54 protein-coding genes and 1 tRNA gene (2 of these 55 only partly in view) are annotated in these 55,991 nt (G+C 63.6%); 22 read left to right on the forward strand and 33 right to left on the reverse strand.

Annotation, left to right across the window (positions count from 1 at the left end; genetic code table 11):
- From V6M89_RS10395 to V6M89_RS10405, 3 genes are all read right to left on the reverse strand, one after another.
- A protein-coding gene (locus V6M89_RS10395; protein WP_116990484.1) for a branched-chain amino acid ABC transporter permease crosses the window boundary here: on the reverse strand, positions 1–711 show its 5' portion. Its footprint begins 219 nt before the window's first position; the window shows 711 of its 930 coding nt (coding positions 1–711); the start codon lies at positions 709–711; its stop codon lies off the left edge, out of view.
- Positions 712–998: 287 nt separating this feature from the next.
- A complete protein-coding gene (ispH, locus tag V6M89_RS10400) occupies positions 999–1,961 on the reverse strand; it encodes a 4-hydroxy-3-methylbut-2-enyl diphosphate reductase (RefSeq protein WP_332853118.1) in 963 nt (320 codons plus the stop codon).
- Positions 1,962–1,968: 7 nt separating this feature from the next.
- Entirely contained in the window at positions 1,969–2,424 is a 456-nt protein-coding gene (locus V6M89_RS10405) for an FKBP-type peptidyl-prolyl cis-trans isomerase (protein WP_332853119.1), read from the reverse strand.
- Between the two features lie 90 nt (positions 2,425–2,514).
- Between V6M89_RS10405 and radC the strand changes: the two genes are divergently transcribed.
- From radC to rpmG, 3 genes are all read left to right on the forward strand, one after another.
- Complete coding sequence (gene radC / locus V6M89_RS10410; protein WP_332853120.1) at positions 2,515–3,189, forward strand: RadC family protein; 675 nt, start codon at positions 2,515–2,517, stop codon at positions 3,187–3,189.
- A 161-nt stretch (positions 3,190–3,350) separates the two neighbouring features.
- Positions 3,351–3,587: a 50S ribosomal protein L28 gene (rpmB, locus tag V6M89_RS10415; protein ID WP_008451488.1), complete on the forward strand. Its 237-nt coding sequence runs from the start codon at positions 3,351–3,353 to the stop codon at positions 3,585–3,587.
- 12 nt (positions 3,588–3,599) lie between these two features.
- On the forward strand, positions 3,600–3,767 hold the full coding sequence (gene rpmG / locus V6M89_RS10420; RefSeq protein WP_008451489.1) for a 50S ribosomal protein L33: 168 nt from the start codon (positions 3,600–3,602) through the stop codon (positions 3,765–3,767).
- 167 nt (positions 3,768–3,934) lie between these two features.
- Here rpmG and V6M89_RS10425 read toward each other — a convergent pair whose 3' ends face one another.
- The 6 genes from V6M89_RS10425 to V6M89_RS10450 form a co-directional block, all read right to left on the reverse strand.
- The gene (locus V6M89_RS10425) at positions 3,935–4,444 is read right to left on the reverse strand and encodes a hypothetical protein (RefSeq protein WP_332853121.1); all 510 of its coding nucleotides are present in this window, start codon (positions 4,442–4,444) and stop codon (positions 3,935–3,937) included.
- Positions 4,445–4,507: 63 nt separating this feature from the next.
- Positions 4,508–5,710 carry a DesA family fatty acid desaturase gene (locus tag V6M89_RS10430; RefSeq protein ID WP_332853122.1) on the reverse strand — a complete coding sequence of 401 codons (1,203 nt, stop codon included), beginning with the start codon at positions 5,708–5,710 and terminating at the stop codon, positions 4,508–4,510.
- A 111-nt stretch (positions 5,711–5,821) separates the two neighbouring features.
- Positions 5,822–7,201, reverse strand: coding sequence for a mechanosensitive ion channel family protein (locus V6M89_RS10435; protein ID WP_332853123.1), 1,380 nt, complete (start codon positions 7,199–7,201; stop codon positions 5,822–5,824).
- 84 nt (positions 7,202–7,285) lie between these two features.
- Positions 7,286–8,590, reverse strand: coding sequence for an RsmB/NOP family class I SAM-dependent RNA methyltransferase (locus V6M89_RS10440; RefSeq protein ID WP_332853124.1), 1,305 nt, complete (start codon positions 8,588–8,590; stop codon positions 7,286–7,288).
- Between the two features lie 18 nt (positions 8,591–8,608).
- On the reverse strand, positions 8,609–9,220 hold the full coding sequence (gene purN, locus V6M89_RS10445; protein WP_008451497.1) for a phosphoribosylglycinamide formyltransferase: 612 nt from the start codon (positions 9,218–9,220) through the stop codon (positions 8,609–8,611).
- 124 nt (positions 9,221–9,344) lie between these two features.
- A complete protein-coding gene (locus V6M89_RS10450; protein WP_116990492.1) occupies positions 9,345–9,743 on the reverse strand; it encodes a barstar family protein in 399 nt (132 codons plus the stop codon).
- Positions 9,744–10,180: 437 nt separating this feature from the next.
- On the opposite strand from V6M89_RS10450, the gene V6M89_RS10455 reads away from it, so the two are divergent.
- From V6M89_RS10455 to V6M89_RS10470, 4 genes are all read left to right on the forward strand, one after another.
- Positions 10,181–10,705, forward strand: a complete 525-nt coding sequence (locus V6M89_RS10455; protein WP_332853125.1) for a glycine zipper 2TM domain-containing protein — start codon at positions 10,181–10,183, stop codon at positions 10,703–10,705.
- A gap of 117 nt (positions 10,706–10,822) precedes the next feature.
- Positions 10,823–11,623 (forward strand): spermidine synthase, encoded by an 801-nt coding sequence (locus V6M89_RS10460; protein ID WP_332853126.1) that lies wholly within the window; start codon positions 10,823–10,825, stop codon positions 11,621–11,623.
- A gap of 54 nt (positions 11,624–11,677) precedes the next feature.
- Complete coding sequence (locus V6M89_RS10465; protein ID WP_332853127.1) at positions 11,678–13,492, forward strand: GspE/PulE family protein; 1,815 nt, start codon at positions 11,678–11,680, stop codon at positions 13,490–13,492.
- A gap of 72 nt (positions 13,493–13,564) precedes the next feature.
- Positions 13,565–13,640, forward strand: a tRNA-Lys gene (locus tag V6M89_RS10470).
- 83 nt (positions 13,641–13,723) lie between these two features.
- On the opposite strand, the gene V6M89_RS10475 is transcribed toward V6M89_RS10470, so the two are convergent.
- Both V6M89_RS10475 and V6M89_RS10480 read right to left on the reverse strand, forming a co-directional pair.
- Entirely contained in the window at positions 13,724–16,897 is a 3,174-nt protein-coding gene (locus V6M89_RS10475; protein ID WP_332853128.1) for a diguanylate cyclase, read from the reverse strand.
- Positions 16,894–18,648, reverse strand: coding sequence for a CocE/NonD family hydrolase (locus tag V6M89_RS10480; protein ID WP_332853129.1), 1,755 nt, complete (start codon positions 18,646–18,648; stop codon positions 16,894–16,896). The genes V6M89_RS10475 and V6M89_RS10480 overlap by 4 nt, the downstream gene beginning before the upstream one ends.
- Positions 18,649–18,786: 138 nt before the next feature.
- Here V6M89_RS10480 and V6M89_RS10485 point away from each other — a divergent pair, with 138 nt between their 5' ends.
- Positions 18,787–19,851 (forward strand): hypothetical protein, encoded by a 1,065-nt coding sequence (locus V6M89_RS10485; protein ID WP_332853130.1) that lies wholly within the window; start codon positions 18,787–18,789, stop codon positions 19,849–19,851.
- Positions 19,852–19,879: 28 nt separating this feature from the next.
- Here V6M89_RS10485 and V6M89_RS10490 read toward each other — a convergent pair whose 3' ends face one another.
- On the reverse strand, positions 19,880–21,079 hold the full coding sequence (locus V6M89_RS10490; protein WP_332853131.1) for a citrate synthase family protein: 1,200 nt from the start codon (positions 21,077–21,079) through the stop codon (positions 19,880–19,882).
- 70 nt (positions 21,080–21,149) lie between these two features.
- Here V6M89_RS10490 and V6M89_RS10495 point away from each other — a divergent pair, with 70 nt between their 5' ends.
- The 4 genes from V6M89_RS10495 (at position 21,150) to V6M89_RS10510 (ending at position 24,276) form a co-directional block, all read left to right on the forward strand.
- Positions 21,150–22,358: an MFS transporter gene (locus V6M89_RS10495; protein WP_332853132.1), complete on the forward strand. Its 1,209-nt coding sequence runs from the start codon at positions 21,150–21,152 to the stop codon at positions 22,356–22,358.
- Entirely contained in the window at positions 22,355–22,873 is a 519-nt protein-coding gene (locus tag V6M89_RS10500; RefSeq protein ID WP_332853133.1) for a GNAT family N-acetyltransferase, read from the forward strand. Before V6M89_RS10495 ends, V6M89_RS10500 begins: the two co-directional genes overlap by 4 nt.
- 67 nt (positions 22,874–22,940) lie before the next feature.
- Entirely contained in the window at positions 22,941–23,720 is a 780-nt protein-coding gene (locus V6M89_RS10505) for a substrate-binding periplasmic protein (RefSeq protein ID WP_332853134.1), read from the forward strand.
- 1 nt (position 23,721) lies between these two features.
- Entirely contained in the window at positions 23,722–24,276 is a 555-nt protein-coding gene (locus V6M89_RS10510) for a hypothetical protein (RefSeq protein WP_332853135.1), read from the forward strand.
- On the opposite strand, the gene V6M89_RS10515 is transcribed toward V6M89_RS10510, so the two are convergent.
- The 3 genes from V6M89_RS10515 to V6M89_RS10525 all read right to left on the reverse strand — a co-directional run bounded on the left by V6M89_RS10515 (position 24,214) and on the right by V6M89_RS10525 (position 29,216).
- On the reverse strand, positions 24,214–24,819 hold the full coding sequence (locus tag V6M89_RS10515; RefSeq protein WP_332853136.1) for a cupredoxin domain-containing protein: 606 nt from the start codon (positions 24,817–24,819) through the stop codon (positions 24,214–24,216). The genes V6M89_RS10510 and V6M89_RS10515 overlap by 63 nt on opposite strands.
- A 15-nt stretch (positions 24,820–24,834) precedes the next feature.
- Positions 24,835–27,528: a hypothetical protein gene (locus V6M89_RS10520; RefSeq protein WP_332853137.1), complete on the reverse strand. Its 2,694-nt coding sequence runs from the start codon at positions 27,526–27,528 to the stop codon at positions 24,835–24,837.
- Between the two features lie 161 nt (positions 27,529–27,689).
- Positions 27,690–29,216 carry a dienelactone hydrolase family protein gene (locus V6M89_RS10525; RefSeq protein ID WP_332853138.1) on the reverse strand — a complete coding sequence of 509 codons (1,527 nt, stop codon included), beginning with the start codon at positions 29,214–29,216 and terminating at the stop codon, positions 27,690–27,692.
- A gap of 90 nt (positions 29,217–29,306) precedes the next feature.
- Between V6M89_RS10525 and V6M89_RS10530 the strand changes: the two genes are divergently transcribed.
- Positions 29,307–30,068, forward strand: coding sequence for a substrate-binding periplasmic protein (locus V6M89_RS10530; protein ID WP_332853139.1), 762 nt, complete (start codon positions 29,307–29,309; stop codon positions 30,066–30,068).
- Between the two features lie 19 nt (positions 30,069–30,087).
- Here the strand turns inward: V6M89_RS10530 and V6M89_RS10535 are convergent, their stop codons facing one another.
- The gene (locus tag V6M89_RS10535) at positions 30,088–30,933 is read right to left on the reverse strand and encodes a PhzF family phenazine biosynthesis protein (protein ID WP_332853140.1); all 846 of its coding nucleotides are present in this window, start codon (positions 30,931–30,933) and stop codon (positions 30,088–30,090) included.
- A 95-nt stretch (positions 30,934–31,028) separates the two neighbouring features.
- On the opposite strand from V6M89_RS10535, the gene V6M89_RS10540 reads away from it, so the two are divergent.
- Positions 31,029–33,143: a S9 family peptidase gene (locus V6M89_RS10540; protein ID WP_332853141.1), complete on the forward strand. Its 2,115-nt coding sequence runs from the start codon at positions 31,029–31,031 to the stop codon at positions 33,141–33,143.
- A gap of 84 nt (positions 33,144–33,227) precedes the next feature.
- Here the strand turns inward: V6M89_RS10540 and V6M89_RS10545 are convergent, their stop codons facing one another.
- Entirely contained in the window at positions 33,228–34,352 is a 1,125-nt protein-coding gene (locus V6M89_RS10545) for a trypsin-like serine protease (RefSeq protein WP_332853142.1), read from the reverse strand.
- Between the two features lie 223 nt (positions 34,353–34,575).
- The gene (locus V6M89_RS10550) at positions 34,576–36,723 is read right to left on the reverse strand and encodes a metallophosphoesterase (RefSeq protein ID WP_332853143.1); all 2,148 of its coding nucleotides are present in this window, start codon (positions 36,721–36,723) and stop codon (positions 34,576–34,578) included.
- A gap of 147 nt (positions 36,724–36,870) precedes the next feature.
- On the opposite strand from V6M89_RS10550, the gene V6M89_RS10555 reads away from it, so the two are divergent.
- Complete coding sequence (locus V6M89_RS10555; RefSeq protein WP_332853144.1) at positions 36,871–37,263, forward strand: MAPEG family protein; 393 nt, start codon at positions 36,871–36,873, stop codon at positions 37,261–37,263.
- Between the two features lie 10 nt (positions 37,264–37,273).
- Here V6M89_RS10555 and V6M89_RS10560 read toward each other — a convergent pair whose 3' ends face one another.
- The 6 genes from V6M89_RS10560 to V6M89_RS10585 form a co-directional block, all read right to left on the reverse strand.
- Positions 37,274–38,584 (reverse strand): MFS transporter, encoded by a 1,311-nt coding sequence (locus tag V6M89_RS10560; protein ID WP_332853145.1) that lies wholly within the window; start codon positions 38,582–38,584, stop codon positions 37,274–37,276.
- Positions 38,585–38,719: 135 nt separating this feature from the next.
- On the reverse strand, positions 38,720–39,433 hold the full coding sequence (locus V6M89_RS10565) for a BON domain-containing protein (RefSeq protein ID WP_332853146.1): 714 nt from the start codon (positions 39,431–39,433) through the stop codon (positions 38,720–38,722).
- Positions 39,434–39,532: 99 nt separating this feature from the next.
- Positions 39,533–40,204 (reverse strand): hypothetical protein, encoded by a 672-nt coding sequence (locus tag V6M89_RS10570; RefSeq protein ID WP_332853147.1) that lies wholly within the window; start codon positions 40,202–40,204, stop codon positions 39,533–39,535.
- A gap of 225 nt (positions 40,205–40,429) precedes the next feature.
- Complete coding sequence (locus V6M89_RS10575) at positions 40,430–42,130, reverse strand: dipeptidyl-peptidase 3 family protein (RefSeq protein ID WP_332853148.1); 1,701 nt, start codon at positions 42,128–42,130, stop codon at positions 40,430–40,432.
- 64 nt (positions 42,131–42,194) lie between these two features.
- The gene (locus V6M89_RS10580) at positions 42,195–42,794 is read right to left on the reverse strand and encodes a short chain dehydrogenase (RefSeq protein WP_332853149.1); all 600 of its coding nucleotides are present in this window, start codon (positions 42,792–42,794) and stop codon (positions 42,195–42,197) included.
- Positions 42,791–43,402 carry a short chain dehydrogenase gene (locus V6M89_RS10585; protein ID WP_332853150.1) on the reverse strand — a complete coding sequence of 204 codons (612 nt, stop codon included), beginning with the start codon at positions 43,400–43,402 and terminating at the stop codon, positions 42,791–42,793. Before V6M89_RS10585 ends, V6M89_RS10580 begins: the two co-directional genes overlap by 4 nt.
- Positions 43,403–43,502: 100 nt before the next feature.
- Between V6M89_RS10585 and V6M89_RS10590 the strand changes: the two genes are divergently transcribed.
- Positions 43,503–44,432, forward strand: a complete 930-nt coding sequence (locus V6M89_RS10590; RefSeq protein WP_332853151.1) for a LysR family transcriptional regulator — start codon at positions 43,503–43,505, stop codon at positions 44,430–44,432.
- A 46-nt stretch (positions 44,433–44,478) separates the two neighbouring features.
- Here V6M89_RS10590 and V6M89_RS10595 read toward each other — a convergent pair whose 3' ends face one another.
- The 3 genes from V6M89_RS10595 to V6M89_RS10605 all read right to left on the reverse strand — a co-directional run bounded on the left by V6M89_RS10595 (position 44,479) and on the right by V6M89_RS10605 (position 48,859).
- Entirely contained in the window at positions 44,479–45,960 is a 1,482-nt protein-coding gene (locus V6M89_RS10595) for an efflux transporter outer membrane subunit (RefSeq protein ID WP_332853152.1), read from the reverse strand.
- Between the two features lie 119 nt (positions 45,961–46,079).
- The gene (locus V6M89_RS10600) at positions 46,080–47,699 is read right to left on the reverse strand and encodes a DHA2 family efflux MFS transporter permease subunit (protein WP_332853153.1); all 1,620 of its coding nucleotides are present in this window, start codon (positions 47,697–47,699) and stop codon (positions 46,080–46,082) included.
- A gap of 11 nt (positions 47,700–47,710) precedes the next feature.
- On the reverse strand, positions 47,711–48,859 hold the full coding sequence (locus V6M89_RS10605) for an HlyD family secretion protein (RefSeq protein WP_332853154.1): 1,149 nt from the start codon (positions 48,857–48,859) through the stop codon (positions 47,711–47,713).
- A 130-nt stretch (positions 48,860–48,989) separates the two neighbouring features.
- On the opposite strand from V6M89_RS10605, the gene V6M89_RS10610 reads away from it, so the two are divergent.
- Positions 48,990–49,703: a TetR/AcrR family transcriptional regulator gene (locus tag V6M89_RS10610; protein WP_332853155.1), complete on the forward strand. Its 714-nt coding sequence runs from the start codon at positions 48,990–48,992 to the stop codon at positions 49,701–49,703.
- A gap of 55 nt (positions 49,704–49,758) precedes the next feature.
- Entirely contained in the window at positions 49,759–49,941 is a 183-nt protein-coding gene (locus V6M89_RS10615) for a hypothetical protein (protein WP_147328111.1), read from the forward strand.
- Positions 49,942–49,963: 22 nt separating this feature from the next.
- Here V6M89_RS10615 and V6M89_RS10620 read toward each other — a convergent pair whose 3' ends face one another.
- The 3 genes from V6M89_RS10620 to V6M89_RS10630 all read right to left on the reverse strand — a co-directional run bounded on the left by V6M89_RS10620 (position 49,964) and on the right by V6M89_RS10630 (position 51,948).
- A complete protein-coding gene (locus V6M89_RS10620) occupies positions 49,964–50,260 on the reverse strand; it encodes a TfoX/Sxy family protein (protein WP_332853156.1) in 297 nt (98 codons plus the stop codon).
- 31 nt (positions 50,261–50,291) lie between these two features.
- Positions 50,292–50,948: a thiol:disulfide interchange protein DsbA/DsbL gene (locus V6M89_RS10625; protein WP_332853157.1), complete on the reverse strand. Its 657-nt coding sequence runs from the start codon at positions 50,946–50,948 to the stop codon at positions 50,292–50,294.
- An 88-nt stretch (positions 50,949–51,036) separates the two neighbouring features.
- Positions 51,037–51,948 (reverse strand): LysR family transcriptional regulator, encoded by a 912-nt coding sequence (locus V6M89_RS10630; protein WP_332853158.1) that lies wholly within the window; start codon positions 51,946–51,948, stop codon positions 51,037–51,039.
- Positions 51,949–52,040: 92 nt separating this feature from the next.
- Between V6M89_RS10630 and V6M89_RS10635 the strand changes: the two genes are divergently transcribed.
- The 4 genes from V6M89_RS10635 to V6M89_RS10650 are packed head-to-tail and all read left to right on the forward strand — an operon-like array spanning position 52,041 to position 54,500.
- A complete protein-coding gene (locus V6M89_RS10635; RefSeq protein WP_332853159.1) occupies positions 52,041–52,463 on the forward strand; it encodes a PACE efflux transporter in 423 nt (140 codons plus the stop codon).
- A 20-nt stretch (positions 52,464–52,483) separates the two neighbouring features.
- Positions 52,484–53,782, forward strand: a complete 1,299-nt coding sequence (locus V6M89_RS10640; protein WP_332853160.1) for a M20/M25/M40 family metallo-hydrolase — start codon at positions 52,484–52,486, stop codon at positions 53,780–53,782.
- A gap of 59 nt (positions 53,783–53,841) precedes the next feature.
- Entirely contained in the window at positions 53,842–54,090 is a 249-nt protein-coding gene (locus V6M89_RS10645) for an AbrB/MazE/SpoVT family DNA-binding domain-containing protein (RefSeq protein ID WP_332853161.1), read from the forward strand.
- Positions 54,087–54,500, forward strand: coding sequence for a type II toxin-antitoxin system VapC family toxin (locus V6M89_RS10650; RefSeq protein ID WP_332853162.1), 414 nt, complete (start codon positions 54,087–54,089; stop codon positions 54,498–54,500). Before V6M89_RS10645 ends, V6M89_RS10650 begins: the two co-directional genes overlap by 4 nt.
- A 76-nt stretch (positions 54,501–54,576) precedes the next feature.
- Here V6M89_RS10650 and V6M89_RS10655 read toward each other — a convergent pair whose 3' ends face one another.
- The 3 genes from V6M89_RS10655 to V6M89_RS10665 form a co-directional block, all read right to left on the reverse strand.
- Positions 54,577–54,978, reverse strand: a complete 402-nt coding sequence (locus tag V6M89_RS10655; protein ID WP_332853163.1) for an SRPBCC family protein — start codon at positions 54,976–54,978, stop codon at positions 54,577–54,579.
- A gap of 163 nt (positions 54,979–55,141) precedes the next feature.
- Positions 55,142–55,768 carry a pyridoxamine 5'-phosphate oxidase family protein gene (locus tag V6M89_RS10660; protein ID WP_332853204.1) on the reverse strand — a complete coding sequence of 209 codons (627 nt, stop codon included), beginning with the start codon at positions 55,766–55,768 and terminating at the stop codon, positions 55,142–55,144.
- Between the two features lie 68 nt (positions 55,769–55,836).
- Positions 55,837–55,991 carry the end of a hypothetical protein gene (locus V6M89_RS10665; protein WP_332853164.1) on the reverse strand. It continues 232 nt past the right edge of the window, so the window shows 155 of its 387 coding nt (coding positions 233–387); the start codon falls outside the window, past its right edge; its stop codon occupies positions 55,837–55,839.

Here is a 55,991-nt window from a genome sequence, read left to right on the forward strand (position 1 = left end):
CGAGAAGGCTTTCAGGCCGGGCACGAAGCCCATCGCGAACTGGATCGACGCGTAGTTGGCGCCCCACATCACGCCGGCCACGGCGGCCAGCCCCGCGCCCAGCGCGAAGGTGGCGACGATGACCTTGTTGGAATCGACGCCCATCAGGCCGGCGACTCGGGGATTTTCCGCCGTGGCGCGCATGGCGCGACCCATCTTGGTTTTTTCCACCAGCAGCACCAGGCCCGTCATCGATAGCGCGGCCAGCACCAGCAGCAGGATCTGGGTCTGCGAGATCAGCGCGCCGCCGACCGTGATCGGTTCCGACGACAGCAGTTGCGGGAAGGCCAGCGGGTTGCGGGTCCAGATCATCATGGCGATGGTTTGCAGCAGGATGGAGACGCCGATGGCGGTGATCAGCGGCGCCAGGCGCGGCGCATTGCGCAGGCGGCGGTAGGCGACCCGCTCGATCAGGATGTTGACGACGATGCAGACCGGGATGGCGCCGCCGATGGCGATCGCCAGCTTGACGTAGCCAGGCAGGTCCGGTGCGTATTCGTTCAGGTATTTGAGAATGGTCAGGCCGGTCATCGCGCCGATCATCAGCACGTCGCCGTGGGCGAAGTTAATCAGGTTCAGCACGCCGTAGACCATGGTGTAGCCCAGCGCGACCAGTGCGTACATGCTGCCGAGCACCAGTCCGTTAATAATTTGTTGGATAAATGTATCCATGAAGAGTGCCTTTACTTTTTGTGTTTATGCCTGCACAGCGGTTCATCTAACAAAAACGGCACCCGGAGGATGTCTCCGTAGTGCCGCCGTTGACTACACGTTCATGATGCAAATTTCATGCCTGAACCAGTAGCGTCTCCTGCGAGCCGCGCCCTCCTCCGTTCCTTCGTTTATAAGCCTAAACGACAACTTTTTGAGAGCGAGGCAATGATAGCGAGATTCTGGAAAAACTAACTGCGGAATAACGGAAAGATGCAAAATTTAATTCCGTTTCATCCCGAAAGTTGTTAAACCACGCCCTCCGCTGGTGCAGCTTTCTGTCCATCCAGGCCTCTAGGCAGCGGGAAAGTGACCGCTTCCTGCACACCGTCCAGCGTGCGCACGCTGCGCGCGCCCAGTTCCTTCAGGCGGTCGATGACGGCGTGCACCAGCACCTCGGGCGCCGACGCACCAGCGGTGACGCCCACGCGCAATTTGCCTTCCAGCCAGAGCGGATCAATCTGCGTGGCGTTGTCGACCATGTAGGCGGGCGTGCCCTTCTTCTCCGCCACTTCGCGCAGGCGGTTGGAATTGGAGCTGTTCGGGCTGCCGACCACGATCACCAGCTCCACCTGCGGCGCCATGAATTTCACGGCTTCCTGGCGGTTGGTGGTGGCGTAGCAGATGTCGCCCTTTTTCGGCTCGATAATCGCCGGATATTTGCGCTTCAGCGCTTCGATGATGTCGGCGGTGTCGTCTACCGACAACGTTGTCTGCGAAACATAGGCCAGCTGGTCGGGCTTGCTGACGTTCAGCTTGTCGACATCGGCCACGGTTTCGACCAGGTACATACCCTCTTCGGTCTGGCCCATCGTGCCTTCGACTTCCGGGTGGCCGTCGTGGCCGATCATGACGATCTCGCAACCCTGCTTGCGCATCTTGGCCACTTCCACGTGCACTTTGGTGACCAGCGGGCAAGTCGCGTCGAAGATGCTGAGGCCGCGCGATTCCGCTTCCGCCCGCACCGCCTTGGAGACGCCGTGCGCCGAGAACACCAGCGTATTGCCGGCCGGGACGTCGTCCAGGTCTTCGATGAAGATGGCGCCCTTGTTGCGCAGGTCTTCCACCACGTAGGCGTTGTGGACGATCTCGTGGCGCACATAGATGGGCGCGCCGAACTGGGTCAGCGCGCGCTCGACGATTTCAATGGCGCGGTCGACGCCGGCGCAAAAGCCGCGCGGCTGGGCCAACAGGATTTCTTTATCGCTCATGAGTTCCTCACAGCACGGAAATAAGTTTGACTTCGAATTTCAGCGGCTGGCCGGCCAGCGGGTGGTTGAAGTCGAACAGACAGGTTGCATCGCCCAGCTCACGCAGGATGCCGGCGAAGCGGCCGCCGCCCGGCGCGGCGAAGTCGACCAGGTCGCCCACTTTGTAGTCGGCGCCCGGCACCGAGTTGTCGTCCAGCGTGGCGCGGGTGACTTCGCGCACCAGCTCCGGGTTGCGCGGGCCGAAACCGACGCCAGGTTCCAGGTCGAAGGTCTTGTGCGTACCTTCAGGCATGCCGATCAACAACTCTTCCAGCACCGGCGCCAGCTGGCCCTGGCCCAGCATCAGCGTGGCGGGATTTCCGCTGAAGGTTGTAACGATATCAGTACCGTCCAGCGAGGCGAGACGATAATGCAGTGTTAAGTAAGCCGATTTGGTGACAACAGCAGGTTGCGCGTTAGACATGACGTGGGATTCAGTAAGCTGGCAAAGGCTCTATTGTAAGCCACCTTGCCTGCCGCGCCCGTCGTCTGTGCTGATTTGCGGAGGATATCGATGGCAATTAACGAATGGCCGCTGGAGCGCCGCCCGCGCGAACGGCTGATACGCGAAGGTGCGGCGGCGCTGACGGACGCCGAATTGCTGGCGGTTTTCCTGCGCACCGGCGTGCCGGGTAAGGACGCGGTGCAGCTGGGACAGGAAATGCTGCACCACTTCGGCTCGCTGCAAGCCATGTTCGGCGCCAGCCTGAAGGAGTTTTCCGCCCTGCGCGGGCTGGGCACGGCCAAGTTCGCCCAATTGCAGGCGGTGATGGAGCTGGCGCGGCGCGCCATCCTGGAGGAAATCAAGGCCGGCAACACGCTGAGCTCGCCCCGCGCGGTGAAGGAATACCTGCGCATCACCTTCAGCGGCAAGGACTTCGAATCGTTCCACGTGCTGTTCCTGGACGTGAAGAACCGCCTGATCGACGCCAAGGAAATGTTTCGCGGCACCTTGACGCACACCAGCGTCTACCCGCGCGAGGTGGTGAAGGCGGCGCTGGCCTGCAACGCCGCCAGCATCATGCTGGCCCACAACCACCCGTCCGGCACGCCAGATCCCAGCGAATCGGACCTGCTGCTGACGCGGGCGCTGGTGCAGGCCATGGCGCTGGTGGATATCCGCATCCTCGACCATTTTGTAGTGGCCGGCCACCAGGTTCACTCGTTTGCCGAGCACGGCCAGCTATGAGTTTACCCCTATGGGCTCAAGGGTTTACGAGCGAATTCACAATTGTTAAATATTTTCAGATATTAGAGACACAATTGTTTTTCACAAGTCATTGAAAAAGCTGAGGTTTTTGGATATACTCTTGTTTTTCCAATTGTGGAATGTCTTTTAAGGAGTGCGTTATGGCACGTGTTTGCCAAGTTACTGGGAAGAAGCCGATGGTCGGCAACAATGTTTCCCACGCAAACAACAAAACCAAACGTCGTTTCCTGCCTAACCTGCAGAACCGTCGTATTTTTGTTGAATCTGAAAACCGCTGGGTCTCCCTGCGTCTGTCCAACGCTGGTCTGCGCGTAATCGACAAAGTCGGCATCGATGCCGTACTGGCCGACATGCGCGCCCGTGGCGAAAAAGTCTAATTAGGAGCTACCATGGCAAAAACTGGCCGCGACAAAATCAAACTGGAATCGACCGCAGGTACGGGTTTCTTCTACACCACTACCAAGAACAAGCGCACCACGCCTGCTAAAATGGAGATCATGAAGTTCGATCCTAAAGCACGCAAGCACGTGATGTTCAAAGAAACCAAGATCAAGTAATTCGATCTTCGCTTCTCGCAAAAAAGCCGCTCAGCATCAGCTCAGCGGCTTTTTTATATTTTACAAGCAGCATCCGGGGTCAGGTCCCCCATTTGAGCATGAGCTCGGCTACAACTGCAGTTTTAGCCGAGCTCATGCTCAAATGGGGGACCTGACCCCGGGTCTATTTACAGGCAGCCTTCGATGTACTGCACTTCCTTCCAGGCGCCGGCGTAGATCGCCCCAACCTTGCCTTTGCTGGTGTCGAAGCGGATCGCGTACTGGCCGCCGCCAGCTTTAACCGTCAGGGTCTGCTCGCTGTCGTCGTAGGCTTGCGGCGCGGAGGTCACCGCTTCGCCGTAGACCTGGCGTATCTTTTCCACCGGGTCGCCCAGGCCGATGCCGCGCTCGGAGAGTATGCCCTCCTCCATCACGTCCACCCGCTTCAACACGTCGCCGACAAACATCAGCAGCAAGCCGGGCTGGCGCGCCGGCTCCAGCTGGAAGCAGTTCGGCGAGCCGCGCAAGTCTTTCGGCGTGCGCTCCATGCGGTCGCCCAGCACTTTGTTGACAGTATCGAAACGCATGCCGATCTTCAACGGGCCGGCGCCATCGAAGCGCACGGTCCAGTCAGCGGCGTGCGCGCCGCACAGCGGCACAGCCAGCGCCAGGGCCGCCAGGTAAGTTCGCAATCTCATGTTGCTCCTTGAAATGAAAAACGGCCCCGAATTTCGGGGCCGTTCAATTGTATCAAGTCTTTCTTATGCGTAGCTGCGCAGGCGGAGCGAGAAGTCTTGCAGCGACTTGATGCCCGACGCTTCAGCGCGGTTGCACCAGTCTTGCAGCTTGTGCAGCAACTGGTCGCGGGTGAAGTGCGAACGCTCCCAGATCACACCCAGTTCCACGCGCATCGTGTGCATGGTTTCCAGCGCTTTGCTGTGCTGGAACAATTCCACCAGCTGTTGCTGCTGCGGTGCTTCCAGCTTGCCCGGCTCGCGCTGCAACAGCTTGCGCGACGATTTCAGGAAGCGGGCTTCCAGCTGGGCCTTGTCTTTCAGGTGTTCCAGCTCTTCTTTCCAGGCATGCTTGACCGATTTGGCGTACTTGGCCATCACGTCGTAACGGTTGGCGATAACCGATTGCAGCGTGTCGAAGTCGGCTTCGATCTTGCCCTTGGCGAACTTCGGCTCCGGTGCGCGTTTCTTGACCTTGGCCAGGCCCACCATTTCCAGCGCGCGGATGTAGCCCCAGCCGATGTCGAATTCATACCACTTCGACGACAGCTTGGCCGAGGTGGCGAAGGTGTGGTGGTTGTTGTGCAGCTCTTCGCCGCCGATCAGGATGCCGAACGGGATGATGTTGGTTGCCGCGTCGGAGCAATCGTAGTTGCGGTAGCCCCAGTAGTGGCCGATGCCGTTGATGATGCCGGCCGCCGTGACGGGGATCCACATCATCTGCACGGCCCACACACTGATACCGATCACACCGAACAATACAAAGTTGACCACCAGCAGCGCCGCCACACCCTGCCAGCTGAAGCGGGTGTACAGATTGCGTTCGATCCAGTCGTCCGGCGTGCCATGGCCATACTTTTCCATGGTTTCCAGGTTCTTCGATTCAGCGCGATACAGCTCGGCGCCTTCCCAGAAGACTTTCTTGATGCCGCGCGTGACCGGGCTGTGCGGATCTTCCTCGGTGTCGCACTTGGCGTGGTGCTTGCGGTGGATCGACGCCCACTCCTTGGTCACCTGGCCGGTCGTCAGCCACAGCCAGAAACGGAAGAAATGACTGGGGATGGCGTGCAACTCCAGCGCGCGGTGCGCTTGGTGGCGGTGCAGGTAGATGGTCACACTGGCGATGGTGATGTGCGTAACTGCCAGCGTATAGAAGAACACTTGCCAGGCGGTGAGTCGGGTGACGCCGTTAGACAAAAAATCCAGTACAGCATTTAAACTAAAAATCATTACTACTCCAAAGTGGGCGTGTCTCGCTGTGCGGTCGTTCCGCCAAGATTGCGTTTTTAGCAGGCGCAGGAAGTCCGTCAGTCGTACTTTTGGACGTTATTGTACGCTGATTTAAACGTGATTAGCGGAAGGATTTCCCTCGGTCACTGACGATTTCTGTGGCACGGTCGTGCTTTCCTGCGGCCCGAATTGCTCCGGCACGGGGCCGAGGATGCGCATTTCGCGCTGCGGGAACGGCACGGAAATGTTGGCGGCCTTCAGCGCGCGCCAGATCGCGCGGTTGACGTCCGAGGTCACGCCGCCGCGGCCGTTCTGCGGATCGTTGATCCAGAAATTGACCTGCAAATCCAGGCCGTCCGCGCCAAAGCTCAGCAGCTGCGCCGACGGCAGCTTGTCTTCCTTCTGCACCCGCTCCACCGTCAAGGCGGCGTCTTCCAGCAGCTTGAGCACCATGTCGACATCGGTGTCATACGCCACCGACACCTTGGTCGAGATATTCAGCATGCTGCTCGACAGCGAGGAATTCTGCACCGCGCCCGACACCAGCATCTCGTTCGGCACGATGGATTCGACGCCGTCCAGGCCTTGCAGCACGGTGTAACGGGTGTTGATCTGCGTCACACGGCCGCTGTATTTATCGACGGTGATCATGTCGCCGATGGTCAGGCTGCGGTCCAGCAGGATCACGAAGCCGGACACGTAGTTGCTGGCGATCTTCTGCAAGCCCAAGCCCAGGCCGACGCCCAGCGCGCCGCCGAACACCGACAGCACCGTCAGGTCGATGCCCACCAGCGACAAGCTCATCAACACCGCCACCAGGATCAGCAGCGCGCGCGCCGTGCGCGCCACCACCACCCGCAGGTTGGAATGCATGCCCTGCACTTTCATCAGCTGCTCTTCCAGCGCGGCGCCGGCCCACATCGCCAGCATCAGCAGCACGATCACCGAAATGGTGGCCTGCAAAATATCGGCCAGCGACACCTTGTATTTACCCAGCGGCAAAACGGTGCCATCCATGAAATCGAACACTTCCTGGTACAGGCCGGTGATATACAGCACGAAAGCCAGCCACACCAGCAGCTGGAACACTTTCTCGAAGGCCAGCATGGTGGCGCTGATCTGGCCGTGGCGCGCAAACACGCGGCGCAGCAGGTAGACGGTGAAGCGGATCACCACCAGCGAACCGAAGATGGGCAAGGCCACCTTGATCAGGTTGACGTGGAAGTGATACTTGGCCAGCGCCACGCGCGACAAGGCTAGCAGGCAGACCACGGCCAGCGGCGCCATCACGCGGCCGAAACTCTCCACCCCGAAGCCCAGCATGCCGCTCTGCACCTCCTGGCGGCCAAAGCGTTTCTTCAGCAACCGCGCCAGGCCCCAGCCCAGGATCACGGAACCGACGATGGCGGCGATTTGCCACAGGCGGCTGGGATCTTGCAGGTCGCCGGTCAGGTCGTCGATCAGATTGAGCAGAGGCTGTTGTTGTGTCATAGCGCTGGGTGTGTTGGCTGAGGTGTGTAGATTAACGTAAAAAAGGCCGGAAGCCCGGCCTTTTGCGATGAGTCATGCGGCCGATTACTCGTCGGCGGCTTCCTCGTCATCCTTGACGATGACTTTCTTGACCATCGGCTTGCGCTCGAACACGGCGGCGAAGAAGCCGTCGGTCTGGTGCTTATGCGGCAGCAGCTTCAGATAGTCGCCCATCTCCAGCTCGATGCGCTGCTCAACCAGCACCTTGCTCATCGGCACCAGTTCGAAGTCCGGATGGGTGTCCAGGAATTGCTTGGCGATGAATTCGTTCTCGTCGTCCAGGAAGCTGCAGGTGGCGTAGACCAGGCGGCCGCCGCCCTTCAACAGGCGCGCGGCGCCGGCCAGGATGGCGGCCTGCTTGACTTGCAGTTCGCCGATCGCGCTCGGCTGCTGGCGCCATTTGACGTCAGGATTGCGGCGCAGGGTACCCAGGCCCGAGCATGGCGCATCGACCAGCACGCGGTCGATCTTGCCGGCCAGGCGCTTGATCTTGGCGTCGCGTTCGTGCGCGATCTGCACCGGATGCACGTTGGACAGGCCGCTGCGCGCCAGGCGCGGCTTCAGCTTGGCCAGGCGCTTCTCGGAAACGTCGAAGGCGTACAGGCGGCCGGTGTTGCGCATGGTCGCGCCCAGTGCCAGCGTCTTGCCGCCGGCGCCGGCGCAGAAGTCCACCACCATCTCGCCGCGCTTGGCGCCGACGATGGCCGACAGGATCTGGCTGCCCTCGTCCTGCACTTCGATATGGCCGTCCTTGAACAGCGGCAGGTTTTGCAGCGCAGGCTTTTGCAGCACGCGCAGACCCAGCGGCGCGAACGGCGTCGGCGTGCTGCGGATCGGCGCTTCGGCCAGCTTGGCGGCCACCTCGTCGCGGGTCGCCTTCATGGCGTTGACGCGCAGGTCCAGCGGCGCAGGCGAGTTCATGCCGTCGGCCAGCGCCAGCGTTTCTTCCTCGCCCATCTGCTCGACCAGCTTGTCGAACAGCCACTTCGGCATGTTCGAGCGGCTCGACTTGTGCATCACCTTGCGGTCGATTTGCAGGATGCGCTCGACCCAGGACACTTCGTCCTCGGTCAGGCCGCCCAGCGATTCAACGCCGACCGCGTCCGCCATGCCCAGCAGGGTCAGGCGACGCATGGTGGCGCCGCCGCCGGCTTCGGAGAAATCGGTATAAAACGATTTATTGCGCAGCACGTTGTAGATGCACTCGGCGATGGCGCCGCGCTCACGGCCGCCCAGGCGATGGTGGTCTTTGAAATAGCGCGACAGGGTGGTGTCGGCCGGCGCGGCAAAGCGCAAAATCTCGCGCAACACTTCTTCGGCGTTGGCGAGTATCGCTGGTGGCAATCTCATGGAATTCCTTGGTTAGTTTTACTTTGTGTGGTCCACGTGGACCGCGCCCTGCGCTATCGTCAACCTGTCTTCTACAAACCAGCGTATCGCACGCGGGTAAATGACATGCTCCTGCTGCAGCACGCGGGCGGACAGGGTTTCAACCGTATCGTCGGGCAACACGGGCACGGCGGCTTGCGCCACCATCGGCCCGTGATCGAGTTCGGCCGTCACGAAATGCACCGTCGCCCCATGCTCTGCCACGCCGGCGGCCAGCGCCTGCGCATGTGTCGCCAGGCCGGGGAACAGCGGCAGCAGCGATGGATGGATGTTGAGCATGCGGCCGGCGTAATGCGCGACAAACTGCTCCGTCAAAATCCGCATGAAACCTGCCAGCACCACCAGATCGGGCTGGAAGCCGTCGATCACGGTTTGCAGGGCTGCGTCGAACTCGGCGCGGCTGGCATAGTCTTTATTGGCAACAATAGCCGTCGGAATTCCATGTTCAGCAGCGAATACCAGCCCGGAGGCGTCGGCGCGGTTGCTGATGACGGCCGCAATACGGGCGGGCCAGCGCTCGGCTTGCGCCGCGCGGACGACCGCTTCCATGTTGCTGCCGCGACCGGAAATCAAGATGACGATGTTTTTCATAGGCCGACATTGTACCTTGTTCAGGCAGTCGGGACTACAACTGAACAAGATTTGTTGCAATGCAGCAGGGCGCTACGGGGCGCAGAACACCCGCCCCCACGCTGGCGTGGGAGACGGCTCCGGCTTACTCGAAGGAGTAAAATACCCGGAATGGGACTTTTTTGTCGGCCCAGTAATCGGCAGCGTCGCGGAAGACATCCAGCAGGGTTTCCCGTGCTTCCTTGTCAAATTTCTGGGTATTGGGCAATTGCTCCAGCACCACCAGGAAACCCTCCTGGGTGCCGGCGCCGGCCATGGTTTCGGTTAATGTTGTCCGCAAACCATCGAAATTCTTGCCTATACCCTTGGGGAACTGGAACGATTCCGCAATGATGCCCAGGACTTGCTGCTTGGTCGCGCCGGCGATGCAATGCGCGTACAGGAAGTGGTGTCCGAGGCGGGCCGCTTCTTCTTGCAGTTCGACCACGCGGAAGGCGCGGATCGATTGCACGAGGTTGGGCGGCACGGTCATTAGCAAACTCATGTTTCCCTCAATTTGACCTGGTATGTACGGTGTGTCCACTTTACTGTCGAGCGTGCCTATTTTGTGAATTAAAGAGTAAATAATTTGAGCACCTGTCCACTTTACACGGCAAACTGGTCTGCGTTCGCCATGGCTGATTCAATATGTTTCTCGAATCCCATACGCATATTAGGGTAACGTGTTGTTCCTCCTAGATCAACACGAATGTGATGACCCACGCAATATTTGTTAAAAACAGAACATTTTGTAAGTGTTTTAGGGGTCAAATCGGCACAATTCCCACTTTTGGCCGGGCGACGCCGTTTCGTGACCACTGTTACAATTTGTTGCCACAGATACCTGTTTAGCACTAGTTGCAGCCCGCTTCCCGGATTACCATACAAACCATGCAATATCAGAGCCCCTGATAAGACATCCAAACTGAAACGAGGTACCAAATGAACTTGCAAGCCAAATTGATCGCATCCGTACTGTGCGTAGGCGCCCTGCCTTTCGCTGTTCAAGCTCAAGCTGCCGACTTTGAAGATTTCGGCCGTGTGGTTCGTGTGACCCCGCAAGTGGAGCAAATCAACCGTCCGCGCCAGGAATGCCGCACCGAGTACGTGCAGGTCCAGCAGCCGGCGCCATCGCGCGGCGTGGGCGGCGCCATCATCGGCGGCCTGATCGGCGGCCTGGCCGGTAACCAGGTCGGCGGCGGCACCGGCCGCTCGGTCGCCACCGCGGCGGGCGCCATCGCCGGCGCCGTTGCAGGCGACCGCATCGACAACGCCAACACCCCGTCCAGCGGCGGCACCCAGGAACAGCAAGTGAAACAGTGCCGCACCGTCGACCACTGGGAATCGCGCACTTCCGGCTATGAAGTCACTTACGACTATCGCGGCCGCAACTACACCAGCGTGATGTCCTACGATCCGGGCGAGCGCGTGCGCCTGCGCGTGGTCGTCGAGCCGATGCAGCGTTAATCTCCCGCTCCTCCCCCAGCACTGCCGGTCCGATGACCGGCAGTGTCGTTTTCAGGCTTGCTTTGCTGCAAGGCATCGCGGGATAATGCCGGTTCACCTCTGTCGCCCCTCCATGCCATGCTGATCAAACGAAAATCCATCGAACAAGTCGAATCCTCCCGTCCCGCCTCGCCCGCCACCCGCAAGCCCAGGTACGCGCCGGTGACGCTGTCGGAGCAGGATGGCGTGCGCTACCTGCATTTCGGCACGGAATGGGTGCAGGGCGCGATGCGCATCCGCAAGCCGAACTGGCCTGAGCTGGAATACGCACAACAGATGATGGCCTGGATGCTGTGGCTGGAAAAGCCGGCGCAGATCGCCCAGCTGGGCCTGGGCACGGCCACGCTGACCAAATACTGCTACACCACCTTCCCCGAGGCCGCCGTCACGGCCGTCGAGCTGAACCCGTCGGTGATCGCCATCTGCGCCTCGATGTTCAAGCTGCCGGACAACGACGAGCGCCTGCGCGTGGTGGAGATGGACGCCCTCGACTACGTCAACGACGAGGCCAACGCCGGCACGCTGGACGTGCTGCAGGTCGACCTGTACGACGCCACCGCGCGCGGCCCGGTGCTCGACAGCGCCGAGTTCTACCAGTCCTGCAACGCCTGCCTGGCCGACGACGGCATCATGACGGTCAACCTGTTCGGCGACCATCCCAGCTACGCGCGCAACATCAAGGCCATCAAGTTCGCGTTCGAGCAAGTCATTTGCCTGCCGCAGGTACATGATGGTAACGTGGTGGCGATCGCCTTCAAGCGCAAGCGCGCGATCGACCTGGAGGCGCTGGCGGCGCGCGCCGCGCAGATCACCGCCGACACCAAGCTGCCGGCCAAGACCTGGGTCAAGGGCATCGGTATAGGCATAGCAGCGAAGTAAGCAAGGCTAATGCGGCAGCGGGCCGTTCCGCTGCCGACTTTTGAAAGTGGCACGATGTCCGCAACGTCCGCACCTAGCATCAGTCCCGCCGCCAAACCGGCGCCGCTCGATCTGCAGCAGATCTACACCTGGCTGCTGGCCGACGGCATGATACGCAAGGCCGAAGTCAAGGAACTGTACGCGCAAAGCCAGGGCATCCTGAAAAACGCGATCGGCCCCATGCATCCGCTGTGCGCGGTGGCGCACGGCAAGCTGCTGTCGGCGCTGCCGCCGCACAAGCTGCTGACCCTGGACGCGCTGTGCGAATGGCTGGCGGCGCGCACCGGCCTGGCCTTCACCCGCATCGATCCGCTGAAGATAGATTTCACCCGCGTGGCCGACGTGATGTCGGCCAGCTACGCGGCGCGCTTCAACATCCTGCCGCTGGAGCTGAACGGCGACACGCTGGTGGTGGCCACCGCCGATCCCTACGCGGTCGAGTGGGAAGCGGAGATCGCCAAGATCTCGCGCCGCACGATACGCCGCGTGATCGCCAACCCGCTCGACATCGCGCAGTACACCACGCAGTTCTTCAGCCTGGCCAAGTCGATCAAGAAGGCCAACAAGAACAACACCAACGACCTGGCGCTGCGCAACAACTTCGAGCAACTGGTCGAGATGGGCAAGACCAACAAGCAGGTCGACGCCAACGACCAGCACGTGATCAACATCGTCGACTGGCTGTGGCAGTACGCGTTCGAACAGCGCGCCTCGGACATCCACCTGGAACCCAAGCGCGACATGGCGGCGATCCGCTTCCGCATCGACGGCGTGCTGCACCAGGTGTACCAGGTGCCGGCGGTGGTGATGATCGCCATGACCGCGCGCATCAAGCTGCTGGGACGCATGGACGTGATCGAGAAGCGCCGCCCGCAGGACGGCCGCATCAAGACCCGCACCGCCGGCGGCCAGGAAATCGAACTGCGTTTGTCGACGCTGCCGACCGCCTTCGGCGAGAAACTGGTGATGCGTATCTTCGATCCCGACGTGGTGGTGAAGACCTTGCCGGAACTGGGCTTCCCGGTCGACGACGCGCAGCGCTGGGACGAACTGACCGCGCGCCCGCACGGCATCATCCTGGTGACGGGGCCGACCGGCTCCGGCAAGACCACCACCCTGTACACCACGCTGAAGGCGCTAGCGACGTCGGAAGTCAACGTCTGCACGGTGGAAGACCCGATCGAAATGGTGGAGCCGGCCTTCAACCAGATGCAGGTGCAGCCGGGCATCGACCTGTCGTTCGCCGACGGCGTGCGCGCGCTGATGCGGCAAGACCCGGACATCATCATGGTCGGCGAGATCCGCGACCTGGCCACCGCCGAGATGGCGATCCAGGCCGCGCTGACCGGCCACCTCGTGCTGTCGACCCTGCACACCAACGACGCGCCGTCCGCCGTGATGCGCCTGCTGGAACTGGGCGTGCCCTACTACCTGCTGGAGGCGACGCTGATCGGCATCATGGCGCAGCGCCTGGTGCGCACGCTGTGCACCGAATGCAAGAAGGACGACGGCGAACTGACCGACGACATCTGGCACAGCATAGGCGGCGCCTGGGACTTGCCCAAGCCGACCACGGTGTATCGCGCGGTGGGCTGTCCCGAATGCCGGCAGACCGGCTATCGCGGCCGCACCGGCATCTACGAGTTGCTGACGGTGACCTCGGGCTTCAGCGACATGGTGCGCGAGCAGACTGACATCCAGGCGCTGCGCCGCCAGAGCGTGGCCGACGGCATGAAGCCGCTGCGCATCGCCGGCGCGATGAAGGTGCAGGAAGGCGTGACCACGGCCGACGAAGTGCTGAAGGTGACGGCGGCGCTGGGGATGAAGTAAGAAGGGAATAAATTGTTTTCACAAAACCCTTTGCAGTTGCCGGCAGGCTGTATATAATACGGCCTCTTTCGGGGGTCGTTAGCTCAGCTGGTAGAGCAGCGGACTTTTAATCCGTTGGTCGCAGGTTCGAATCCCGCACGGCCTACCACCGAATTCAGTAGTACCAATTGAGGCTTACCGCTCCGGCGCGTAGGCTTTTTTTGCGTCCCTCACCATAGCCGGCGACGATCTTCAGGGGCTCGCCGGCGTGCGCCAGGAGCGCTGGATGGTGACGCAGCCCGACTCCTCCCATGTCGCCAAAGGTTGCCGCATCAATACTCGCAGGCCTTCCACATCCTGAGGGCTCACTTCCGTCACCCCGTACCAGCCGTTGCGGCCACCGTTCTTCACCAGGTACAGGGACGCATCCGCAATCTCCCTGACAGCCGACCAGTCCAGCGCGCGCGGGAATCGGCTGGACAGCGGGAAACATGCATAGCCGACCGAGCAGGTTTTCTGCAGCAGGCTGCCGTCCGGCAGCGCGAACGGCTGGTCGGCCACCGCCATGCGCGCGCGTTCCGCCAACTCCGCCGCGCGCTCGCGCCGGGTGCCGCGCGCGACCACCAGGAATTCCTCGCCGCCCCAGCGAATCACATAATCGCTCTCGCGGAAAATGCTGAGCAAGCGGTGGCGCATCTGGCTGAGCACCGCGTCGCCGCCGCCGTGCCCGTAGTGGTCATTCACCTGTTTGAAATGATCGATATCGATCAGGAAGAAGATCAGATCGGCCTCCTCGACTGGCGCCTCGGGGCGGCGCTGGCGGTCCTCGTGGTGGCGGATGGACAGCGCGATGTCCGCATCGATGCGCTCGGCAAGGAAGCGGCGGTTGTGCAACCCTGTCAGCGGATCGGTCAGGCTGGCCAATTCCAGCGCCTGCGACTTGGCCTCCAGCGCGGCCGCCATTTCCTGCAGCTCCGCGGTGCGCTCGGCGATGCGCGATTCCAGTACTTCCTTGCCGCGCCGCAGGCGCAAGGTACGCCACTGCACCACGCCCATCACGGCGGCGCCGGCCAGCGCCAGCATGCCCAGCCTGGCCCACCATGTTTCCCACCAGGCCGGCAACACCGTCACCGCCAGCGACGCCTGCGCATCGCTCCATACGCCGTTGCGGTTGCTGCCCTGCACCTGCAGCGTGTATTCGCCGGGCGGCAAGTTGTCGTAGCTGGCCACGCGCAGGTTGGCAGCCGTTTCGCGCCAGCCGGAATCATACCCAAACAGCCGGTAGCGATAGCGGTTGCGCTCGGGGGCGCTGTAGTCGAGCGCGGTGAACTCGGCGCGGAACGAGCGCTGCGGCGGTGCGACGGTGATCCCGCCCGATGCGGGGAGCTCCACCTGCCGCGCGCCGACCGACAGCGCGGTGAGCAACACCGGTGGACGATACGACCAGACCGCATATTTATCCGGCTCCACCACCAACAGGCCGGACGAGCCGCCGAACAGCATGCGGCCGTCGCGCAATTGGGCATATGAGCGGAACCAGCCGGTGCCGATATCGACCCCGTCGGCCAGGCTCAATTCGTCATAGCGCCCAGAGGCGGGGTCGTACATGCCGCGCTGGGTCCATATCCTCCCGGCCCGGTCGCGCAGCAAATTGGCGCCGATCGGATGCCCGTCCGCCCCCTTGCTATCGATGGCCAGCGTGTAGCGCGCCGTGTCCCCCTCAAAGCGGTCGACGCGATAGCGCCCGCCGTCGGAGTCGATCCACAGTCCGTCGGCATCGGCCAGCATGCCTTTCACGGCGTAGCGGCCATCGGCCGGTTTCGGCGCCGCCTCCAGTTTGCGCGCCGTGCCGCTGGCGGCGTCGATGCGGAACACGCCAGCGGCGGTGCCGGCCCACAGACGCCCTGCCGGATCCGGCACCACGGCGTCGACTATGCCGCGCATCTGGCCGCCGCCCGCCAGCATCACCGGCGTCGGCGCGCCCGCGTCCGGGGCTTTGCGCAGCAGTCCATTCGGGGTGCCGACCCACAACACGCCATCGCGGTCGGCCAGCATCCGCCGGGCGCCGCCGGCGACGTCGAAACGCCGTAGGAAGCGGCGGCCCTCGTCGAATTCATACACGCCGGTGCCGGTGCCGGTCCAGACATGTCCGTCGCGCCCGCGCGCGAGGCTGATCACCTGCTCGTCGGGCGCACTGCCTCGCGCGGGCTGGGCGGGCAGCGCCATGTCGCCGGTGCGCTGCAAGCTCTGGTCGAGCACGGAAACGCCAAACTCCCCGCGCCCCAGCCAGATTTCGCCGTTGCGCATTTCAACGATGCTGCGCGTGACGATGCCGTCCGATGGATCGTCGAGCGCCGGCCGGTGGACGGCAATGCCCGGCAGCGGCGGCACATAGCGCTGCACGCCACCGCCGTAGGTGCCGACAAACAGCACCCCCGAACGGTCGCGCACGATGCCCTGCACGATGGGCGCAGCCAGCGAGCCGATCCGCCTGGCGATGTGCCGTATCCGTTGCTGCAGCGCGCCGCTGTCGGCCGCCCGGATTTCTATGCCGTTGGTCCGCCCTATCCACATCTGGTTGCCATCGGTTTCCTCGATGGCGTTGACCGCGTTGCCCGGCGCGGCCTCGCCATCGAGCAGCCAGGTGGCCTGTCCGGAAACCGGGTCCACAATCAACAGCTCGCCGCTCACGGTGCCGACCCACAGGCGGCCGGCGCGGTCTTCCCGCAGCCTGGACACCACCTGGCGCGCCAGCCTTGCCCGATCCTGCGGATCGCGCAGCGCCGGCAGGTAGCGGTCGGCCGCGCGCGCCTTGCGCACCAGTCCCTTCTCGCTGCCCACCCACAGGTCGCCGCGGCGGTCGAGCAGCAAGGCTCCGATATTGTTGTCCGGCAGGCCGCCGTCCGCGGCACGCACGTGCGAGAAGCGGCCTGTGGGCGGATCAAAGTGATCCAGCCCCCCGCCCTGGGTGCCGATCCAGAAACCATCCGCGCCGTCGGAAATGATGGCGCGGATCGAGCCCGGGGCCAACGATTGCGGGGTCTTCGGATCGTGACGGTAAAACACCGAGAGCCCGGTGCGCGGGTCCAGCGCCACCAGCCCGACCGAGGGCAGGCCCAGCCACACCCGTCCGTCGCGCCCGGCCGCGATCGTCGAGACGAAACTGATCAGCTCGGCATCGCCGGCACGCTCCTTCAGCGGGAATCTGACGAATTGATAGGCGTCATAGCGCGCCACGCCGGTCGCGCCGCCGGCCCAGATATACCCCTGGGCGTCCTGCGCCACCGCGCTGACCACGCCGTCCATAATGCTGTTGTTGGTGAGCGTCTGAACGAACTGCGGCTCGGAAAGATGCTGGACGCCAGCACCTGCCAGGGAGGTCTGAACACACAGCAGTAACAGCAGGCGCAACTTGGCAGTCTTCAATTTTTTTCCCGCACCAATCGCAAGATCGGCACCGTGATATAGCTGCGATTCGACCATTCTACCTTCAGCTTCTCCTTCGCATCGGCAATAGTTTCATCGCTCACATCCTTGCCTGTGCCGTAATTCAGTTGTGAGAACGGGTTTTTGTTCACGTTCAGGTAGACCACCAGCCGGCTTCCCTTGCCCAGCCGCTTGCTGACCAACTTGGTCGTGCCCAGCGGGATGCGCTCAAGCTGGCCAGGCGTGAGCAGCATGCGGCGGCTTGGATCCTTCGCATAGCTGGCGCGATTGATGATGTAAGAGAGGTGGAAGTACTTCCCCTCCGGCGTCAGCTCGTACATGGTCACGCCCAGGTCGAAGTCGCGCTTGTTGATACGCGCGACAATCTCGCCGCCAAAGGCGCCGTTGTACAACACCTCGTCCTCGAACGGTGCGCTGATAAAAATATAGCCGCTGCTCGTATCGATCTCGTCTGTCACGATCGAACCCGGGTAGTAGTCATTATTGAACTGCTTGCGGTCCCGAAAGTCGACCACCTGCTTGAGCATGGCCGGCTTGTCCGGCTGGGTGGCGCTCAGAAGGTGCGCGCGATGCTTGCTTGCGCTTGCGAGCGGCACATTGCTCAAGTAGAGCTTGAGCGTTTCATTGCTCATCGCTGCCAGCGAAGGCGCGCTGCGCCACTGCTCGCTCCCCATGACCTGGTAGTTGATCTTGTCCTTCAACACGGCGGGCTTGGGTCCGCTTTTCAGGATGTAGTCCAGCCATTGATACGTGATGGCCTTGGTATCGATCAGCGCAGCGTCCGGCACTTCCATGCCATTGATGAGCTTTTCGCCGCCGCGCTGCGCCCCGAAGTGGCCGTAAGGACCGATGATCAGGTAGTGCTCGGCGTTCGGCACATGGCGCAGGTGCTCACGCAGATAATTCAGGCCGGATACCTGCGAATCGTTGTAGTAACCGTCCACCGACAATACCGGTATCCGGATCTGGGCAAACTCTTCCTTGTACGGCGCCATCGCCTGCCAGTAAGCGTCGTAGGATGGGTGCTGCATCCAGCGTTGCAGCAAGGGGTTGGGCACGCCGTCGATCTGGTCGATGGTGCGATAGGCAGCGCCGCTGTTCCACCAGGCGAACTGCATCTTGCGGAAGCGCTCGCGGTCATCGTTGACGGCGCTGTCGAGGGTCTGGTTGTTGCCGACGTAGAAGGCCCACTGGTAGTTTGGATTGATGAAGACATTGTTCTCCATCGGCAAACCCATTCCCGGGCGGTTCGCCACATAGGGCACGATGGTCTTAAGGGCCGGGTGCAAAGTCTTGGCCGCCGCCCATTGCGTAAAGCCGTTGTAGCTGCCGCCGAACATGCCGACCGCGCCATTGCTCCACGGCTGGCGACTGATCCAATCGATGACATCGTAGGCATCCTTGGCGTCATACTCGTACGGTGCAATGGGGTCCGGACTCAGGTACTTTCCACGGCTGTAGGCCATCATGGCGACATAGCCGCGGTCGGCGATTTCTTTCAGACTCGCCAGGTCCCGCTCGGGGCGAACGTAGATGGTGAACTGCAGCACCGTTGGCAGCGTGGGCGCCGCATCTTTTCGGCGTACCAGCATCCCCGACACGGTGGCGCCGTCGCGGGTCGTGAGCATCACCTTGTCTTGCACTTCGTAGTCGGCGCCAATGGCTGGCTGCGCATCGGCCACGCGGGTCATCGACAACAAGAGTGCGATGATTGCCAGGACATTCCTCATAGTCCGCCTTTCGAATGGAATTCTTCTGGAACAAAGTGAGGGCAATACTAACAGAGCCGCTTTAACTACAAGGCAAACTACGTTGACAAACAGCGATCCTGCTACTCTAAAGAGACCTAACTCCAAAGGGAAGTATCGATGAGAAAACAGTGGAAAACCCGTGAAAACACTTCGAACATACAAAAGCAATCGCGCTTTCTGGACTGGATAGTCGACAAGGACAAGAGATCGACGGCGGCCTGGCTCGGCTCAGCGGTAGGCATCGCGTTCATCCTGGGCTATTACATTTCTCTTGGTGACGGCTTTACCCCAAACGTGAAAATCGGCGAGGCTTCAATCGTACTTTTTAAGGCGGCCCTTCTCGGCACCGTCCTTTTTGCAGCGTTTTGCGTTGGTGTTTTTTCTCCAGCATGGGCGTTTAGAATGGCCGACATAGACATCGACAATCTGCGAGGCACCAGTCGCAGACCAGTAATATCATCGCTCCTTCGGCGCAGTATTGCGGCTCAGGTACTGGGCGCATCACTCACATCCTGCCTTTACTTGGTCTGCACTTCCGATACAGGAGATAGCAACTGGCAAGCACTCTTCTTTGCATGCTTGGCATTGGGAGCGTGCGCGACAATCCTCAGATCGCGCCAGCTGAAAGAGTTCGGATTCCCGGAGTCGCGCTCCACATTCTGGCAATCGATCTTTTGGCTTACCACTACGTCATTCTTTTCACTCCTCATTTTTGTAATTATCATTAGCGTTAATCACAAAATGCCACCCATGCTCGACAGCATCGTTGCTTGGGGCGCGCTGGCCGTCATATCCGGAATTCTCGGTACTATTCGCAGAACTGACCTAGTTCCGTCGTCATTTTCCGCACTATTCTTCTTCATTTTCATTCTTCAATACTTGCAAGTCTTCAATTGGCCATTTCAAGCCGTCGCCTATATGGTGGGTATCGCAGAGCCAAAACCGGTCACTTTAGTTCTGCCTTCAGACATCTGCCCACAACTTCAGCGTGCGTTCCGTGGCACAAGAGAATTAGAGTGCGAAGGAGAAAATTCTGGGGTACTCACGCAGGTATTACTACAAAACTCTTGGGGTGAGCGTTGGCTGGTACGTGCCAGTGTAGATTCAGAAGGGATCACTTTTAACGGTAGCAATGTAGTCATACGCAAGGACAAATCTCGTGTGAAGAAGCCCGTTCCGTAGCGTGACAAAATACGTATTTTTCTCGTTGTTATTCCACTTGGTATTTTCCGACATAGCGCGCACGCGGGCGTATCATGCCGCCGTCGGCGATCTGCTCTGCGGCTTGCGCGATCCAGCCGGCCGAACGGGCCAGCGCGAACAGGATTTCTCCGGCCGCCGGCGGCCATCCACAGACGATGCCCATGGCCGCCAGCGCGTAGTCGGCGTTGGCCGGCATGCCCAGCCTGGTGGCGACGCGAACGCCGATCTCCAGCACGGCACGGGCTTGCGGCCATTGCGCCATGCGCTCCAACAGATAAGCCCCGCGCGGATCGCCTTGCGGGTACAGGGGATGCGAGAAGCCGAACAGGGCGGGATCGCGGCCATCGAACCAGGCGGCGATGCCGTCCTCCAGACTATCCGACGCCAGCGCCACTTCCAGCATCGCGCGGATCAACGTGCTGCCGCCGCCGTGCTGAGGGCCGGACAAGGCGGCCAGGCCTGCACTGAGCGTTGCGGCCAGGCCCGCACCGGTCGCGGCGACGCAGCGCACGGTGAAGGTGGACGCATTCAACTCATGATCCGCCAGCAGCACCAGCGCGGCGCGTATCCAGTCGGCCTGCGCGGCGTCTGCCTGCCAGGCTTGCGCGATTTGCAGGTGCAGCGGCGCCGCATCAGGCGCGCGCTTCAGCAGCAGCCCGGCAAGCAAGCGCATCAAGGCGGCGCCGGCCACGAAGCGGCCGTGGGCATCGTCCGCCTGCGCAGGGATGGCTTGCGCGTGCACCGGCAGCATGCACATCGCCGCTTCCAACGGCGGCATGGATGACAGGATGGCGGCAATTGACGCCAGCGCATGCGCGGGCAGCGCGGCCTGGACGGCGGCTGCGGCAAAGTAGTCATGGCCGCCGTCGTCCCACAACAGGCAAGCCACCTGCTCCAGCGTCGCGCCGTCGGCCAGCGTCAGCACGTCGTGGCCGCGATAGTGCAGGCGGCCGTCGGCGATGCGCGAGATGCGCGTCTCCAGCACCGGCGTGCCCCAGTTCATCGCGGCGGCGACCTGGTGGCCGCCACGCTTGCCGTCGGCCTTGCGCGCGGCCAGCCGCAGCACCTCGTCGTGCGGATAGCGTTTGCGGCGCTCGGCCTGCGCGCTGCTGGGCGTCAGCATGCCCCGGCTGACATACGAGTACAGGGTGGCGAGGCTGACGCCGAGGATGCGCGCCGCCTCGGATGCGGACAGGTCTTTGTTCATGGGCCTATTGTAATGTCGATTGCAGGAATCAAGATTGACCCGCCCGGCGACGCGCTTTTAGACTTCAGCCATGCAATCGCCTCCTGACGCCGTTTCGATTTTCCAGCCGCTGCGCCATGCGCGCTTTCGCCAGCTGTGGCTGGCCAATCTGCTGTCCAACCTGGGCAGCCGGATGCAGGCCTTCGCTGCGGCGTGGCAGATCGCCTCGCTGTCGCATTCGCCGCAGCTGACGGCGCTGGTGCAGACCGCGACGTGGGCGCCGATGCTGCTGTTCGCCCTGCCCGCCGGCGCGCTGGCCGATACGCTGCACCGGCCCACGCTGCTGTTCCGCACCAACGCCGTGATGGCGCTGGCCGCCGTCGCGATGGCGCTGCTGTCCTATGGCGGCAGCCAGCCGGTGCCGGCCCTGCTGCTGCTGACCTTTGCCATGGGCGCCGGCCTGGCGTTCACGATGCCGGCCTGGCAGGCGTCGATGTCCTCGCTGGTGCCGCCGCAGGAAGTGGAAGCGGCCGCCACGCTGAACAATCTGAGCTACAACTTGGCGGCGCTGGCCGGTCCCGCGCTGGGCGCTGTGCTGTTCCAGCTGGCGGGCGCCGGTCCGCTGTATCTGTTCAACGCGCTGTCCTTCAGCGCTCTGTTGTGGATCTACCGGCAATGGCGGTCGGCGGAACCGCCGCGCGCGACGACGCCCGCCGCCCGCCGCCACAGCGTGGGCAGCGCGCTGCGCATCAGTTGCGCCTCGCCCCGCTATCGATCGCTGCTGCTGCATGGGATGGGCATCTTTTTTGTGTCGGCGGCGTTCGCGGCGCTGCTGCCGCTGCTGCACCGCGACGCCGGCACCTACGGATCGCTGATGGGCGCACTGGGCGCCGGCGCGGTGCTGGCCGCCGTCGTGCTGCCGGTCGTGCGCCGCCATGCGGCCAGGCGCATGGTGCTGGCCGGCGGCCTGGCCGTCTATGGCGCCATGCTGGCGACCATCGGCCTGGCCGCCTCGCAGCCGCTGCGCCTGCTGCTGGTGGTGATGGGCGGCGTGGCGTGGTCGGCCATCGTCACCACGCTCAACGGCGCGGCGCAGAAAGCCTTTCCCGACGCGGTGCGCGCCAGGACGCTGTCGGTGCACATCCTGGCGATCGCCGCCGGCCAGACCGCCGGCAGCGCGGCGTGGGGAGTGCTGGCCGCGCACTACGGCATCGTTCCGGCGCTGACGGCTGCGGGCATGGCCACGCTGGCCTGCGCGGGCCTGGTCGCCAGCTCGAAGGATTTTTTGGAGACCACATGAACGACACCCTCATCAGAACCCTGCAACTTGAAGACGCCGCGCCGCTGCTGCAATTCGAGCTGGAGAACCGCACCTGGTTCGAACAGCACATCGCGCCGCGCGCGCAGGAGTTCTATACGCCGCAAGGCGTGCGGCGGCATATCGAACAATACCTGGACGGCTACGCCGCCGGCAGCTGGCATCCCTGCGTCATGCTGGACGGGCAAGGCCGCATCGTCGGACGCGCCAACCTGAAGGACATCGACCGCCACGCGGCCAGCGCGGAAGTCGGCTATCGCATCGCCAGCGACCAGGCAGGCAAAGGCCTGGCCACGCGCGCGCTGCGCCACCTGATCGCGCTGGCGGACCAGCGATGGCAGCTGAGCTGTTTGCTGGCCTACGTCACGGACGACAATCTCGCCTCGGCCCGTGTGCTGGACAAATGCGGTTTCGTGCAAGGCGAGCATCAGGCCGGCATGGAAATCATCGCCGGCGCGCTGCGCGGTGGCTATCGTTTTGTCCGCCTATGCCCATGAGACGCCGGGCCGATACTGGTGTAAGCTTGTCATCAAACAGAACTCAATGCGAGATGGAGAGCAACAGATGGCGGTACAGCAAAGCAGGTGGGGCCGGCTGCTCGGCGCGGCATGCTGCGCGCTTGTGCTATCGGCCAGCCTGCCTGTCCATGCCATCGTGCTACGCACCGCCGCGCAAGAGGGTACGGAACCCAAGTTCATCGCCGACGGCAAGGACAACGTGGTCGGCCTGTGCATCGACATCATGCGCGCCGTCGAACAAATCGAACCCACGCTGCAGTTCATCGGCGACCAGCGCTGGAAGCCGCTGATACGCGCCTACTCGGAGCTGGAAACCGGCCAGATGGACGTGCAGTGCGCCATGCAACGCACCGCCGAGCGCGAACAGCGCTTTCATTTCCTCGGACCGGCGCTGTACACCATCGAGTACCACTTCCTGGTGCGGGCCCAGGACCCGATCAATATCACGCACTGGGACGACGTGCGCCGCCTGGCTCCCGACAATATCGTCTTGATCAATCGCGGCTTCGCGGCCGGCGAGATCCTGGCCGAGATGGGCGGCATCGAAGTCGACGCCAATTCCACCAATCCGCAACTGAACCTGCAAAAGCTGATCGCCGGACGCGGACGCCTGTTCTTCCACCGCGGCCCCGGCCTGCAACGGCTGCTGGTGCGCACCGGCACCGCAGACAAGGTACGCATCCTGCCGCAAGTGATGTACAGCGCCAAGCTGTATTTCGTGACCAGCAAAAGACTCGCCGCCTTCATCAACGAGCGGCTGGAGCGCGCGCTGTTCCAACTCGAAAAAAACGGCGAGCTGGAGCGGCTGATGCGCAAGTGGGATTGACATGAAACGCACAGTCCTGGCCGTGCTGGCGTTGCTGCTGTCGACGACGGCGCGCGCTCAGGACGGCGGGCTGACGGTGCGCATGGCGCCGCAGCAGGCGCAGCAAGCGATACTGCAAGCGGTGCAGCGCCTGCCCGCGCAACGCGAGGAACACCGGCGCTACCGCATGGCCCTGCCCTACGGCGCACCGCTGTTCCCGCCCGATGCCGACCTGGCCTTGCCGCCGGCCAGCCCGGCGCTGGCGGCGTGGCTGCAGCTGCCGGCGGAACAGCGCCGCCACGATGTGCTGATCACGCCCGACGTCGACTACTACTGGAACGCCGAGGGCCGCCAGTACGCCTGCCAGTTCATCGTGCACCTGCGGGCGGCGGGCGACGGCAGGTCGCAACTGGCCTTGCTGCAAGTGCGGCCCACCGTCTACGCCGGCAAATCCTTCAAGCTGCTGGGCCGCACCGGTCCCGGCGCCTACCGGGACGTGCGGCCCACTACACCGTCAGCCCAGAGCGCGGCCGAACTGCGCGCCTTCCTGGCGGCGGCGCTGGCCCAGCCACAATAAGGCCAGGCCCAGCGCCAGCAACCAAAGACTACCTGGCAAAGGCACGGCCGCTACCGCCAGCGTGACCGACAGCGGCGCCAGCTGCACGTCCGACACTTGCAGGAAGGTGCCGCCGGCCAGCGGATCGCCGTTCCACCATTCGCCGGACAGGGAGAAGCTGCCGCTGTCGCTCATGCCCGGCAAGGCGAACGAGAAGATCTGCAAGCCGTACAAGCCGGCGTGCGTCGCCGCGTCGAAGGCCACGGTGGCGGTGGCGCCCGGCGCCAGCACCGGGAAGTCGAAGTAGCTGGCGTCCGGTATGCCGATGCTGAACGACGACGCATTCAGCTGGGTCGGCACGAACCAGTTCAGCGTGTCCGTGTTGACCAGCTGATAGCCCCACCCCACCGTGTCGCCGGGATTGCCGGTAACCGCGCCGCCGGCGGGCAAGGTGGAGAAGGTGAACACCACAGGCGCCGCCTGCGCGGCGGGCGCCCACAACAAAGAGCACAACAGCATATTCCACAACAGCGCGGCCAGCGCGCACAGGTATCGGGGTTTCATAGCGGTTCCTCCGGTTTATTTCGGGATGACGGATTGGGCCTGCGAGTAGGCGTAGATCACGCCACCCAGGTCGGTGACGCTGCCGTTTTCGATCACGCTGAAGCGCTGCACGGTGGCGGGCACGTTGAAGGTCAGGCGCACGGTGAAGAAGCTGCCGACATCAACGTTCGGCGTCACCATCGGCAGCGCCGGCGACAAGGCGGTGTTCAGCGTGACGGTGCCGGTGCCGGCCAGCGTGCGCAGCGACAGCGAGGACAAGGTCATGTCGCGCGCGGTGCCGACGCCGATGTTGGTGAGCCGCACGTCAACGCCGATGACGCCGGGCGCCACGTTTTCCTGGCCGACGATGGCGGCGGTAAAGTCGGGCCGACCCGGCACCTGCACGGCGCCGGTGACGAACACCGTCAGCGATGCGCTGTTGTGGACGGTGGCGACGCTGGTGCTCTGCGCCGACACCGTGATGCTGTCGGAACTGCCGATGCGCGCGCCGGCCGGCGGCATCAGCGTGACCGCGATGCTGGCGCTCTCGCCGCTGGCCAGGGTCAGCGTGGTGGGCGAGACCGACTTGATGTAGTGCTGGTCGTCGGTGGCGCTGATGCCGAAGGTGCCGGCCGGGCCGTCGTTACGCACCTGGTACATCAGCGTGGTGCTGACGCCGGGCCGCAGGTCTTGCCGCGACGGCGGCGTCACCGACACCGTCTGCGGCTGCACCATCACGCTGACCAGCCGCTGATACGGGAAGCCGGAACTATCGCTGCCGGTGGCATAGGCGACGAAGGCTTCATTCGGTATGGTCAGCGCGCCGAAGAACTTGCCGCCGTCGGTCTGGTCCTGCTCCAGCGCCAGCGGCGACAGCAACTCGAAGTTCTTGCGGCGCAGCTGGAATTGCGGCGCGCTGGCGATGCCGGTCAGCGAGGCCACCGCATACAGCGCCTGCCCCGGTCCCGGTTCGCCGTCGATGGCCAGCAAGCCCTGGTGCGGCGGCTGCGCGCCGAAACGGTTCAGCTTGAAGGAGTTGAAGGCCAGGTCGGCCACGCCGTTGACGTTGACGTAGGTCTGGCTGGTCGAGCCGTCGATGGCCAGCGTCCAGGCGCCGCGCGGCGGACTGTCGACCGAGATGATGACGCCGCTCGACAGGCTCAGGAACTTGGTGGCGTTGGCGGCGGTGATCACCACGCCGTCCGGCCGCGTCAGCGTGACCGCCGGCTGCACGCCCTGCAGGGTGCCGCTGACCGACACCGTCAGCCGGCTCATGCTGCTGTCGACCGGCACCGTGTAGCTCTTGGCGCTGGGATAGGTGTCGACCAGCGACAGCACCTGCACCACGTTGTTGCGCACCACCAGGTCGGCCAGCTGGGTGACGTTGGCGGCCTCGCTGCCGAACAGGAAGAACACCTGGCCGCCGGTCTCGGCCGCAGCCTGCAGGAAGCCCGGCGTCAGCGGCGAGCAGCTGCCGAACAGCACCGGATAGATCTTGATGTCCTTGCTCTTGGCCAGGCTGATGACGGCGCCGGCCAGGCCGGCGTCCTTGGCGGTGGCGTCGGTGTACATGAACAGGTCGCCGCCGGGGTCGGCCAGCGACAGGCCGTTGTACATGCCGGTCATGGCCAGCTCGGGACAGTCGCCGCCGCCCGAGGCGCCCAGGCCGCTGATGGCGCCCTTGAACAGGCCGGCGTCGTTGGTGGCGATGGTGGGGCCGGTGAACGGGTCGTTGAACGGCGCCAGCACGTACTGCAGCGGTTCCTCGTCGGTGCCGAGGCGGGCGTCGACGATGCTGGTGGCCGAGGCGCGCACGCCGGCGATGATGCCGCCCATGCTGCCGGTGGTGTCGATGGCGAAGGCCAGCGTGGGGCCGGCGCCGAGCAGCGCCTTCAGCTGGGCCGGCGTGATCTCGGCCTTGATGTCTTCGACGAACTGCTGGGTGCCGGCGATGGCCGCCGCCGCCGCCGTGCCGTGGAAGCCGCTGTGCGGCGAGATGTCGCAATACAGCGTGTCCTTGTTGATGCCTTCGCGGAAGTAGCCGAGCGGATCGCTGGACGGCGAGCTCTTGTCGAGCGGGCCGCCGTGGCTGCATTTGAAAGCGCCCGGCTTGACCCGGTCCTCGCCGCCGTAATAGCCGCTGGTGAGCAGGCCGCCGGTCAGGTTGGACGAGTTGGCGCAGAACAGGCCGGTGTCGGTGAAGCCCGCGCAGGTCGGCGTGGCGGGGCCGGCGAAGGCCAGCGGGCCGGGGCGGCCGACGCCGGGATGGGCGCCGCTGTTGCCCTGCTCGACCCAGTTGCTGTGCGAATAGAAGTCCTGGATGGTGTGCAGCGCGCTGCCGAGATTGTCGCGCGCGCCGGTGGCGTTGATCGGATCGCTGCGCAACGCGTCCAGCACGTTCTGCTTGAGCGTGGCCAGGCGCAGCTGGGCGCCGGCCGCGTTCTCGCCGTCGAAGTGCTTGGCCGAGCTGGTCTGGTCTTCATCGACCTTGGCGTCGGCCTCGATGATCTGGTCCAGCGCCTTCTGCATCGACGCCGTCAGCTTGGGTACGGCGAAGTAACGCTTGTCGAGCGCTTCGATGCCGCGTTGGGTGATGTCCTGGTGGGTCAGGCTGCCGGCCGACTTGGACGTGATGAAACAGACAAAGCCATTCTTGGGACAAAAGGCCTTGCCGGGCAAGCTGGCCGCCAACAGCAAGGAGGCCAGCAACAGAGAGGGAGCAATGCGCATACGATATCCTTTCCCATGCGTCGAAACACCAGTCCGCGCCAGGCGGACACGCGGCGGTGTGACGCATTTATCGTGCCGTGCTCTGCTCCTCCTTTGTAATCAGTCCATTAGCGCGCGCCGCCGGGACGGCGCGCTGGCCACTGTCAAGTTCGCCGACACGATCACAGCGGTGCGCCCAGCAATTTCAGGTGCTGGACGGCATTGCCGTTCTTCGGATCGAGCTGCAGCGAGCGCTGGTAGTGCTGGATCGCTTGCGGCTTGTCCTGCGCCGCCTCGTACGCTTCGGCCAGGCTGTCGTGGGCGTTGCCGCTGTCCGGATGCAAGGTCGTCACCAGCGTCAGCACGGCGATCGCACCGCGGTGGTCGCCGGCGCGCAGCAACTGGTAGCCCCAGTAGTTGAGCGCGTACTCGCTCACTTCGAATTTCGGATCCAGCTTGCGCATGCCCTCGTACACTTTCTGCACGTCGGCAAAGCCGCTGGCGGATGCTTCGTGGGCCAGCATCTCCAGCGTCGGCGGCGCGCCTTCCGACAAGTGGGTCGACACCGTCAGCAGATGGTCCGGCACGCCGTTCTGGCGGGGCGGCTTGCTCAGGAAGGCCTTGGCGCCGGCCTGCTGCTTGAGATAGGCGTCCAGGAATTGCAGCGTATAGCGCGCCATCCAGCCGTGGGCCTGGCTCACTTCCGCCGCCGTGTAATCGTTGTAGGTATCGTCGCCGACGAAACGCAGCGCCTCGGAAGCGAAGGCGAAATGCTCCATCGCCGGCAAGGTGACGGTGTACAGGTCGGAATACTTGAGCTCGTTCAGAAAGCTGGCGTTGGGCTTGCCGCGCTTGGCGAGGTCTTCCAGCGAACGGGGACGCGCGGCCAGGAACAGCATCGGCACGGCCACGCGCGCCGGCTGCACATACTTCGCTTCCGTGACGCGTTCCGGCCAGTAGCGCACCGAGCCGTCCAGATTGACCAACGCCTTGACGCGGTTGTCGCGCGCGGCGGCGAAGACATTCGAGATGCCGCCCCAGCTGTAGCCGGCGACGGCGATGCGGGCGGTGTCCACCTGCGGCAGCGTGTGGGCGTAGCCGATCAGGAAGGCGATGTCGCCGGCCTGCGCTTCGATGCCTTCGAGGTCGTCGGTCATCGTGCGCCCACGCGCGCCCATGCTGGGACTGGCGATGACGACATAGCCGTGGCTGGCCAGGTATTCGCACAGGTCGGCGTTCTCGAAGGTCTGGGCGCCGAAGCTAGGCGCATAGATCACCACCGGGAATTTTCCGGCGGCCGGCTTGGCGTCGCGCAGCGCCCACATGCGGCGCTTCATTTCCTCATGCGCCCGCGCGGCGCCTATCGGTGCGCCGTTCAGCCGGCCTTCGACGTTGGTCGCGATCGCCGCTTCCGTGATGTCGAAGCGCTCCTCGCTGGCAGCCAGGCGGAAGTAGTCGCCATACACCACCGCCTTGCCGGATTTTTGCGCCGGATACCAGATCACCGTTTGCATCGGCCGCGCGCTTTCGCCGCTGACCGGCTTGCCGGTGACGACATCGTATTTGCCGAGATAGCCGCGCGCGTAGTCGTACTGCCCGACCACGCGCAGGCCGACGCTGTGCGGTCCCGGCGCGACGTCGAAGCTGAAGTTGGACGCCCGCCCCAGGCCGGCGGCAAGGCACATAATCATGGTGAGCAAGATACGCACTGTTATACTTTCTTGAAATAGAGAAAAATAAGTATATAGCAACATTTTGCCGCCGGGGTAGATATGTCGCCGAGGAGGAAACTGCGCAGGATGATGGACGCCGGCATGCTGCTGATGCTGCTGCTGGCCGCGCCGTTGCCGCCGGCCGCCGCGCAGCCGGTGGCGCTGCGGGTGGCGGCGCAGGAAGGCACCGAGCCCAAGTTCATCGCGGCCGGCAAGGACCGCATCATCGGCCTGTGCGTGGATATCTTCCGCACCATCGAGCGCATCGATCCCGGCCTGATCTTCATCGGCGACCAGCAGTGGATGCCGCTGATACGCGCCTATCACCAGGTGGCGGCGGCGCAGCACGACGCGCTGTGCGCGGTCCAGCATACCGAGGAACGCGACCGGCAATATGTGTATCTCGATCCGCCGCTGTTTCCGATCAACTACATGCTGCTGGTGCGCGCCAGCGACGAGGTGGTGGTCAACAATTGGGACGATGTGCGCAAGCTCGGCCAGGACGGCGTGGTGCTGGCCAACCGCGGCTTCGCCACCACCGATTTCCTGATCGCGCAGGGAGGCTTGCAGATCAACGCCAGCGCGACCAGCCCGGTGATGAACCTGCAAAAACTACAGGCCGGACGAGCGCGCTTCTTCCTGCACCGCTCGCCGGGGCTGGCCGGCTTCATCGCCCGCGCCGGCGCCACCGGCAAGGTCAAGATACTGCCGCAGGTGATGTCCACCGCGCAGCTGCATATGGTGATGGGCCGGCATGTCGACCCCGGCGTCGTGGCCCGGGTGCGGCGCGCGCTGGAGCAGATGGAGAAAACCGGCGAGCTGGCGCGCCTGCTGAAGAAGTGGGACTAGGAAGCGGGACTAAGAGCGGCTAGTCGCCCAGCATGCGGGCGTTGCCGGAGACGCGGATCGAACTGCCGGCCTGCTTCGGAATCTCCACCCGCAGATGGCAGGGCGCGCCCATGTCCTCGCCCTGGATGATGTCGATGGCGCCGCCGTGCGGCCAGTCGAGGTCGCGCAGGTAGCCGCCCAGCGCGGCCGCCGCGGCGCCGGTGGCCGGGTCCTCGTACACGCCGCCGGAGGCGAAGGGATTGCGCGCGTGGAAGCGCTGCATGGTTTCCGCGTGCACCAGCGAAATCGTCGCCAGGCCGTGGTCGCGCATCAGGCTGCGGCCGTCCGCCAGCTGGTAGCGCATCGCCCGCAGCTGTGCGCGGCTGGCCAGCGCCAGCACCAGGTGGTTGGCGCCGCCGTTGGCGATGGCCGGCGGGATGCGGTCGTCCAGGTCGGCGAGGCTGTAGCCGAACAGCGCCAGCGCGGCCGTCACCAGGGCGGCCGGAGCCGGCGCGCTGGCGGTGGCCGGCGACTGCAGCGCGGCGCTGCCCTGCCCGCCCTTGCTCTGCGCTTCGACGGTCACGCGGGCGTGGTTGGTGGTCAGCGGGAAGATGCCGTCGCCGTTCTGATGCGCCAGCACCGCGCCCAGCGCGATGGTGGCGTGGCCGCAGAATGGGATTTCGCCGTCCGGCGAGAAATAGCGCACCCGCCAGCCGTCGCCGGTGGGCGCGGCAAACACGGTTTCCGAGTAACCCATCTCGGCGGCGATGCGCTGCATGGCCGCCTCCTCCGGCAGCGCCGAACGGATCATGACGCCGGCCGGATTACCGCCCAGTTCGCCTGCGGTGAAGGCGGCGACTTTGTGGATCTTGGTGATGGTCTGCATAGATGGCTACTCCACGGGTTGGATGGATACTTGATTGACAGCAATGGGAGATTTGGTCACTATCGACGCTTCACCGACTTTCGAGCGACCTCGTCATGACTATACCGCGACTTTCCATTTTTGCCATATTGATTTCGGCCGGCCTGGCCGGCGGCGCCGCTCACGCGGCCGACGCGGCTGCCGCCAAACACCCGATCACCCACGAAGACGTGTGGCTGATGAAGCGGGTCGGCGCGCCACTGCCGAGCCCGGATGGCAAGTGGGCCGTGTTCTCGGTTACCGATCCGGCCTACGACAGCAAGGAGCAATGGTCGGACCTGTGGATCAAGTCGCTGACCGACGACACGCCGGCGCGCCGCCTGACCTTCAGCAAGAGCGGCGAGAGTGGCGCCGTCTGGTCGCCGGACGGCAAGCAGCTGGTGTTCGTGGCCAAGCGCGACGGTGACGACTCCGCCCAGCTGTACCGCATCGACGTGGCGGCCGGCGGCGAGGCGCAGCGCCTGACCACGCTGACCCTGGGCGCGCGCCAGCCGAAGTACAGCCCGGACGGCAAGCAGTTGCTGTTCGTCAGCGATATCTATCCCGGCAACGCCAGCGAGGCCGACGTCAAGCAAAGCGCCAAGGAACGCAAGGACCGCAAGTACACCGCGCGCGCCTACGAGACCTTCCCGCCGCGCTTCTTCGACAAGTGGCTCGACGATAAAAAAGTGCGCCTGTTCGTGATGGACGCGGAAGTCGGCGCCAAGCCGCGCGACCTGCTGTCAGGCAGCAAGCTGGCGGCGCTGCCGGGCTTTGGCGGCGGCCAGGGAGACGAGGGCCAGTCGCTGGACGCGATCTGGTCGCAGGACGGCAAGGCCGTGGTGTTCTCGGCCTCGACCAACCGCGACGAAGCGGCGCGCGCTTCCGGCTACACCCAGATCTTCAGCGTGGCGGCGGCCGGCGGCGAACCGCAGCAGCTGACCCAGGACAAGCACAGCTACCACGGCCTGAAGTTCAGCGCCGACGGCAAGACGCTGTTCACGCTGACCGAAGCCGAGGAAGAAGGCAAGGTCTACGACGTCAGCCGCCTGGCCAGCTTCGCCTGGCCGCTGAGCAATCCGACGCCGAAAGTGTTGACGGCCACGCTGGACCGCTCGATCTCGCGCTTCGTGCTGCCGGCCGGCGGCAACCGCATCGTGTTCAGCTACGAGCACGCGGGCCTGGAGCAGCTGCATTCGATCAACTACGCCGGCGGCGACCTGCGCGACGAGGCATCGCTGCCGACCGGCAGCATCGGTTCGCTGGCCGCCGGCGGCAAGGCCATGGTCGGCGTGTGGGAATCGTCCATCAACCCGCCCGAGGTGTACGCCTTCGGCAACGGCGCGCCCAAGCGCCTGACCTCGTTCAACACCGAGCGCGCGGCCGGCATCGACTGGCAGGCGCCCGAGCATTTCTGGTTCAAGGCCAAGGATGGCCGCATGATCCACAACATGATCGTCAAGCCGGCCAATTTCGATCCTGCCAAAAAATATCCGCTGTTCGCGGTGATCCACGGCGGCGCCGCCAATATGTGGCGCGACCAGTTCGTGATCCGCTGGAACTACCACCTGCTGGCGCAGCCGGGCTATGTGGTGCTGCTGACCGACTACAAGGGTTCGACCGGCTATGGCGAGGAATTCGCGCGTGCGATCCAGGGCGATCCGCTCAAGGGTCCGGGCGACGAGGTCAACGAGGCGGTCGACGAAGCGGTCAGGAAATACAACTACGTCGACGGCAGCAAGCTGGCGGCCGGCGGCGCCAGCTACGGCGGCCACCTGGCCAACTGGCTGCAGGCGACCACCACGCGCTACAAGGCCTTCGTGTCGCACGCCGGCGAGATGGACCTGGTGATGCAGTGGGGCAGCAGCGACAGCATCCACGGCCGCGAAGTCAACAGCGGCGGCCCGGTGTGGGGCGACAAGGCGGTGTGGCGCGAGCAGAGCCCGGTGATGCAGGCGGGGAATCATGACAAGGGCACCGGCTTCACCACGCCCATCCTGATTTCGGTGGGCGAGCTCGATTACCGGGTGCCGGCCAACAACGCGCTGATGAATTACGCGACCCAGCATCGCCTGAACGTGCCGGCCAAGCTGCTGGTGTTCCCGGACGAGAACCACTGGATCTTGAAGGGTGATAACAGCCGCTACTTCTACAGCGAAGTGCACGGCTGGCTGGCCAAGTACCTGAAGTAAAACCGACGGACGTAAAAAAGCCCGCCGGCCTGAACGCGCTCAAGAACGCGTTCGGTGCCGGCGGGCTTTTTACGTCGTGCTGTCTTATGCCTGCTTGCGGCGGCGGGCCACGCCTACCAGTGCCAGGCCGGCGATCATCATCGCGTAGGTTTCTGGTTCAGGCACGGCGGTCACCGAGTTGATCCAGGCGACATGCGAGAAAGTCGCGGTGGAACCGGACAGGTCGCCGTAGCTGGAGCCGTTCAGGGCGGCGACATCGCAGCCGGTCATGCCACCGATCAGGTTGCAAGCGCTCTTGCCTTGCCAGCCCCACGAGTGCACGCCCGACAGCAGCCATTCGGTGCCGTTCCAGACGAAATCGCCGCCACCCGAGTCGCCGCCGGCGATCAGGCCTTCGTTCGCGCCCAGGCCCAGGCCACTGCCCCACTGATTACCGGTGACACCGGCAAGGCGGGCCAGCGTGTTGTTGTTGGCTTGACCGCTGTCGAAATCGCTCATGTAGGTGGTGCCAGGGGCGTAAAACGCCGCATCGTAGCCCCAACCGGCAACGTGCTCGTCAACCGCTTTATTGAAGCTCTTGCTGTCGACGTCGAAGGTGTTGTAAGCGTAATGGCCGTAGTCGCCATCATTCCAGTTGGTCGCCGAATTGGTGGTGGCTTTCTGGGTGGTGCCGTAGCCGGCCATCAGGTAATCCTTGCCGACGTCGTTGGTCGTGCTCAGCTTATAGCCTTTGATGCCGGTAACAGCGGTGTCCAGTTTCAGGATAGCCATATCGGAACCGGCGTCCAGCGAGGTCTCCGCGCCCTGCCAGGCCTTGTTGATGTAGGCGCTGCCAACCGCAACGCTGCGCGTCACGGCAGCAGTACCACCTTGCCAGCCGAACTGCACAGTCATCTTGGTGAAGTCATCGGCGCAATGGGCGGCGGTCAGCACATATTGACCGCCCGCCAGCAAGGAACCGGAGCAGGCGTAACCATGGCCGTCCGACGAGGTGAAGCTCAAACGCGCCACGCCGTCCAGCGCGCCCTTTACGCCGTTGAAGGTTTGACCGGAGAAAAAGCGCCAGTTGCTCGGCGCCGTGGTGTTGCCGGTCAGCGGTTCCAGCTTGGCGATGTCGGCGAACTGGCCGTTCGCTGCCTGCGCTGCGCCGGTGGCCATCAGGGCCGCGGCCAGGGCGACGAGTTTGAATTTTTTGGTGTTGTAGATCATGAAAACTATCCTTACTATTTTGGTTTCTTGTGGAAATATTTATAGCCCTGAAATATCAACCGCCAGCCATCATCACCGAAGTGCATCCCAGATGGCTGTGGTCTAAAAGTCAATATATCATTGTTTTTTTATGAAACAATATTGTTGTAAGAATATTTATTTTTGATCTACTTTATTGATATTTGTTACGATTTGTGACAGTTATTGCAGAGCTTGTCTGAATCTAGTTGAAACTTAGACCACTGTTATTGGCGTTGCTCAACGTTTTAGCTTTCAAATCGATAGTAAAGTGATCACTGGGTTTTCCTGAGCCCAATCCCTTGAAAATCGCGTACACCTGCTTGAACTGATACTGGAACAAAACGTGCGCCGGATTCTGGTCCGACGGCAGATCGCCGATGCGCACAATCGCCGCCGGCGACGCCGGGAAGGCCGACATCAGCAGCTTGTACTGGGCCACCCGGTCCGCGCCCATGTCGCGCAGCGCCAGCTCGCCGGCGTAGACGGTGCGGTGGAAGTCGCCGTAAAACTCGTAGGCGCTGATTTTGGAAAAATCGGCCAGCTTCAGGTTGGCGGCGGCGGCCAATTGCTCGGCCTTGGCGGTGGCGCTGGCCCAGTCGGCCGTCAGCTGGCTGGCGGCGACGCCGCCATCGGCCGGCGTACCCTTGGCGGCGCAGCTGGCGGTAAGCGGCAGCACGCCCGGATTGTCCTTCAGCTGCGCCAGCGTCACCCTGGTTTGCAGCTGCGACAGGATCAGCATCTGGCGCGCATCGAGCGACATCGCCGCTTCCTTCATCTCGCACGGCCAGTAGTCGCTCATGAAACGCAGGCGCGACAATTCGCCGAAATAGGTGCGGGTGAATTCGCCGTAGGACTTGGTGTCGAGGATGGCGCGGTTCCAGCGCTTGGCGACATCGGCCACCAGCACGCTGCCTTGCAGGTAGTCGTACTCGGTCTGGTACAGCGGGAACAGCTCGTTGTAGCGGGCGACATTGTTCAGGCCCACGGTCTGCACGTCGATCAATTCCTTGCTCTGGTAGCTGACGATCTTGTAGGCCGCGCCGAACACCGCCAGCGACGGCGACTGCACGTTGACCAGGTAGTTGCCGGCGCTGTCCTTGTAGTCATTGGTGCCGTTGAAGTGCATATGGCCCCCCATGTGCAGCGGCAGGCCGGTGGCGGCCAGCGCGGCGGTGGTGGCGGCGGCCGGCATGCGCGTGACCTGGAACGCGCCCGCCTTGAACACGGCCTTCATGGCGTCTGTCTGGTTGGCGTAGAAATCCATGGTCGGGTAGTGCGAGAAGGCCATCAGCTGCTTGCCCTGGGCCTTGGCGCGCTCGGTCACCGACTTGATCCATTCCATCTGGTGGATCTTGTGGGTCAGCACCTTGTTCCAGCCGGCGTCGCCGGCGCCATCGTAGCCCTTGAACGAGGCCGGGTTGGCCGGGTCGAACCTGGCGTTGGGGATGTGGACGTTGGCGTCCAGCGCCAGCAGCCATATGCCTTTGACCGGCTCGACCAGGTAGCTGGCGTCGATGATGTTGCCGCAGCGGGTGTAGGATTTGCCGAGCTTGGTCTCGCCGGCGGCCTTGTAGCTGCCGCCCTCGCCCTCGGCGCAGATCTCGAACTGGCGCTTGCCGAGGTCGGCGGCGGCGCTGGCGGCGGCGTAGCTGTATTTGCCGTCGGCGTATTTGGTGAACGGGGTTTCCCAGTAGACGTCGTTCTGGTTGGGCATGTAGCCGAAGTCGCCCAGCTTGGTCAGCAGCTTTTCGTAGCCCTGCTCCATCAACTGGTTGGTGCAGATCACGGTCGGGTCCTTGGCCTTGCAGGCGGCGGCGCCGGCGGCGTAGATTTTCTGTTCCTTGCCGTCGCGGGTCAGGAAGTCGTTCTTGCCGGCCTCGTCGTCGTCGAACGGTTCGTTGGGGTCGTGGTTGCCGGGCGCGATGAAGAAGCGCATGCCCTTGGCCTGGTACTCGTGCAGGATCTCGGCGATGCCGTCGATGTTGATCGGCTGGGCGTCGTCGGAGATGTCGCCCGGCAGCGCCACCAGGCGGATGTTCTTGCCGTAGGCGTCGTCCAGCGCGGCGCGGAAGGCGAAGTAGTTTTCGTTGAACAGGCGGGTCGAGGTCAGCTGGGCGTACATGGTGCGGATGGTGGCGTTCTTGCCGTCCTTGGTGGGGATGCCGGCAAACTGGGTGCTCTTCAGGTCGCCGTAGATATTCTCGAAGTGGACGTCGCTCATGAAGGCCACCGGGGTGGCGTTGTAGCCGTTGCCGGGGTTGGTTTCGGTAACAGGCAGGCCGTCGCTGCCGCAGGCGGTCAACAGCGAGGTCAGGACGGCGGCCGCGATCAGCGGTAGGGCAAGGCGCATGCAAAACTCCATCGGTCAGTGTGGGGGCGAGCGCATTGTTGCACTGGCAAGTGACAAGCCGATTACATTTTGGAAGCGATTCCAGCATCAGCGACGACGCAAAGCCGTGTAGCATGGCTTTCCACAAAAAAATCAACGGGAGACGGGATGACGATTGCAAACTGGTGTGTTTTGGCGGCCTGCATGCTGCCGATCGCGACGGTCGGACTGGCGAAGCTTGCGTCGGCCAAGCTGCCGTCCGGCGGCGGACGCTATGACAACAAGCAGCCGCGCGCGTGGGTGGCCGGGCTGACCGGCTGGCAGGCGCGCGCCAATGCGGCGCAGATGAACGGTTTCGAAATCCTGCCGCTGTTCATCGCGGCGGTGGTGCTGGCGCAGCAGGCGCACGCCGACCAGGCGCGCATCGATCTGCTGGCGCTGGGCTTTATCGGCCTGCGGCTGGTCTACATCGGCCTGTACCTGGCCAATATCGACACGCTGCGCACCTTGGTCTGGGGAGCGGGCGTGGGCGTCAGCATCGCACTGCTGGCGATGGGCTGACGCCCTCCCCTCACGCGGCCTTGGCCGGCGTGACGGCGCTGGTGGCTGCGGCCACCGCCGGCTTGCGGATCAGCAGGATGATGCCGGCCGCCACCAGGCAGGCGGCGCCGGCGGCGAACAGCGCCGGGTTGTAGGTCAGCATCAGTGTGCGCACGCGGCCGGCGCCATACGCGGCCACGGCGGCGCCCAGTTGGTGGCCGGCAAACACCCAGCCGAACACCATGCCGGCCTTTTCCTTGCCGAAGGTGGCGCCGGCCAGCCGCACCGTCGGCGGCACGGTGGCGATCCAGTCCAGGCCGTAGAACATGGCGAACAGCGACAGCCCGTACAGCGTGAATTCCGAATACGGCAGCCAGAACAGCGACAGCCCGCGCAATCCGTAGTACATGAACAGCAGCTTGCGGTTGTCGTAGCGGTCCGACAGCCAGCCGGAGGCGATGGTGCCGACCAGGTCGAAGGCGCCCATCATCGCCAGCACCGAGGCGGCCGGCACCGCCGACAGGCCGGCGTCGCCGCACAGCGAAATGAAGTGCGTCTGGATCAGGCCGTTGGTGCTGAGGCCGCAGATGAAGAAGGTGCCGAACAGGATCCAGAACACGCGGTTATTGGCGACCCCGGCCAGCACCTTGAACGGTGTGGCGAAGGTGATCTGCATCGGCGGCGCCAGCGGCGCGACCGGCGTGCCGACCGGCGCGCCATACGGCGCCAGGCCCACTTCGTTGGGACGGTTGCGCATGAACAGCAACACCAGCACCGCCACCAGCGCGCACGCCAGCAACACCGGGATCACCGCCGTGCGCCAGCCGTAGTGCTCGATCAGCCAGGCGCCGATCGGCAGGAACACCAGTTGGCCGGTGGCCGAGGCGGCCGTCAGCATGCCCACCACCAGGCCGCGGTGGGTGTCGAACCAGCGGGTGGAAACGACGGCGCTAAGCACCAGCGCCGTCATGCCGGAACCGACGCCGAGCATGATGCCCCAGAACAGCACCAGCTGCCAGAACTGCGTCATCTGCGTGGCCAACGCCAGCCCGCTGGCGACCAGGGTCAGCGCGGTGACGACGACATTGCGCAGGCCGAAACGTTCCATCAGGATGGCGGCGAACGGTCCCATCAGGCCGAACAGCACGAAGCGCACCGCCAGCGCCGACGAGATCTGCTCGACGTCCCAGCCGAATTCCTTCGACAGCGGCTGCAGCAGCGCGCCCGGCAAGCCCAGCGCGGCCGACGAGCTGAGCCCGGTAAGGAAGGTGATGGCGACGATCACCCAGGAAAAGTGCAGGCCCCGGCGTTGCAGCCAGCGGGAAAACGGTAGAGCGAACATGACGATCCTCGCGTAGTCGGTGCGCGCGGAAGGCACGCTTGCAAGCACTTTACATTATGATCCTCATCAATACAAGCAAAAAAAGGGACCGCGGGCCGGCGGTCCCTGGCGGCCCGGAGGCCGGCGGGGGACAACTTACTTGATGCGCAGCGAGCTCTGCACCTTGTTCACGCCCTTGACGTTACGGGCCACATCGACCGCCTTGTCCACTTCGGCCTGCGAGGGCACGAAGCCGCTCAGCATGACGGTGCCGTTGGTGGTTTCCACATGCACGTCCAGCGATTTCAGTGCGGGCTCGGCCAGCAACTCGGTTTTGACCTTGGTGGTGATCACGGTATCAGCCACAGTGTCCTTGGCCATCGAACTCTTCTGCTTGGTTTCGCAGGAAGCCTTGTCGGTGCCGCTCATGGTGCTGCAATCGATGCCGGTCTGGGCGACGTCGGCCATTTTCTTGCCGGCCTTGGCGTCACTGATGGCGGCGACATGCATGGACTTGGCGCCGCTCAGGCAACTGTCTTTCTCGGCGCTGGACAAGGGTGCACATTTGGCCTTGGCCAGATTGTAGTTGGCGTCCGCCACTTCGGTCTGGGCTTTCAGCACCGATTTCTTATCGTTCTTGTACTGCATGGCGGCGTTGGCGTCGCTGTTGGCGCGGGCCACCTTGGCCTGTTCGATGCAGACATCCTTGGCATTGCCCGATTGTCCATCGCAGGCCGCCTTGGCGCCCTTGTAATCGATCTCGGCCTGCTTGACCGTGGCCTTGTACGCCACCGTGTCGTTGTTGGGAGTAGTGGCGGCGAAGCTGGCGCTGGCAGCCGTGGCCATGACGAAGAGGAGTACTTTGTTCATGATGTGTCCCTTTGTGGTAGTTGGTGGACACATTAAACGCCCGCCAGCGCCCCTGCTCTGTGCGGGAACGTACACAGTTGCGGAATTGGCCCGCGCGGTTTATTCGTCGTCCAGCAAGCCCTGGCGCCAAAGTTTGGCGGCTTGCTCGAACAGGGGCTGGGCGGGGTTGAACGCGGCGCCGGTGGGCGCCAGTTGCAGCCAGGCCAGCGTGCCGTGTGAGCCGGCGGCGGACGCCGGCTGACGCACCTGGCGCATCCAGGCGGCGACGGCGGCGTATTGCTGCGGATGACGGTGCTGGGTCCAGGCCAGCGCGACCAGGTCGGCAAAGCCCTCCTCGCGCCGGGTCAGGCGCAGCGCCTGGGCTTGTTCCAGCGCCGGCTGGGCGGATTCTTCGAAGCCGGCCGGCAACACATGCCACACGCCTTGCGCGTAACGCCAGCAATGGCCGATCTCGTGGGCCACCATGGCCTCGATCATCAGCGCCTGCTGCTCGGCGGACACGCCGGCGAGCACGTCTTCAGCGTTGGGATTGCCGCGCATCGACAGCACCAGCTTGCAGCGGCCGTCCTGGAAGCCCAGCGCCAGCGGCACGTCGGTGGAGCGGGCCTGCGGTTGCACGGTGATATCGATCGGCAGCTTGAGTTCCTGCTTGGCGTAGCCCAGCACGGCGGAACCGGCGGTGAGCCAGCGGGTTTCCATATCGGTCAGCTGGGCGGCGGAAGCCAGGCCGGCGGACGTCAGGAGCAGCAGGAATAAGGCGCGCTTGATCATGATGATCAAACTGTAGCATGGGGCGGGCAATATTTATTGCCGTCGAGCAGGTTCTACAACAGATTATTTCTACGTAGAAAAAGAGGAATCATTAAGGTTTTGAAACGGCCTCTGTCATTCCCGCGAAAGCGGGAATCCATGCCGAGCCTGCTTCGGACGCGGTCTATGGAGGGCATCCATGCAGTGCATGGATGCCCGCTTGCGCGGGAACGACGCAAGTTGGGCTTATTTGCCCAGCAGCGTGTTGGCGGTCTTGAATTCAGGGCGGATGTCGTTCGGCACCGTCTTCATCTTGTCCAGCGCCTTTTGCACGTCTGGACGGATCACCACATACTTGGCCATCATGTCCTTGGCGCGGGCGTAGTCGCCGGTCGCCTCGATGGTCAGGAACTCGCGGTCCAGGTCGATCACTGCCTGCTTGATCTTCTTGAAGTCCACCGCGAACGTGCCGTCGCCGTGCGAGATGAAGCCGCCCTTGTCGAGGATGTAGTTCATCTGGATCGCCATGCCGCGCGCGTGCGAGTCGGTCAGGCCGAAGTGCAGCGTGCGGAACGCCGAGGCCAGGAAGGTGGTGTACAGCTTGCGCTCGGCAACCGCGCCCTGCCCCAGCGTGCCGGCCAGTTGGCCCTTGTCCATCATGTAGGCCAGCGCGTACAGGCCGGTGATGTCGGCCTTGGCTTCTTCGATGGTCGAATAGGCTTCCTTCAGGTCCTGGCGCGGCGTCGATTCTGCACCATTGTTCTTGGTGATGTGCGGCCCCAGGCCGTGCGTGATTTCATGCGCAAGAATGTGGGTGAAGAAGGAGTCGAAGTCGACATCCTTCTGGTCGACCGGCTTCAGCACCAGTTTGGAGATCGGCGTCAGCGTGGATTTGAATTTGGCTTGCTGCACGTTCTTCAGCATCACGCGCTTGGAGCCGCGCTGGCTGATGATGCGCTCGTCGTTCGGCAGGTTGTAGGCGGCCGTCTGCACGCCCATGTTGCCGTCGCCGGCGCCATACACCTGGTTGACCACCACCATCGGCGCCAGCGCGCCGACTTTCGGGTTGCGGTACTTGGCGTCCAGCGGCAGGTTGTCTTCCAGCTCCTGCATGTGCTTGGCGAAGAAGTCCAGCTTCTGAGTTTCCTTCTGGTCGCGGATGTTGACGTAGGCTTCGAACGCGGCCTTGTAGCCGAACAGTTCGTCGTTATAGGTTTCGTATGGGCCGATGGTGATGTCGACCGGCGCGTCCAGGTCCATCCAGGCGAAGTCGGAGGCCAGGTAGTCGTTGCTCAGGAAGGCGTCGGCGCGCAGTTGCAGGAACTTCTTCAGCGAGGCGTTGTCGGTGTCGTCGGCGGCTTGTTTGAGCAGCGCGGCGGCCTTCTCCAGCTCCGGCTTGTACTCGTCCGAATATTTGACGATGCTGAACTGGCCCGCTGCGTTCTTGCGGATGGTGGTGAAGAACCACTGCGCCTGCTCCTTGTCCTTGGCAGGCAGCGCGTTCATCCAGCTTTCCAGCGCTTGCTTGCTCGCGCCTTCGGGATAGAAGTTGCCGGCCTCAGGCTTCTTGGCCGGGATCGCGATGCCGGCCAGTTCGGCCGGCAGGAAGCTTTGATGGTCGTCCAGGATCGACCACGGACCTTTGTTGAGCCAGAAGTAGTTCAGGCGCGCCTTGCCCAGCGGCGTTTGATCCTTTTGCAGCGTGGACCACAGCGCCTCGTTGCCGGACCAGCGCTGGCGCAGTTGCAGTACGTCGATGATCTTGGCCGCTTCGATCAGCTTGGCGATGGCCTTCTTGTCGCCGGCGGACAGCTTGCTGGTGTCGGCGGTCAGGGCGACCGGCGCAAAGCGCTTGGTCATCTTGTCCAGATCGGTCACGCTGGCCGGTGCGGCATAAGCGGAGGCGCAGGCAGCAGCCAGGGCCAGAGGGAGCAGTATTTTTTTCATTCGAACCTCAGGGTGGAGTGAGATCCGCATTGTAGTACAACGGATCCCACTCCCCCTCCCACCTTTACCAGGCCCGATATACCCGTCCGGTTTCAGCGCCATCGACGCTGCGGGCATAGGACAAGGCGGCGCGGCTGCCCTTGATCGGCTCGAAGCCGGTGAACAGGTTGCCGAACAAATGCACCGACTCCTGCAACACCGTCGGGCTGACGGCGTTGATGCGCAAGCCGCGCGGCAGCTCGATCGCGGCGGCCCGCACAAAGCCCTGCACCGCCGCATTGGCCGTCGATGCCGCCACCGCTCCGCGTATCGGATGCTCGGTGTCGACGCCGCTGGTCAGCGTGATCGAACCGCCGTCGTTGAGGAACTCCTGCGCCACCAGCGCCACGTTGACCTGTCCCATCAACTTGCCGTTCAGGCCCACATGGAAATGCTCCGGCGTCAGCTCGGCCAGCGGCCCCACATGCAGTGCGCCAGCAGCCACCACCACCGCATCGACGCGGCCAACCTTGGCAAACAAAGCCCGTACCTGCGCGATGTCCTCGATATTGACCTGATGCTGCCCGCCGCGCGCGCCGACCACCACGATCTCATGGCGCTGCCCCAGCTGCTCGACCACGGCGCTGCCGATGGTCCCTGTCCCGCCGATCACGACTACCTTCATGCCGTCGCTCCCCATGCGTGGTAGACCTGCCCGGTCTGCGCGCCATCGACGCTGCGTGCATACGCCAGCGCCACACGCTGCGCAGGCAGCGGCTCGAAGCCGATGAAGAACGGGCCATAAGTCTCCATCGATTCCGTCAGCACGGTCGGGCTGACGGCATTGATGCGTAAGCCGCGCGGCAGCTCGATCGCGGCCGCCCGCGCAAAGCCCTCGACGGCGGAGTTGACCATGGTGGCGCTGACGCCGTTGCGGATCGGCTCATCGGCCACGATGCCGCTGGTGAGCGTGATCGAACCGCCGTCGTTCAGGTATTCCTGCGCCACCAGCGCCACGTTGACCTGCCCCATCAACTTGCTGTTCAGTCCCACATAAAACTGCTCCGGCGTGAAGCCGGCGAGCGGCGCAAAGTGCAATGAGCCGGCCGCCACCACCACCGCATCCACGCGGCCGATCTTGGCGAACAAGGCGCGCACCTGCGCGATATCGGCGATGTCCGCCTGATACTGGCCGCTGGAGGCGCCGACCGTGACGATCTCGTGCCGCTGGCCCAGTTGCTCGACGACTGCCTTGCCGACCGTACCGGCCGCACCTATGACGACTACTTTCATGCTGCTCTCCCTGTGAGTGAAAACACCAGTATCGGCCACAACGTCAAAGGAATAAATAAGCTAACATGACGATCATTACTAACCCACGATTAGCAATCATATGGACAAGCTGCGCAGCATGGAGATCTTCGTCGCCGTCGTCGACGCCGGTAATTTCACGGCGGCCGCCAGCGCCTTCCAGCTGTCGCCGGTCATGGTCGGCAAACACATCGCCCACCTGGAGGCCACGCTGGGCGCGCGCCTGCTGACGCGCACCACCCGCCGCCAGAGCCTGACGGAGATCGGCGCGCAGTACGTCGAGCAGTGCCGCGCCATCCTGGCGCAGATCGCCGCCGCCGAAACCGGCGCCGAAGCGATGCGCAGCGTGCCGCGCGGACGGCTGCGCATCACCGCGCCGGTCTCCTTCGGCAGCGAATGGCTGGCGCCCGCGATCAGCGACTACCTGCGCTTGCATCCCGAAGTTGGCGTGGACCTGAACCTCAACGACCGCATGGTCGACATGGTGGAGGAAGGCTACGACGCCGCCGTGCGTATCGGCCCGCTGGACGATTCCGGCATGATCGCTCGCCCGCTGTTCAACTACGCGATGTCGATCTGCGCCTCGCCGGCCTACCTGGAAAAGCACGGCACGCCGCTCACGCCGGACGACCTGGCGCGGCACGAATGCCTGGACTTCATGGTGGGGACGGTGGGGGTGCAGTGGCGCCTGCAATCGGTGCACCAGGTACAGCATGAACGCGGCAAGCGAGAACTGCCGGCCAGCCGCTTCCGCACCAACAGCGGCCAGGCGCTGCGCATGGCCGCGCTCAAGGATTTCGGGATCGTGATGCAGGCCGAGGTGCTGCTGGCGCAGGACATCGCCGCCGGACGGCTGGTGCCGGTGCTATGCGACTACCTGCCGCCGGCGCGGCCGATGCATCTGGTCTACCAGCGCGACCGCCGGGCCACGCCCAAGCTGACCACCTTCATCGACTTCATCGTGGAACGCTTCGGGCCAGCGGCAACACTGCCGCTGGCCTCTTCCGCGTAAGGACGACGCCCGGCATTGCACCGGGCGATAAACACTTTACTGCACTTTACTGCGCCAGCGGCTTGATCGCGCCGTTCTGCGCCACCGTCGCCAGCTGCGCCGACGGCTGCCAGCCCGCCCCCAAGGCGCGCGCCACCGACACCGCCGCCAACAGGCGCTGGGTGTTGATCTGCACCGCCGCGCGGTCGGCCGCCAGCGCGCTGCGCTGCGCGTCGGTCACGTCCAGGTAGGTCGACACGCCACGCTCGTAGCGCGCACGCGCCACCAGGTAGCCGCGCGCCGCCGCCACTTGCGAGGCCGACTGCGCCTCGCCCTGCAACTGGCGCTCCTGCACGTCCGACAATGCGTCTTCCACTTCACGCAAGGCCGTCAACAGCTTGGTCTCGTGATTGGCGATCGCCTCTTCATAGCGCGCTTTCGAAATCGCCAGGTTGGCCTTGTTGCGGCCACCGTCGAAGATCGGCAGCGACAGCGCCAATGGACCGATGCTGAACTGGCGCGAACCGCCCTTGCCCAGTTCCTTCAAGCTCTCCGACGCGTAGCCGAAATTGCTGGTCAACGTCAGCGAAGGATAAAAGGCACCTTCGGCCACGCCGATCTGCGCGTTGGTCGAACGCAGATTGGCCACGCTGCCCGCCAGGTCCGGGCGCTGCGCCAGCAGGCTGGCCGGCAGGCCGACCGGGATCGCCGGTGGCTGCGGCAGCACGGCGGCATTCGCTTTCGGCGCCGTCAGCAGCGCCGACGGCGAAGCGCCGACCAGCGTCGCCAGGCTGTGTTCCAGCAGGTTGCGCTGGCGCTGCACTTCATGCAGGTCGGCCTGCGCATTGGCGCGCTCGATGCGGGCGCGCGATACGTCCAGCTCATTCGACAGGCCGGCGTTGAAGCGCGCCGTGACCAGGTCTTCGGTTTCGCGGCGGGTGTCCAGCGCGCCGTTCAGGATCGCCATCTCGGCGTCCAGGCCGCGCAGCTGCCAGTAGGTGGTGGCCAGTTGCGACGACAGCAGCAACAGCACGCCGTCGCGGTCGGCCTCGGCCACCAATGCCTGCGCATCGGAGGCTTCGACCAGGCGGCGCACGCGGCCCAGCAGGTCGACTTCATACGACAGCGAAGCGCCCACCGAGTAGTTGTTGCCCTTGATCGAACGACCACCCAGCGCCAGGCCTTGCGAGGTCTCGGCCGAGGTGCGCGAGTTCGACACCGAGGTGCTGACGCTCAGCGACGGCTGCTGGCTGGAACGCGACACGCCGGCCTGCTCCAGTGCGATCACCAGCCGCTGCGCCGCGGCCTTGATGCTCGGGTTGTCGCGCAGCGCGGTTTGTTCCAGGCGGTTCAGGGTGTCGTCGTTGAACACGGTCCACCACTGCGCCGGCAGGTGCGCCTGGCTGGCGCCGGCTTGCGGCAGGTGGCGGAACGACGCGTCGGCGACGGTCTTCGGCGCGGCGAAATCGCTGCCGACGGTGGCGCAGCCGGTGACGGCCAGCGTTACGGAAACAGCGAGCGTCAGGCGCTTCAAAGCTGAATTCAACATGGTGTTACCTCATAGTTAAAATTATTCACTCCGTCGTTCCCGCGAAGGCGGGAACCCATACGCAGCATCCCAGCTGGCGTTCTATGGATTCCCGCCTGCGCGGGAATGACGGTTTGCGCTTAGTGCGCGCCGCCACCGCCACTCGAAGGGGCTTTGACTTTGTCCGAGAACCACAGCACGCCGATGCAACCAAACAGCACCATCGCGACCAGGAAGAAGCCGTCGTTATAGGCCATCACATAGGCCTCGCGCCGCACGATGCCGTCGATCGCCTTGAGCGCCATGTCGCCGGCGCTGGTGGCGTCGAAGCCCTTGCTCATGAACGACTGCGTCAGCGCGGCCAGGCGGTCCTGCGTGGCGGCCGCGAAGCCGGTCACCGATTCGCCGATGCGCTGCGAGTGGAAATGCTCGCGCGAAGTCAGCGCGGTGGCCAGCAGCGCGATACCGATCGAACCGCCCAGGTTGCGGGTCATGTTGATCAGGCTCGATGCCGACGGCATGTCCTTCGGCGAGATGCCGTTCATCGCAAAGTTCGACAGGGTCAGCATCACGAACGGCTGGCCCAGCGCCCGCACCACTTGCGACAGCAGCAGCTGGTCGTAGCCGGTGGTGGCGTCCATGTAGGCGTTCATCAGGCAGGAACCGCCGAACAGCAGCAGGCCGAAGGAACACAGGATGCGGTTGTCGACCTTGGACGACAGCTTGGCCACGAACGGCATGATGAACAGCTGCGGCAGGCCGACCCACATGATGACTTCACCGATCTGCATCGGCGAGTAGCCGGCGATCTGGCCCAGGTACAGCGGCAGCAGGAACGACGAGCCATACAGGCCCATGCCCATCGCCATCGACAGCGCGGTGGCGGCGAAGAAGTTGCGCTGGCCGTACAGGCCCAGGTTGACGAAGGGCTGCTTGCGCGTCGCCCCCGTCACCATCCAGCCCAGCAGGCCGATGATCGCCATCGCCGCGAAGGTGATGATGAAGGACGAATCGAACCAGTCCTTGCTGTTGCCCTCTTCCAGGAAGATGGTCAGGCTGCCCAGGCCCAGGGCCATGAAGGCGATGCCCAGCCAATCGGCGTTGAACAGCTGGTTGAGCTGGACCTTTTCCTTGTCCAGGCCGATCGCGATACCGCCGATCAGCAGCACGCCCGGCACCCAGTTGATGTAGAAGATCGACGGCCAGCCATACAGCTCGCTCAGGTAGCCGCCGAAGGTCGGGCCCATCGCCGGCGCCAGCGTCGCCGTCAGGCCGAAGATGGCCATGCCGGTGGCGCGCTTGGACGGCGGCAGTTTGCTCATCACCAGCGTCATCGCCATCGGGATCAGCGCGCCGCCGGTGAAGCCTTGCAGCATGCGGAACACGATCATGCTCGGCAGGTTCCAGGCGAAGCCGCACAGCGTGGAGAAGCCGAGGAACAGCGCGGTGGTGCCCATCATGTAGGCGCGCATGCCGAACACGCGGGTCAGCAGCGCGGTCATCGGAATGACGATGATCTCCGCCACCAGGTAGGCGGTGGCGATCCACGAACCCTCTTCCTGCGTGGCGGACAAGGTGCCGAGGATGTCCTTCAGCGACGAGTTGGTGATCTGGATGTCGAGCACCGCCATGAAGGCGCCCAGCATGCCGGCGGCCACCGCCATCCAGGTGCGGCCGGAGACCTTCTCGCTCGGCATGATCGGCGCGAGCGCAGGTTTCCCCACGCCGCCGGCCGGCGTATCGATTGTGGTGCTAGCCATGACAGGGCTCCTTAGTGCGCGGCTTTGGCTTCAGGCTGATTCACGGCCACTTCGGCGATCGCCGACATGCCCGGCACCAGGCGGCCGCTCAGGGCCTTGACGTCTTCCGGCTTGAAGGTGATCTTGACCGGCACGCGCTGGACGATCTTGGTGAAGTTACCGGTGGCGTTGTCGGCCGGCAGCAGCGCGAACTGGGCGCCGGAGGCTGGCGCGAAGCTGTCGACTTTGCCGATCAGTTCATGGCCCGGAATCGCGTCGATGGAGACTTTGACTTCCTGGCCCGGCTTCAGGTCGGCCAGCTGGGTTTCCTTGAAGTTGGCGGTCAGCCAGACGTTTTCCTGCACGATGGCGGTCAGCTGCTGGCCGGCCGTCACGCGCTGGCCCACTTCGATGCTGCGCTTGCCGATACGGCCGCCGACTGGCGCCAGGATGCGGTTGTAGGCCAGCTGCTGCTGGGCGTCCTTCAATTGCACGCGCAGCACGTTGACCTGCGCCTTGAGCACGTCGCGCGCCGAATGGGCGGCGCTGATCTGGGCCTTGGCGGCGACGGCGTTGTCCTTGCGGGCGGCCAGGTCGGCCACGGCGCTGGCGCGGCCGGCGACGGCGCTATCCAGTTCCGCTTTCGAGACGGCCTTCATCTGGCTGTTATACAGCTGGCCGTAACGTTCGGCGTCCTGCTTGGCGCGCACCAGCTGCGCTTCCGACTGCGCCACCTGGGCGGCGGCGGCGCTGGCCTGGGCCTGGGTCTGGGCGATCTGCGCGTCCGACTGCGCCACTTGCTGTTCGGCGGTGGCGATCTGCGCCTGGATCTGCTCGACCTTCACGTGCTGGTCGAACGGATCCAGCTCGGCGATGACATCGCCTTCCTTGACGATCTGGTTATCGTCGATCAGCACCTTGGTGACCACGCCGGCGATGCGGGCCGATACCGGGTGCACGTGGCCGGCCACATAGGCGTTTTCCGTCTCGACGAAATAATGGCTGCGATACCACATGCGGCCGCCGGCGGCCAAGGCGGCCAGCGCGACGACGGCGGCGATCACCAGCACGCGGGTATTGGACTTGGCCGGGCCGGCTGGCGCAGCAGCGGCAGGCGCCGCAGGCTGGGCAGCGGGTACGGCGCTGAGCACTTTTTGTTCTTGGGTGTGCTGAGTGGACATGTGCAGCTCCAAATAAATGAAATGGGAGAAGTGCATTATTAGCCCGATTTTCGGCAAAGTCAAGAAATGAAACGATTGCATTTCATTTTATTTTGGACTACGATGTCCGCATCCTTTAACATGTCAGCCCATGAAGATCACCGCCAACGCCGCCGCCCTGGAAGAACCGGATTGCCCGGAAGACGCCGCCAATGACTCCCCCGACTCGCCCTGCTACGGCAAGGTGGCCGGCCGCCCGCGCGCGGCCGACAAGGAAGCCCGCTTGCAGGCGCTGCTGCACACGGCGGCCAGGCTGTTCCTGGAAAAGGGCTACAGCAAGGTCAGCCTGGAAATGATCGCCCGCGAGGCCCACGTCGCCGTGCGCACGATCTATGTCAAGTTTGGCGGCAAGGCCGGACTGCTGAACGCCGTCATCACCAACGGCCGCGCGCGTTTCTTCGCCGGCATGACGGACATGCAAGCGGACCCGCGGCCGTTCCGCGAAGTGATGGATGATTTTGCGCTGCGCTTCCTTGAACTGGTGACGGCGCCCGCCTTCGTCAGCCTGCACCGCATGGTGGTGGCCGAGGCCAGGACCACGCCGGAGCTGGCCGACACCTTTTACCAGGCCGGCCCGCTGCGCACCCGCCAGGAATTGATGCGCTTCTTCAGCCGTCCCGACATCCGCGCCCAGTTGCGTCCGGAAATACCGGTAGAGACGCTGGCGGTGCACATGCTAGCCTGCATCATGGGCGACACCATGGTGCGCATGCTGTTCCCAACCGACCAGCCGCCCACCGTCGAAGAACTGCGCGCCCGCGCCACGCAAGGGCTGGACCTGTTCTTCCGCGCCGTGCTGCGTTAGAAGCTGTGCTTTTTTATCATTTGCTCTATACTGTTTTTTTACCCACGGAGCACACATGAGCAAATCGAATCGACTGGACTGGAGCAGACAGGTAACGCTCATGAACGAGCGCATCAAAATGTTCCAGGCCAACCCGGGCCAGGAACAGCTCGACGCCGTCATCCAGGAAATGCAAGCCTACGCGGAAGCCGCGCGCAACGGCGGCATCGAAATCCCGACCCGCTTCACCGTCAACTAAACCGCCGGCGCCGCGCGGCTGTTTATTCGGCTGCGTCGATCGCCTTGCGGGCCCAGACCAGCATCTGCCCGGGATCGTCCAGCAGGAACTCCGGCGCCGTATAGAATTTGCGGACCAGCACCGTGCCCTTCTTCGTCTCGTAGGAAAACGGCGCCGCGCCTTCGGCCTCGAAGCCGGCGCGGGTGGCGTCGTTGACGCGCAGGTACAGCGTGCTGCCCATCACCCACGCGAACTGCAGGCCGTGATACTTGAACGCGCGGCCGCCGAAGAACGCTCCATCCGACACGGCCGCGCCGAGCGGCGCGAATTGCTCGCGCATCCAGCTGACAAATTCGGCGCTGGCGGCCAACTTATTTGCGCGACATCGCGACCAGCGCGTCCAGCACCTGCAAGGTGGCCTGGTCCAGCTGCGGGCGCGGGATGCCTGGGTTGCTGGTGTCGACCATCGAAGGATTGGTCAGGTAGCGGCCGTTGACGATCAGCGTCGGCGTGCTGTTGACTTCATACGTGCTGGCCACGCGGCCGGCGCTTTTCAGCTTGGTGATGACCGAGAACGAGTTATACATGGCCAGGTATTTATCCTTGTCGACGCCGTTCTTGACCGCCCAATCGACGTTGTCCGCATCGCTCTTCAGGCGGCGGCGCTCGACGTGCCAGGTGCTCAGCAGCTTGGCGTGCAGCGACTCTTCCAGCTTCATCGCTTCCAGCGTCAGGAACATATGTGCTTCCGGATCGTTCTCGCCGGTCAGCGGCAGGTGGATGCGGCGGAACACGATGTTGTCGCCCTGCTTTTTCACCCACGCCAGCATGGCCGGCTCCAGCGCGTAGCACGCCGGGCAGTGGTACATGAAGAACTCGATCACCTCGACCTTCTTGCCCTCGGCCAGCACCGGCTGTGGCGTTTTCAGGGTGGTGTACTCGGCGCCGTTCTTCGGCGCGGTGGGCGATGCGAAGGCGGAGCCGGCCAGCAAAGCAGCGGCGGCAACAGCGAGTTTCAGGCGAAGCATGGTTATCCTTTATGAAAAAATCTGCACAGCGAATATAACAGCTTCCCTTACTGTGCGGCGGGCGGATTAAGGCTGCATTAAGTCGGCACTAGGGCTCCACCGGCCGCGCCTCCAGGCCGGCGATGTCCTTCATCAGCGCGATCAGGCGCTGCGCGCCCAAGCCTAGCGGACGATCGTTGAGCCACACCACGTCCACCCACAGGCGCACCTGGTTGCTCATGTGCGCGAAGCCTATGCCCAGCAGCTCGCCGGAGTCCAGTAGCGGCGCCGCCAGCCGGTGCGGCAGATAGGCCCAGCCGACGCCGGCGCGCACCAGGCTCAGTGTCGCCAGGTGGCTGTCGGTGCGCCACAGCTTGCGCGAGATGAGCACGCGCTCGTCCTCGATCCGCGCGTCGCGGCTAACGATGGCGATCTGGCGCATGTCGATCAGGTCCTCCAGCCGGAACTGGCCATTGCGCTCGCGCGCCTGCGGATGCCGCGGCGAGATCACCGCCACCAGCACCTCGCTGCCCAGCTCCTGGAAGCTCTCGCGCTGGTCGATCTGCGGCCGCTCGTAGATCAGCGCCAGCTGCGCGGAGCCGTCGTGCAGCATGCGCAGCGCATCGTTCTGCGGCGCCGACAGCACGTCCACTTCCAGCGACGGGAACTCTTCCGCCAACCGCGCCAACGGATCGCTCCACGGCGCTGACAGCAGTTCGGGCGCGATGGCCAACGTCAGGCGCCGCTCCAGTCCCTGGTGCAGCGACAGCGCGTGCGCCTGCAGGCGGCGCAGCTGGCCGGCCATCTGGCGCGCTTCCGCCTCCAATGCGCGCGCCGACTCGGTGGGCCGTACCTCGCGCGAGGTGCGATCGAACAGCTGCAAATCGAGTTCCGCCTCCAGGTTGGCGATCGCCATGCTGACGGCCGACGGCACCCGCCCCAGCGCCCGCGCCGCTGCGGAAAAAGAACCGTGATCGAGCACGGCGAGAAAGATCGCGATGTTATCGCTGGAGAAGGCCATGCCCCATGCTGTCAGAAAAACTGATAGCTGTCGACTTTTTCAATCAGAAATTTGCTATTAACATGGTCACATCGTATTTAGGAGGAAACATCATGCAAGGATTAAAACGCAAAGTCGTCTATGTATCGCTGTTTGAATTGATCGCCGTCGGCCTGACCAGCAGTGTGCTGGTGCTGCTGATGGGCCATGACGCCGGCCACGCCAGCGTCGCCGCCGTCGCTTCGTCGCTGGTCGCGGTGGTGTGGAACTTCGTTTATAACGGCATGTTCGAAGCTTGGGAAGCACGTCAGACGGTGCGAGGCCGCAGCTGGATGCGCCGTGCCGCGCACGCGCTGGGCTTTGAGGGTGGCCTGATAGTGATCCTGGTGCCGCTGTTCGCCTGGTGGTTGGGCATCTCGCTGTGGGAAGCCTTTGTGCTGGACTTGGGGCTGGTGTTATTCTTTATGTTTTATACCTTTCTCTTCAGCCTGGCCTTCGACCGCATCTTCGGACTGCCGGCATCGGCGCAAGCTTGATTGATCACCCCGGAGTCCACATGGCATTGAAACCGTTCGCGTTCGCAGCACTGGTGTTGGCAATGAGTAGCGCAGGCGCAGCAGCGCTGTCGCCGGTCGAGCAGAAAATCGTCGACGAGGTCAAGGCGCATTCGGAGCAAGGCTTGCAGCTGCTGGAGCGTTCGGTGAACATCAACAGCGGCACCATGAACCATGAGGGCGTGCGCGAAGTCGGCAAGCTGTTTCGCGAGCAGTTCGACCAGCTGGGTTTCACCACCCGCTGGATCGACATGCCGCCCGCCGTCAAGCGCGCCGGCCACCTGCTCGCCACGCGCGAGGGCAAGCAAGGCAAGCGCCTGCTGCTGATCGGCCATCTGGATACAGTGTTTGAAAAAGACAGCCCGGTGCAGCTGTGGAAGCGCGACGGCGCCCGCGTGCGCGGCCAGGGCGTCAATGATATGAAGGGCGGCGACGTGATCATCGTCGAAGCGCTGCGCGCCTTGCAGCGCGTGGGTGCGCTCGATAACACCACGATCACCGTGATATTCAGCGGCGACGAGGAGAGCGCCGGCGATCCGGTAGAGATCTCGCGCGCCGACATGGTCGCCGCCGCCAAGCGCAGCGACATCGCGCTGGCCTTCGAGGCCACGGTGCGCGACAAGAACGGCAAGGACACCGGCACCATCGGCCGCCGCGCCTCGTCGTCGTGGGATCTGGAAGTCAAAGGCAAGCAAGGCCACTCCAGCGGCATCTTCACCGAGAGCGCAGGCTATGGCGCAGTGTACGAAGCGGCGCGCATCGTCGACGGCTTCCGCCAGCAGGTGATCGAGCCTGAGCTGACCTTCAGCCCCGGTTTAATCTTGGGCGGCACCGACGTCGGCCTCGAAGCCAGCGGCACCAAAGGCCAGGCCGCCGGCAAGGGCAACGTCATCGCTCGCACCGCCACCGTGCACGGCGACCTGCGCTACCTGACCAACGAACAACGCGACCGCGCGCACGCGAAGATGAAAGTCATCGTCGCGCAGAACCTGCCTGGCACCAGCGCCAGCATCAGCTTCCACGAATCGTATCCGCCGATGTCGCCGACCGCCGGCAACCTGGCCGTGCTGAAGACCTACTCGCAAGCCAGCGCCGATGCAGGCCTGGGCGAGATCCCTGCCCTGCCGCCAGGCCAACGCGGCGCCGGCGACGTGCAGTTCGTCGCCCCGTTCATCGACAGCCTGGACGGCTTGGGCGCCACCGGCAACGGCGCGCATTCGCCGGACGAAGACCTGGAAATCGCCTCGATCGAACGAGCGACCATCCGCACCGCTATCCTGCTCTACCGCCTCACACGCTAAAGATCAAACTGTGCTGACAAACTGAGTGCTACCATGGGTGAATCCTTCGGGAGGTCACCATGGAAATTTCAACAGTAGTCAACAGCGACGGCACGATTACCATCCCCGCGAAAATAAGGGAAACCTTCGGCATCCCTGAAGGTGCCAAAGTCGAATGCATTATGAATGGCATGCGCTTGGAAATGCGGGTTATGGGTACCAAGCTGCCCATACCAAAATCCAAGCCAGCCAGCGGCTACGGCATGATAAAGAGCAACCGGCCGTCTGTGCCGGTAGACCTGAACATTGGCGATCACATTAAGCCATGATAGGGCTGGACACCAACGTTCTCGCGCGCTATTACATTGACGATAGCGCCGATCTTGAAGCAAAACGCCAACGCCCGCTGGCACAGCGCCTGATCGATTCAGACCAACCACTATCTGTCTGCAAAACAGTAATAGTCGAGTTGGAATGGATAATGCGAGCAAGTTACAGCTTGAAGCGTCCAGCGATCATCATCGTGTTTCGACATATGCTGAGCTTGCCCCATATGACGGTTGAGGATCGCCCATCCTTCACTCAAGCGCTTGCAAATTACGAACGCGGAATCGCTTTCGCTGACGCCTTGCATCACGCTAGCTATCAAAGCTGCGATAGCATGGCTTCATTTGACGACCGCAAATTCGCGCGCCGCGTCGCCGCGTTGGGCCTCCACCCACCTGTGACCATACCGTGATCCTGATCTATCGACTCAGGCGCTCAGCTTCGGAGCTTGGTCACCCATTCTCGCGAATTCCTTGCTGCCCCACCCATCAGCGTGCCTCGACGGTGCGCTTCATCGCATCCAACCCCTGCTCTATCATGGTGGCGACGGCGGGCGCCATGCTGTCGGGCAGCAGGTCGGCGATCCACACCAGCCGGCTGCCGTGCGCACCTTCGCCGAAGACCTGCGCGGAGGCGTTGTGATGGCTCAGCCGTCCACCCGCCGCCGACCAGGCCACGCGGTGGTCCTCATCACTGACGGCGACGATCACTTCCCGCACCGTCATGCCGTTGGCAAAGGTCACCATGCGCGCCGCGCCGTCCGGCTCCAGCTTGCAATCGGTGACGAAGCCCTGCACCAGCCGAGTATGCAACGCGCCCACGTCGCGTAGCGCATCCCACAGCTGCTCCGGTGGGACGCCAATGTCGATTTCCTTGCGTATCGATGCCATATCGTTCTCCGTCATGCGGCGAGCCTCGGACCTGCCGGGGCGACGTCATAAGTGTAGCCCCCTAAGTAGAAACTCGTCGCGAGCTTCGGGGTCACCCATTCTCGCGCAGCGCGCGCCGGATCGCGACCATTTGGTGGCGATGAAATCTCGTAGACCAAAATCGTCAGTACATAGTAGATTTCAAGCGTTCGGGCAAGTCGGCATCGTATTTTAGGCCGTCAATTGCCCCATCACTCACCTCCGCCAGAATCTTCCCTGGACTCGGCAGATCATCGCGGGCGACGTGCCTGGAATGATCCCAAAGGCTCGACCGCAGCACAGCACGGGAGCACTGGAAGAAAACAGCTTCAACCTTTATCACCAACACGGACCGAGGGGGCTTCCCATCAACACAAAACGTCGTAAGCAAGTCTGGGTCGAGGTGGATCGATGCTTTGCCCACAACCCTAAGTGTTTCCCCAATCCCAGGTATCAGGAACAGGAGAGCAACGCGCGGGTCATGAAGAATATTGCGCAAGCTATCTATCCGGTTGTTTCCCCGCCGGTCCGGTAGGAGCAAGGTGTTCTCATCGTGAATGCGGACGAATCCGGCCGAGTCGCCTCGCGGCGACAGATCCATTCCTTCTGATCCACTTGTTGCGAGGAGTACAAAGGGCGCAGCCTCGATAAATTTCCGATACTGTGGATGCACGTAGGCGACTTCCTTCTTAACCGATGCCGCAGCAGGCGCACCATAAAGTCTCTCAAGCGTATCGATATCTGAGACGGCATAATTCGGGTCAAGCTGGATCATGTTGGTCTACCTTTTCATTATAAAAACCCGGAACGCTGACTTGGCAGTGCTTTGGCGCTAGGACTTTAGCCGACCAGCGCACCCATCGCCAAGGCGGCCAACACACCGAGGATCGCGATCAGGCCGTAGGCGATCAGCGCCAGCATGGCGGCGCCTTTGGCCGCCAGCGGTTCACCGCCCGCAGAGCGCGCACGCGGGGCCAGGTACCACGCGCCGATGC

Origin of the sequence: Duganella sp. S19_KUP01_CR8 (assembly GCF_036688705.1) — a bacterium.
Taxonomy (GTDB): Bacteria; Pseudomonadota; Gammaproteobacteria; order Burkholderiales; family Burkholderiaceae_D; genus Rugamonas.

Bases quoted from the DNA above. Each gene is read 5' to 3' on its own strand.
- V6M89_RS10405 (WP_332853119.1), bottom strand. From the start codon at position 2,424: ATGTCTAACGCGCAACCTGCTGTTGTCACCAAATCGGCTTACTTAACA.
- V6M89_RS10455 (WP_332853125.1), top strand. From the start codon at position 10,181: ATGAACTTGCAAGCCAAATTGATCGCATCCGTACTGTGCGTAGGCGCC.
- V6M89_RS10515 (WP_332853136.1), bottom strand. From the start codon at position 24,819: ATGAAACCCCGATACCTGTGCGCGCTGGCCGCGCTGTTGTGGAATATG.
- V6M89_RS10460 (WP_332853126.1), top strand. From the start codon at position 10,823: ATGCTGATCAAACGAAAATCCATCGAACAAGTCGAATCCTCCCGTCCC.
- V6M89_RS10480 (WP_332853129.1), bottom strand. From the start codon at position 18,648: ATGAGGAATGTCCTGGCAATCATCGCACTCTTGTTGTCGATGACCCGC.
- V6M89_RS10600 (WP_332853153.1), bottom strand. From the start codon at position 47,699: ATGGCTAGCACCACAATCGATACGCCGGCCGGCGGCGTGGGGAAACCT.
- V6M89_RS10575 (WP_332853148.1), bottom strand. From the start codon at position 42,130: ATGAAAAAAATACTGCTCCCTCTGGCCCTGGCTGCTGCCTGCGCCTCC.
- V6M89_RS10570 (WP_332853147.1), bottom strand. From the start codon at position 40,204: ATGATCAAGCGCGCCTTATTCCTGCTGCTCCTGACGTCCGCCGGCCTG.
- V6M89_RS10640 (WP_332853160.1), top strand. From the start codon at position 52,484: ATGGCATTGAAACCGTTCGCGTTCGCAGCACTGGTGTTGGCAATGAGT.
- V6M89_RS10450 (WP_116990492.1), bottom strand. From the start codon at position 9,743: ATGAGTTTGCTAATGACCGTGCCGCCCAACCTCGTGCAATCGATCCGC.
- V6M89_RS10625 (WP_332853157.1), bottom strand. From the start codon at position 50,948: ATGCTTCGCCTGAAACTCGCTGTTGCCGCCGCTGCTTTGCTGGCCGGC.
- V6M89_RS10520 (WP_332853137.1), bottom strand. From the start codon at position 27,528: ATGCGCATTGCTCCCTCTCTGTTGCTGGCCTCCTTGCTGTTGGCGGCC.
- V6M89_RS10490 (WP_332853131.1), bottom strand. From the start codon at position 21,079: ATGAACAAAGACCTGTCCGCATCCGAGGCGGCGCGCATCCTCGGCGTC.
- V6M89_RS10435 (WP_332853123.1), bottom strand. From the start codon at position 7,201: ATGACACAACAACAGCCTCTGCTCAATCTGATCGACGACCTGACCGGC.
- V6M89_RS10550 (WP_332853143.1), bottom strand. From the start codon at position 36,723: ATGCGCCTTGCCCTACCGCTGATCGCGGCCGCCGTCCTGACCTCGCTG.
- V6M89_RS10615 (WP_147328111.1), top strand. From the start codon at position 49,759: ATGAGCAAATCGAATCGACTGGACTGGAGCAGACAGGTAACGCTCATG.
- V6M89_RS10555 (WP_332853144.1), top strand. From the start codon at position 36,871: ATGACGATTGCAAACTGGTGTGTTTTGGCGGCCTGCATGCTGCCGATC.
- V6M89_RS10655 (WP_332853163.1), bottom strand. From the start codon at position 54,978: ATGGCATCGATACGCAAGGAAATCGACATTGGCGTCCCACCGGAGCAG.
- ispH (WP_332853118.1), bottom strand. From the start codon at position 1,961: ATGAGCGATAAAGAAATCCTGTTGGCCCAGCCGCGCGGCTTTTGCGCC.
- V6M89_RS10560 (WP_332853145.1), bottom strand. From the start codon at position 38,584: ATGTTCGCTCTACCGTTTTCCCGCTGGCTGCAACGCCGGGGCCTGCAC.
- V6M89_RS10540 (WP_332853141.1), top strand. From the start codon at position 31,029: ATGACTATACCGCGACTTTCCATTTTTGCCATATTGATTTCGGCCGGC.
- radC (WP_332853120.1), top strand. From the start codon at position 2,515: ATGGCAATTAACGAATGGCCGCTGGAGCGCCGCCCGCGCGAACGGCTG.
- V6M89_RS10585 (WP_332853150.1), bottom strand. From the start codon at position 43,402: ATGAAAGTAGTCGTCATAGGTGCGGCCGGTACGGTCGGCAAGGCAGTC.
- V6M89_RS10505 (WP_332853134.1), top strand. From the start codon at position 22,941: ATGGCGGTACAGCAAAGCAGGTGGGGCCGGCTGCTCGGCGCGGCATGC.
- V6M89_RS10595 (WP_332853152.1), bottom strand. From the start codon at position 45,960: ATGTTGAATTCAGCTTTGAAGCGCCTGACGCTCGCTGTTTCCGTAACG.
- rpmB (WP_008451488.1), top strand. From the start codon at position 3,351: ATGGCACGTGTTTGCCAAGTTACTGGGAAGAAGCCGATGGTCGGCAAC.
- V6M89_RS10535 (WP_332853140.1), bottom strand. From the start codon at position 30,933: ATGCAGACCATCACCAAGATCCACAAAGTCGCCGCCTTCACCGCAGGC.
- V6M89_RS10590 (WP_332853151.1), top strand. From the start codon at position 43,503: ATGGACAAGCTGCGCAGCATGGAGATCTTCGTCGCCGTCGTCGACGCC.
- V6M89_RS10465 (WP_332853127.1), top strand. From the start codon at position 11,678: ATGTCCGCAACGTCCGCACCTAGCATCAGTCCCGCCGCCAAACCGGCG.
- V6M89_RS10610 (WP_332853155.1), top strand. From the start codon at position 48,990: ATGAAGATCACCGCCAACGCCGCCGCCCTGGAAGAACCGGATTGCCCG.
- V6M89_RS10650 (WP_332853162.1), top strand. From the start codon at position 54,087: ATGATAGGGCTGGACACCAACGTTCTCGCGCGCTATTACATTGACGAT.
- V6M89_RS10495 (WP_332853132.1), top strand. From the start codon at position 21,150: ATGCAATCGCCTCCTGACGCCGTTTCGATTTTCCAGCCGCTGCGCCAT.
- V6M89_RS10425 (WP_332853121.1), bottom strand. From the start codon at position 4,444: ATGAGATTGCGAACTTACCTGGCGGCCCTGGCGCTGGCTGTGCCGCTG.
- V6M89_RS10645 (WP_332853161.1), top strand. From the start codon at position 53,842: ATGGAAATTTCAACAGTAGTCAACAGCGACGGCACGATTACCATCCCC.
- V6M89_RS10565 (WP_332853146.1), bottom strand. From the start codon at position 39,433: ATGAACAAAGTACTCCTCTTCGTCATGGCCACGGCTGCCAGCGCCAGC.
- V6M89_RS10530 (WP_332853139.1), top strand. From the start codon at position 29,307: ATGATGGACGCCGGCATGCTGCTGATGCTGCTGCTGGCCGCGCCGTTG.
- V6M89_RS10440 (WP_332853124.1), bottom strand. From the start codon at position 8,590: ATGAGATTGCCACCAGCGATACTCGCCAACGCCGAAGAAGTGTTGCGC.
- rpmG (WP_008451489.1), top strand. From the start codon at position 3,600: ATGGCAAAAACTGGCCGCGACAAAATCAAACTGGAATCGACCGCAGGT.
- V6M89_RS10430 (WP_332853122.1), bottom strand. From the start codon at position 5,710: ATGATTTTTAGTTTAAATGCTGTACTGGATTTTTTGTCTAACGGCGTC.
- V6M89_RS10500 (WP_332853133.1), top strand. From the start codon at position 22,355: ATGAACGACACCCTCATCAGAACCCTGCAACTTGAAGACGCCGCGCCG.
- V6M89_RS10485 (WP_332853130.1), top strand. From the start codon at position 18,787: ATGAGAAAACAGTGGAAAACCCGTGAAAACACTTCGAACATACAAAAG.
- V6M89_RS10580 (WP_332853149.1), bottom strand. From the start codon at position 42,794: ATGAAGGTAGTCGTGATCGGCGGGACAGGGACCATCGGCAGCGCCGTG.
- V6M89_RS10545 (WP_332853142.1), bottom strand. From the start codon at position 34,352: ATGATCTACAACACCAAAAAATTCAAACTCGTCGCCCTGGCCGCGGCC.
- V6M89_RS10635 (WP_332853159.1), top strand. From the start codon at position 52,041: ATGCAAGGATTAAAACGCAAAGTCGTCTATGTATCGCTGTTTGAATTG.
- V6M89_RS10630 (WP_332853158.1), bottom strand. From the start codon at position 51,948: ATGGCCTTCTCCAGCGATAACATCGCGATCTTTCTCGCCGTGCTCGAT.
- V6M89_RS10605 (WP_332853154.1), bottom strand. From the start codon at position 48,859: ATGTCCACTCAGCACACCCAAGAACAAAAAGTGCTCAGCGCCGTACCC.
- purN (WP_008451497.1), bottom strand. From the start codon at position 9,220: ATGAAAAACATCGTCATCTTGATTTCCGGTCGCGGCAGCAACATGGAA.
- V6M89_RS10510 (WP_332853135.1), top strand. From the start codon at position 23,722: ATGAAACGCACAGTCCTGGCCGTGCTGGCGTTGCTGCTGTCGACGACG.
- V6M89_RS10620 (WP_332853156.1), bottom strand. From the start codon at position 50,260: ATGCGCGAGCAATTCGCGCCGCTCGGCGCGGCCGTGTCGGATGGAGCG.